The sequence below is a fragment of the Carboxylicivirga fragile genome (assembly GCF_050589805.1).
Taxonomy (GTDB): Bacteria; Bacteroidota; Bacteroidia; order Bacteroidales; family Marinilabiliaceae; genus Carboxylicivirga; species Carboxylicivirga fragile.
In genome coordinates this window covers 1-57,671 of record NZ_JBNGOY010000018.1, presented here as the reverse complement: position 1 = coordinate 57,671, position 57,671 = coordinate 1, and the positions used below count along the sequence as shown (strand labels likewise).

Here is a 57,671-nt window from a genome sequence, read left to right as displayed (position 1 = left end):
AGCACGAACCTTTCAATAAACTTGACTTGGTTCCTGTTACTTATTCGGCACAATTATTACAATCACAATTTATCGATCAATATCTGGATGAACGCCTGCATCAGTTTGTGGATAATCTAAATCTAATGTATGTTGCCTTTACCCGTGCTGAAGAGAGTTTGGTAATAATTGGTGAACAACCTCCTAAATCAGGAGGATTAAAAAATGTATCACATGTACTAATTAGACTAGCTAATCAATTTAATCTGCTCTCCAATTATCCCGAAGCTACAAAAGAGGCATTAACAGAGGCCTGGAATCAGGATGACTTGGTATTTGAGTTTGGTGAACGGCCAAAGAAAGAAGTTATTGCCGACGAATTGGAAGATGCTGTTGTGTATAATTTTAGAACAAACGACATATCAGATCGGGTAAAGATCCATCCGGAAAGCACTGGTATGATTTCGTCTGATGCATTTACCAACCTGAAACATGGTAAATTAATGCACCGTTTGTTCGAACACATTGTAACATATCAGGATATTGAAAAGGCCGTTTTAAAACTAATTCTTAATGGTCAGATAAAAACGAAGGATAAAGATTCGATATTAACTTTTGTTAATGAGAAAATACAACAAGACACTGTAAAAGATTGGTTTAGAACTGATCTTACCATTATAAATGAAGGAAGCATATTAACCCCAAGTGGTAAATACCGACCAGATCGTGTAATTATTAATAAACAAAACGAAGCCACTGTAATAGACTATAAGTTTGGTGAAATACGCGATGATAAATACAAGGATCAGGTTCAACGCTACATGAACCTTTTGGAGAAAATGAAGTATAAGAAAGTCAGTGGTTATCTATGGTATATAGGTGAAGAAGATGAAATAATTGAGATTGATAATACAAGTATACAAGGCACATTATTTTAATGGCAATAAACAGTTTACGTTTCACATCTAAACATTACGAATATGGCTTATCTTCGTTTTAAACACATCCTATTTTTTAGTTGTGTTTTCATGATATTTTCGTGCTCAGAAAAGGAAACTACGCCTATAAAATGCCAGGATGCCAACACTTTAGCCATCGACCAACGCGATTTCCACATGGGTTTTACAACTTGGCCCTATGGTCCTGAATTAGCAGATGTAGTTGACACCTATAATTTTATTGAATCCAATGCTGATATTTATGCACATCATTTAGACAACAAAATTCCCTGGAAGGCCTGGATTAATGACACTGCTATCCCCGATGAATTTGTAAATGATATCAATTACAGAATAGCCAATAAAATAGAGTCTAACAAACTATTATTATCCATTAGTTTGCTAAACACAGATCGTGATGATTTACTTGAAGATTACGATGGAAGTAGACCTACCTACACAGCCCTAAACGATAAACAAATAGAAGATGCCTATTTTAAGCATGTAGATTTTCTAATATCAAGATTTCAGCCTGACTATGTAGTTCTGGCTATTGAGGTTAATGAATTAATGATTAAACCCGAGAACAAATGGGATGAATATGTTTTACTAATGAATAAGGTGCGAACCAGGATAAAAAACAAATATCCGAATATTCCTCAAAGTGAATCCATTACCCTACATAATTGGTTCAATCCTAATGTTAGTAATCCAGAAGAATTCATTGCTAAGATTACTCAGTTTGTTAACAATCTCGATTTTGTATGCATAAGTTATTATCCTTATTTCAAAGAACAACATACAAGAGCTGATTTTCAAGAGGCCTTTGATTTTTTACATGAACAGACACAGAAACCAATTGCATTTGTTGAAACAGCAAACTTGGCTGAGGATTTATATATTGATGCTTTAAATGTGGATATAAAAAGTAATACCTGTGAGCAGAGTGCCTATTTAAATACCTTATTACAAAATGCCCAGAATCACAATTATGAATTTATTATCTGGTGGGCACATCGCGATTATGATGCATTATGGGAGACTTTTCCTGATGAAGTAAAAGATATTGGTAAAATATGGAAGGATACCGGCCTTCTTGATGAGAACGGCAATGAGCGTCCGGCTTATCACCTATGGAAAAAGGCATTGGAATTAGAATCGTCGAATTAGCTATAACTTATATTCCTCTATTTGAACTGATAATATATTAATTTGCTCAGTGAGTTGATTGTACGAATCCTTAACTATAGTGTACAACTTATTAAGCGATTCTGTGGATGCATTTAACTCATAGCTTTGCGAATGCGTAAATTCAACACCGTCTCTTATTCCCTCAAGATAGCTTCCAATTTGTTTAACATCCGAATTATTTACCTTAACATTATCTGTGATGTCAAGTATCATTTCTCTCATTTTGGCCAAATTAGCAGTAATACCTTCCGATTTCTGAGCCACCAAGGCGGATGAACTGACTGTTTGCTCAGCCAACTTACGAATTTCACCAGCAACAACAGCAAATCCTTTACCCACATCTCCAGCTCTACTAGCCTCTATCGAAGCATTTAATGAAATAATATTGGTCTGAGCCGCAATGTCATCAATGGCTTCTATGGCCTCGTTAATCGCCGAAGCATGATTTAGCATCAGTTCAACGGTTTCTCTATAGGCTTCTACCTTATCACTGGTTGTTTTAAAGTGGCGCTGCGTTTTCCCCATTGATCCCAGAGCCGTTTTAACAAACTGAATCGATTTAGATGAACCATCACCTAATTGACTACCAATTTCCTTAACATGATTGATCCCTTCCTTTAAGTCGTGTAGCGTACTGGCTTCATTTGCTTCGTCGTCTTCATCAACTTCACTTAGTATTTCTTTAGAGTAACTGGTAATTTTTAAAACTTCCTCCAAAAGAATCTTTATACTTGATATACTTGTATTTAAACCCTTAATAATAACACCCACTTCATCATTACTCACAATATCAATGGCTTCTGGCATTTTTTTATGGCTCAAATCTTCAGCAACATGAGCAATCTCCTTTAACTTTTTAATGAGAATCACTTTTACAAAGGCATAACTCACAACACCCACAGTCGTTCCTGCGGCCAAACAGCCAATTAAAAACCAATAAAACATGCCATCTTTCCACTCAACAAAAAAATTGGCGTAAACGGGAAAAACAAACCCCATCAATACGCCAAACGACATCATGTATACCCGTAATTTTCTTAAGATACTGTTGTTAATCATCGCCACTTAGGTTTGGGTTTATCATAACAACATATAAATGAGCACTATGTTCTCGGTTTACGCTTTTTCTTCTTCTCAACAGCAAAACCAAACTTACCAATCTTCTTACCTACCTCGAAATAATGTCCGTGGGAATAACAGATTGGTTTTGACTTTTGTAGACTGAATGCTCCTGTTTTTTCATCAATGTATTTTTCATCGGCTTTTACATTGACCACCTCGGCAATAAACATATCATGCGTACCAAGTTCCTTAACTTCGGTAACTTTACATTCGATATTTACCGGCGATTCCTCAATGATTGGGGCATTCACTTTTAAAGCCTTACCTGGTGTTAGATGCATTTCCTTAAACTTGTCGTATTGTCTACCGGATCGAACACCACACCAATCAGTAGCGTAAGCAGTATCCTTTGTTGTTAGGTTGATTACAAATTCGCCAGTCTCTTTTAGTGTTTTGTACGAATGTCTTCCCTTTCTGACAGAGATGTAACACATAGGTGGGTCGGAACAAATAGTGCCCGTCCAGGCAATTGTAATAATATTGAAATTTTCTGGCTTATCTCCTACCGATACCATTACCGCTGGTAGAGGGTAAATCATATTTCCGGGCTTCCAGTCTTGTTTTGCCATAATTCAAAAGATTGAATTACAAATGTAGCGATTTCGATTCTTATATTGATACTTCTTTTGTTTAAGAGAAAGGCATAAAAAAATCAGAGAAACTGATACTTCTCTGATTTTTTAATTTGCAATAAACACTATCTATAGTACTTCTAGATGCTCTTCATTTGTAATTTTCTCACAATACTGACACTTTAAAGCAATAGGCTCTTTTTCTACCAAGGCAAACTTAGTTACCATGTTCTCATTGTTGGTAATGCATTTTGGATTAAAACACTTAGCTATACCAATAATGTTTTCAGGGATTTCTACAGTCTTCTTCTCAACTACATTGTAATCCTTGATGATATTCAGTTTAGCGTGAGGCGCAACAAGCGATATCTTGTTAATGTCCTCATCGGCAAAATACTTTTTAGCTACTTTAATAATGGCCTTGCGACCTTGCAACTTACTTTTTAGGTTGGTACCAAAGGTTATTTGGTTTTCACTTTTATCTAAACCCAAAATGGAAATCACTTTAAATAAATGTGTTGCCGGAATATGATCTATTACAGTTCCGTTTTTTATAGCGCTTACACTTAACTCTTTTTTAGGCATAATCTTAATTTTTTCTTGTCCTTTTCCTTAGTTCTTATTACTTCAATCCTAATATTGATGACATAATGGCCATACGCGCGTATACACCATTTTCGGCTTGTTCAAAGTAGTATGCTTTTGGGTTTTCATCCACATCGGTGTGAATTTCGTTTACCCTTGGCAGTGGATGAAGGATGCGAAGATTATCTTTCGTATTATCTAACATGGCATTACGTAGTACGTATACATTCTTCACCTTCTCATATTCGATAGGATCTGAAAAGCGTTCACGTTGAACACGTGTCATGTAAAGAATGTCAGCTGCCTCAATAATATCAGTAAACTCTAAATGCTCGTAGTATTTAATTCCCTTTTTATCAAGGAATAACTTGTACTCATCTGGCATCTTTAACGAATCAGGTGAGATAAAGTTAAAAGTTGGATTAAACATCGACATAGCCATCAACAATGAGTGAACTGTACGTCCATATTTTAAGTCTCCTACCAAGAAAATATTCAGATTCTCTAAAGTACCTTGAGTTTTATAAATTGAATAAAGATCAAGTAAAGTTTGTGTTGGATGTTGATTAGCACCATCTCCAGCATTGATAACAGGCACAGATGACTGTTCAGAAGCATGACGTGCAGATCCTTCCAATGGATGGCGCATTACAACTAAATCGCTATAACTACTTACCATTTTAATGGTATCCTTTAGCGATTCTCCCTTTGTGGTAGATGAAGAAGACGAATCGGTAAAACCGATAATGCCACCACCTAAGCGGTTTATGGCTGTTTCAAAGCTCAAGCGAGTACGCGTTGATGGTTCAAAGAAAAGACTCGATACCACTTTCCCATCCAATAACTTTTGGTTAGGATTGGCTTCAAACTCTGCTGCTAACTCCACAATGCGAAGGATTTCCTCTTTCGAGAAATCTGTAATGGAAACTAAACTTTTGTTCTTCATTGTATAAAATTTACCTGTTAATTACACCTGATAGCATAACTCTATATGGTTTGTTCTACTTTGGTTTTGAATCTTAGACGATTTTATTGCTACAAATTGAGGCACAAAAAAAAGACCTGATGGAAAAATCAGGTCTTTTATATTTTTAAAAAAAATAAATTGCTCAATTGTTAATCGTGAAATGAATGAAAAGAAAAAAGCAATTTTACCATTATTATCCGGATGATAACTTTGGTTTCTAAGTCGAAAATATTTGTTTTCTTCTTGTCTCATTCCGGGGTTCAAAGATAGGTAAATTTAGTTTTAAATTAAAATTAAAAAACTAAAAAACTTAACACACCCTCACCCAACAAACTCTAATTCAACATTTTTAATCCTTCAAAATATCACTAAATGCTTTTTTAAACTTTTCCACCTTAGGTCCTACTACTGCTCTACAATACGGCTGATTCTTATTATTGCTATAATAATCCTGATGGTAGCCTTCAGCTGGGTAAAAAACATCAAAAGCACTTACCTCTGTTACTATTGGATCATCAAAAGCAGATTGTCTGTTTAGTTCTTGAATAATAAATTCTGATTTTGATTTTTGCTGCTCGTTGTGATAAAACACCACCGATCGATATTGTGTTCCTACATCAGCCCCTTGACGATTCAACGTAGTTGGATCATGAGTGGCAAAGAAAACTTCTAACAAATCTTCAAATTCAATTAGTGCTGGTTGGTAAGTAATGTGTATCACCTCGGCATGACCAGTTAACCCAGTGCAAATTTCTTTATAAGTCGGATTTTTTGATTCGCCACCACTGTAACCTGATTCAACCTTATCCACACCCTTTAGCTTTAAAAAAATTGCCTCGGTGCACCAAAAGCATCCACCTCCAAATGTGGCCACTGCTGTATCTTGTGCTTGCATATTAATCGAATTAATTCCCCATATTATTGTTAGTAGTATTATATATCGCATAAACGTCTTTTTGAAAAAAACAGCGCTAAGCAAGTTTTGTTTACATATAAACGGATGACATCGCTTCTAGCGATGTCATCCATATTGCTTTCTTAGTTATACTTTCATAATTTTATAAACAAAATGCCCTCACTTAAAACAAAAACTCCCTTACTGCCAGGAAAATATTATCATCTATTCAATAGAGGCATTAATAGCACGAAGATTTTCTTTCGAGAAGAGAACTATAACTATTTCCTTAGGCAACTTGACAAATACTTAAATGAGTGTGATGTATTGGCTTATTGTCTGTTGTTAAACCACTTTCATTTTTTAATACAAATACCTGAAAAAATCTCACAGGTAGATAATAATAAATATAAAACTCTAAGCGGAGAATCTGAAATAAACAAGTACTTCTCCAATCAATTCAGACGTTTTTTTGTTTCATACTCTCAGGCAATTAACAAACAAGAAAACAGAACAGGGTCACTTTTTGAGAGACCTTTTAAACGCATTATGATCGAAGATGATGAATATATCAAATATCTCATTTTTTACATTCATCACAACCCCACAAAACACATTGAATTAGATTATAAAACCTACACCCATAGTTCTTACAAACACTATACTAGCCATCATGAAGGAATAATAAATAAGGCACATGGGCTCTCTTTTTTTGAAGATCTTGGCACTTTTAACAATTACCACAACTGTATTCATAAAGAAAGGCAAAGCCTTCTTCTAGAATATTAAACGGATGACATCGCTTAAAGCGATGTCAACCGTTTAATATTTTTTGTAATTTTGATCAATCAAATAAATAAACATGAGCGGATATCCTCCTTTGGCCGAACGTATGCGGCCGCGCAATCTTGACGATTATATTGGACAAAAACACCTTGTTGGTAAAGGTGCGGTATTGCGCAACATGCTCGAACGTAAGGTAATATCATCCATCATTCTTTGGGGACCTCCTGGGGTAGGTAAAACTACTTTGGCTAAAATTATATCCAAGCAACTCGAACGACCTTTTTATGTGCTATCAGCCATCAATTCAGGTGTGAAAGATGTACGTGAAGCCATTGAAAAAGCAAAGAAGGCGCGTTTTTTTAGCTCACCCTCTCCTATTTTATTTATTGATGAGATACATCGTTTCAGTAAATCACAACAAGATAGTTTGCTTGGAGCTGTTGAAGAAGGAGCTGTCACGCTTATTGGAGCAACTACCGAAAATCCATCTTTTGAGGTAATATCACCATTACTTTCAAGATGTCAGGTATATGTACTTCAAGCACTCGAAAAAGAGGACTTACTTGAATTAGTTGACAATGTTCTTAAGAAGGACATTCTTCTTAAAGAAAAAGAAATTACAATAAAAGAAGATTCTGCCTTGCTTCGTTATTCCGGTGGCGATGCTAGAAAACTACTGAATATTTTAGAGTTAGTCTCTAATGCGGAAATCAGCAAAGATAAAATTGTTATCGACGATGAATTAGTCACCAATAATCTTCAGCAGAACCCTGCACAATATGATAAAAATGGGGAATTGCACTACGACATCATCTCTGCTTTTATTAAATCGATACGTGGTAGCGATCCTGATGCCGCAGTTTATTGGTTAGCACGTATGGTTGAAGGTGGCGAAGACCCTAAGTTTATAGCGCGCAGACTCATCATCTCAGCATCGGAAGACATAGGTTTGGCCAACCCAAATGCCTTATTATTAGCCACCAATTGCTTTGAGGCCATAAAAATGGTTGGCTGGCCCGAATCACGAATCATTCTCTCGCAATGTACCATCTATTTGGCGACAAGTCCTAAGAGTAATTCGGCTTACATGGCCATTAAAGATGCCCAATCCATCGTTAAACAAACAGGTAATCTACCCGTGCCTTTACATTTGCGAAATGCGCCAACCAAACTGATGAAAGAGTTGAATTACGGCAAAGAATACATGTATTCGCATAGTTATCCTAATAATTTTGTGATACAGGATTACATGCCAGATGAAATAAAAGATAAGGAATTGTATACGCCGCAAGTCAATCCTCAGGAATCAAAGATTGATGAGCGCATGAAGTTTCTATGGAAAAAGAAATAAGCTAAGGTTTTGTATTAATATAGATCGATGTATTGTACTTTTGCATTATAAATAATTAACCCCGAACAAAGAAATTCGGACTACGGATTTCTTCCGAATGCTATCGGAACTTCGGACTATTTAAAAATTATGGATTTAAATAAGATACCCAGAATTAAACATACCAACAGTAATAATTTCTTCCTATTGGCAGGCCCTTGTGCCATTGAAGGCGAAGATATGGCGCTTAGAATTGCCGAACGTGCTGTTGAAATTACTAACAAACTTGAGATACCTTATATTTTTAAAGGCTCGTATCGTAAGGCTAACCGCTCACGAATTGATTCATTCAGTGGTATTGGCGATGAAAAGGCATTAAAGATTCTACGTAAGGTTAGCGAAACATTTGATGTACCAACTGTAACAGATATTCATGCTGCTGATGAAGCTGCCATGGCTGCCGAATATGTTGATGTATTGCAGATTCCAGCCTTTCTGTGTCGACAAACTGATTTATTGGTAGCTGCCGCTAAAACAGGTAAAGTGGTTAACATCAAGAAAGGTCAATTCTTGAGTCCAGAATCAATGACATTTGCAGTTAACAAAGTACGCGACATGGGTAACGATCAAGTGGTATTAACCGACCGTGGTACAATGTTTGGCTACCAGGATATGATTGTTGATTACCGAGGCATCCCTGCCATGCAGAAATTTGATGTGCCGGTTGTATTAGATATAACCCACTCGTTACAGCAGCCAAATCAAACCAGTGGTGTTACAGGAGGCAAGCCCGAATTAATCGAAACGGTGGCCAGAGCCGGTATTGCTGTTGGAGCCGATGGATTATTTATCGAAACCCATTTTGATCCCGCCAATGCCAAGTCAGATGGTGCTAACATGTTACACCTTGATTTACTGGAAGGTTTAATGACTCGTTTGGTTGAAATTAGAAAAACAATTGTACAGTTTTAAAAATAGATTATTAGATAATAGATAAATAGACTTTAGATCAACTTTAGACAATATAGAAACGGCGCTAAACCACAGTGGATTTAGCGCCATTTTTATATTTTTCAAATGGACTGAAAAATTCTAATAGCTAGTGGCATGTTCTATTTGCCTTCAATATGTTTCAATAATTTACAAGGGTCTTGCCTATTATCCCAGAAACCTGAAATAATAATCTTCGAACCTTGTTTTAGATATAAAATACTATAATGCCCTAAAGAAACAGCCTTTATTTGTTCATAATTGGTTGCCTTCCCTAAATCTGGGTGTTTTTTGAGAAGATTTGTTCGTTCTTTTATTGCAATATTTAATTTTCTTGAAAAAGATTTACTTCTATTTCTCTTATTCCAATAGTCAAATGCATGATTTCTTTGTTTTATGGCCGTCTGAGTCCAGTAAACTTTTAGCTTAACCATTCTTCATCCAATTTTTCAATTTCGGATTCAGAAACAATATCTCCGTTCTTTATATCATTCTCACTCATTTGCAACATTTCAATTTGCTCAGATGATAATAAGACCTTTTCTTCCTCACTTGTTGACTCAAATATACTATCGATAGCTTTTAACAGACTCTCATTATTGGTTGCCAAAACCCTATCAATCAACCTATTTTTTATAACCTCAATCTTAGTCATAACACAAAAAACTTTGTTCTAAGTTACAATATTTTCGCTTAGCTGTGCAAATAGTATAATTACAAAACACAAACGGCGCTAAACCACAATGGTTTTAGCGCCGTTATATTTTCATTCGTATAATTATCTAAGGAAACTTAACTCCGGCATAATCATTTATATTAGCCAACGGTACCATAGCGCCATATTGTTTATTAATTGCTTCAATAAAAGCATTTGCTATTATCGCAGAACCTCTACCTGTTGCATGAATGCCATCCAATGAAAACACTCCACCAGTTACAAAAGTATCTGTGTACTTATTTCCGTCTATTATTAAACCTGTAGTGCTTAATTCATCCATAATGGCACTTAGATCAACTAAGGCTATATCTTCATTATCACAAATAGTTGCAATAGCACTATTATACTCCATAGTCTCATCACGAATATCTTCTAACTCAAATTCATCAAGCACATGAGTAGCAGGAATTGGTTGCATGTAACCCCACCCAATTTCTTTATCAGATATTTTACCAGAAGCACTTAATAAAACTTTTTCACCCTTTTTGATTTGTCGAATTTTTCCAGGGTGAGCATAATCCTCATCCGCAATAACTAAAGCATTTGAACCTGCTTGAAAAATAATTTTATCTAAACCCAACGCTTCGGATCCTTGATTATAAGCAATATAATTAGGATGAGCATTTAACATATCTGCTGTAGCTTGATCTAGTACTAAAGCATCATAAGTAACAGTATTAAAAAATGGAATAGCATCAATAGCTGGAATATTCCCAATTACACCATTCGCTTCAGCAAAGATCTTATCAACTACTTCCTCCATTTCTGATTGAAACAAAGTATGCGGGGTTATAGCATCACTTTCACCACCCGCTAAAGCATATCCAAGTACATCATTATTTCCAATCCATAAACAAGCAAAAGTAGGTTTCGCTAACATTGCATCATCAATAACAGTTGTTGATACCGGATTACTTGCAAATCTTGTGAAAAATGGATTTGCCATACCGTAACCTGGATATCTCATATGAATAACCTTTGCTCCTGGAATACCAACATTATGAAATGGATTACTGGCATCATACACACGTTCTGCTAGAATGGCCATATCGCCCATTGTTGGCACAGGCGCTAAGGAACCAGATGCAGTACTTAATTCATAGTATCCATTTAAGCTTCCTGATTCATCAATTACAGTGCTACCAACACTACCTCTTGATTTTACCATTGGTTGATTAAAACCTTTGCTTCCTACTGATTCTAATTGCTTCGCCAAAATGTAAGCAAAACTTTCCATTTGACCTCTTTGCCCTAAAGCTCCATCGGTATATCCAGCCGTATACGAATCACCAATAGCCACAAAACTTGAGAAATCTGCCGAGCCACTGGAAGGGGTAAACGAGTCAACCTTAGGCTCACATTGCCACATTACAAGTGCAATAAGCACAATGGCAACTTTTGAAATATATTTATTAATCATTGTATTCTAATTTAAAATGAATAAGTAAGACCTATACCAGGAATAACCGCATTGGTATAATAAGTTCCATAAAAGTTAGATGGAGCATAGCCATCCTCACGCTTTTGCCCATGAATGTATAAGAAAGAACCATCAAGATCTAACTTATCATTTATCGACCATGTAATACCAGCCGAGAAACCTGTTTTATTAGTTCCTGGTGTTTCAGGTGTTAGGTGATCTTCCGGAATAGGAGTTGTATCGTAATATACCCCTGCACGTAAATCAATTGTTTCTTTCAAAGCATACTCAGCTCCTAAACGATAGATCATGGTATTTTCGAAATTTCTTATATTCTTAGAGTCTGGTACTGTAGGAGCCTCAAAATCAAAATCTAAGCTCTCATAAGCTGACCATCCTACATGCTGCAAATCAACAGCTAAAAGAAGTTTATCCGTTACCTGGTATCCAACACCGAAAGTAATATTACTTGGCATAGGTAGTTCAGATTTAAACTTAGTATCCGGATAAAGACCGGCTAAAGAACCTGGTACTGAAAAATCAGCGTCACCTTCCTCTAGCTTAACCATTACCTCTGAACGATAACTCAATCCAAGTGTTAAAGCTTCGGATGCCTTATAAGTAACACCAGCATTAAAACCAAAAGCCCAGGTATTACCTTTTATATTTACACTCGCATCTCCAGCAGCAGATTGCACTGGTAAAGCTTTATTTAGATTAACATTTCCGTTAACGGCCATTAGCCCGACACCAAAACCTAACTTATCATTAACCTTATAAGCAAATGTAGGTTGAATAAATATGGCACGTAATGAAATATCTTGAATTAATAACCGTCCATCCCAATCATCGCCCCACACCAATGAGTTACCAAAGGGCGTAGTTACAGATAATCCAACAGTCATTTTATCATTTAATTGCATGGCGCCATAAAAGTAAAATGGCGTTCCCAATGGGTTATTCGAACTAGCTTCGTAGGTGGAGGGTGATTGTTTCTGAAAAGTATTTTTACCAAAAATAGCGCTTCCTCCTAGCGAAAACTCATACTTTTTTTCTAAAAAACTTAAACCTCCAGGATTAAAATGCATGCTGGAAGCTCCCATCAAAAGGCCGGCACCTGTATGCCCCATTCCTGTTTGACGATTTCCTTGTAGATTCACCTGGTAGCCTTCGGCACTCAGGCTAAGTCCGCATACTATAAATGCGGCCATTGCGAAGATTTTCTTCATATAGAATTTATAATTAATGATTATTCTATTTAAACGCTGGCAATATATTAATTTTTCTTAACACTTCGAATTCTAAAACGCCTGACTATTAATCGATTAGACTTTTTTGTTTAAATAGTCGAACACAGAAGACAGCTACCTTGAAACAAAAATTAGTTAGGTAAAGGCTTTGCATATTTTAAATGAATGCAGTAATATTACTTTTAATAATACAAGAACAGCTATGATTTCAGACAAGGATAAACAACTATTAAGCAAGAAAGATATTAGTATTGATAAGGTTAGTTCACAACTAGAACAATTTAAGTCTGGTTTTCCCTTTTCAAAATTGATAAAAGCAGCAACGATTAGTGACGGTATAATCGCTGTACATGATGATAAAAAAGCAGACTTTGTTAATATCTATAACGACGCAATAAAAAATGATTTAGCGCCATGTAAATTTGTTCCAGCCTCAGGTGCGGCCACACGCATGTTTAAATCTTTATTTGAATATATTCAAAATGTGGATTTGCAGGCAAGTAAATTCGATGAGGAACCATACAAAACATTTAATGATCGTTTATCTGATTTTGCATTTTATAATGATTTAAAAACATTGCTTGATTCTAATATAAACCTGGATAATATTGATGCCACAGCTCTTCACTCTATTATAAGCCAGTTATTGCAAGCTGATGGCTTAGATTATGGTAAATTACCTAAAGGTTTATTAAAATTCCATGCGAATGGAGAAAAGGCAGTGACGCCTTTTGAAGAACATTTGAGAGAAACGGCAGGTTATAGTCTCAACAATAAAAGGAATGGCAAAGTACATTATACGGTTAGTCCAGAGCATCACGAAAAGTTTGAAGCACTACTGAGTGATGTGAAACAAAAATACGAATCCAAATACAATACAAAATTTGATGTCAGTTTCTCGTATCAGAAACCATCCACCGATACCATAGCAGCCAATCCAGATAACACCCCTTTTAGAACAGAGAATGACGAACTACTATTTCGCCCAGGTGGACATGGTGCCTTGATCGAAAACTTAAATGATCTTAAGGATGATATCATTTTTATTAAGAACATCGACAATGTAGTTCCCGAACATTTGCAGGCTGACACCATCGAATACAAAAAAATATTAGCTGGATTACTCCTATCGAAAAGGGAAACCATACATGGAATTCTCAACAACTTGGAAGACAAGAGAACCATAAAGGAAGGTATTCAGGCAGGTATCCAATTCTTAAAAGACGAATTACAAATTGATACATCTCAATTAAGTGTTGATGATCTTGCAAAAACGAAGCAATTCATACACGAACGTTTAAATAGACCAATACGCGTTTGTGGTATGGTGAAGAATGAAGGCGAACCGGGAGGTGGCCCATTCTGGGTTGAGCAAAGCGATGGCAGTGTTACGCTACAAGTAGTTGAAGGCGCACAGATAGATCCAAGCGATAGTGCTCAGCAGGATATTTTAAATAATAGTACTCATTTTAACCCGGTTGACTTGGTCTGTTTTGTTAAGGATTACAAAGGTCAGAAGTTTAATTTATTGGATTACATCGACCATAACACAGGTTTTATCTCGGAGAAAACACAAAATGGAAAGGAACTTAAAGCACTAGAATTACCAGGACTTTGGAATGGTGCCATGGCCAACTGGCTAACCTTCTTTGTGGAAGTGCCTATTACCACCTTCAACCCTGTGAAAACAGTGATGGATTTACTAAGACCGCAGCATCAACCACAATAAAGCTGATAGCTGCTGGCTTCTAGCCGATAGCATTAAAAGAAAAGGAGCGGTTCTTTAATTACAAAATGTAAATAAAGAGCCGCTCCTTTTTGTGTTTTCGGAAAGCTAGTAGCTATAAGCCGATAGCCATCAGCTTATTTTTTATTTATATATCTCTTTCTTTGCCGACTTAAGCGTATTGATGATCAATGAAGTAATGGTCATTGGCCCTACTCCTCCAGGAACTGGTGTAATGAACGAACACTTAGGAGCTACTTCATCAAATAAAACATCACCCTTCAAGCGCCATCCTGATTTGGTATCATCAGCTTTTACACGTGTAGTACCAACATCAATTACAACCGCGCCTTCTTTAACCATATCGCCCTTAACAAAACCAGGAGCACCAATGGCTGCAATAATAATATCTGCATCTAAACAAATCTCTTTAAGCTTAGCTGTACGACTGTGACAAACCGTTACAGTTGAATCACCAGGATTTCCTTTTTGAGACAACAGAATACTCATTGGACGGCCAACAATATTACTACGACCAATAACTACCACATGCTTACCCGATGTATTAATTTCGTAGCGTTTCAGTAACTCCATAATACCCTGTGGTGTTGCCGAAATATATGCTGGCATACCAATGGTCATGCGACCAACATTGATTGGGTGGAAACCATCCACATCTTTACGAGGGTCAATGGTGTCAGTCACCTTATCTTCCGAAATGTGTTTTGGTAATGGTAACTGCACAATAAAACCATCAATATCGGCATCATTGTTTAATTCGTCTACTTTAGCAAGTAGTTCAGCTTCTGTTACATCGTCTTCGAAACGTATCAGACTCGATTTAAATCCAACTTCTTCGCATGCTTTCATCTTACCCGAAACATACGATTCACTCCCACCATCGTGTCCAACTAATATGGCGGCCAAATGAGGCTGTTTAGCGCCAGTTGCAACAAGCTGTTTAACCTCTTCAGCTATTTCTTTGCGAATTTCCTTTGAAGTTACTTTTCCATCAATTAACTGCATGGTGTTGATTTTTATCTGGGTTAAATAAAAAAAGAAGCACAAACGCGCTTCTTTTAAAATTATATTATTTATCGGCGTTTTCCCATGGGCATCTTACCCATCATCTTGCCCATTTTGTTTCCTGAAGTCATCATCTTCATGACTTTGCGCGTATCGTCGAATTGTTTTATCAAGCGATTAACTTCTTGAATGGATGTTCCACTACCTGCTGCAATACGTTTTTTTCTGCTACCGTTAATCACACTAGGCTGATCACGCTCAACAGGTGTCATCGAACGAATAATAGCTTCGATACCTTTAAAAGCATCGTCGTCAAAATCCATGTTCTTAAGCATTTTACCCATACCTGGTATCATGCCTGCCAAATCCTTAAGGTTACCCATCTTCTTGATTTGCTGAATCTGCTTCAAGAAATCATCGAAGTTAAACTGGTTTTTGGCTATCTTCTTCTGAAGCTTACGAGCCTCTTCTTCGTCAAATTGCTCTTGAGCACGTTCTACAAGTGATACGATATCACCCATACCCAAGATACGGTCGGCCATACGATTCGGGTGGAAAACATCAAGCGCTTCCATCTTCTCGCCCGTACCTACATATTTAATTGGTTTATTAACAACGCTACGGATGGATAAAGCTGCTCCACCACGTGTATCACCATCAAGCTTGGTTAGTACAACACCATTAAAATCAAGACGGTCGTTAAATTCCTTGGCAGTATTTACAGCATCCTGACCTGTCATAGAATCCACTACGAAAAGAATCTCATCGGGACTGGTTGCCTTTTTAACAGCCGAAATCTCATCCATCATCTGCTCATCAATGGCTAAACGACCAGCGGTATCGATGATAACAACATCATGCGCACCTTTTTTGGCCATTTTAATACCATCCTTGGCAATCTTAACAGGATCTTTACTTCCTTCTTCGGTATAAACCTGAACACCAATCTGTTCACCCAATACCTGCAGCTGATTGATCGCCGCCGGACGGTAAACATCACCCGCAATAAGCAAAGGATTCTTAGAACGTTTGGTTTTAAGTAAATTGGCTAGTTTTCCAGTGAAAGTGGTTTTACCCGAACCTTGTAAACCTGCAATTAATATGATGGTTGGATTGTTCTTTAAATCGATATCAACCGACTCACCTCCCATTAACAAAGCTAATTCATCATGAACTAGCTTTGTCATCATTTCGCCAGGCTTAACAGCAGTAAGGACATTTTGTCCCATTGCCTTTTCCTTAACGGTTTCCGTAAAATCTTTTGCAGTTTTATAGTTAACATCGGCATCTAACAATGCACGACGAATATCCTTTAAAGTTTCTGCAATATTTAGTTCGGAGATTTTACTCTCTCCTTTTAGTAGTTTAAACGACCGCTCGAGCCTTTCACTCAGATTCTCAAACATTCTTGTTACTTTTTAATTTTGTGCAAAATTAAAAATATTTACTTGCCTTTAAAACTTTATATTGAAGTGTTAGAGGCATTTTTTAGGTAAAGCCAATGCACCACTCACTAACTAATAGATTAGCAGAGAAGTAAGCGATAAAATTATATTGCAATCAACTTAAAATAAATATTAATGAATGATTACTGCTCACTAATAATACCGTTTACAAACCAAAACGATTGATAAAAAAATCAATCTGTGCTTTTGTATCGGCATTAACCATTGTAATTAGCAAAATGATTTATAAATCATTTTGGAATACAATTGGTATAACCTCATTTGGTTCAAATAATGACAAGGCTTTATCAATATGATGGTTTATTTCCTCATCTGATGCGGATGGAATTTCCGGGAAAAATTGGTGCGCTTGCACATCCATTCCACAAAACTCGAAAATTTCGCCACCTTGTATCTTCTTAAAAGCATCGATTAGTCCCTTACTTTCATATTGCTCAATGGTATTTCCCATTGATGTAAAAAGGTAAACTTTCTTGTTCTTCAACAATCCTTCTATCCCATTACTACCAGCTTTATAGGCAAAACCATATGCCAATACTTTATCGATGTACCCCTTTAAGATTGCAGGAAACCCAGCCCACCATAAAGGATATATCACTGAAATAATATCTGCATCTAAAACTAATTCTTGTTCCTTTCTAATCTCATCACTCACCTCTCCTTTCGATAATTGGGCCAATTCAACAGGCCATAAAACCGGATCAAATTTCATTTCATACAAATCACGAATCGTTGTTTCCCAATTACGTTCATCGCTCGTTAGTTTAAGCGCATTTTTCAACTTTGAGCTAAAGCTCTTAGGTGAAGGGTGAGCATATATAATGACATGTTTCATTTCGAATATTTGTGTTTTTAGTATTTACTCTGCCTATTAGACCAATAAGTTAAAGAAATGTTCGATTGATTTTTCATCTTTGCTAATTATTAACATTAAGGGCTGAACGCACTTCCGGGTTCCTTTTGATGACTTTTTATTTTCCACGTGTTACACCCGTAGTTATTACTAATTAATCCAATCGGGATTAAGAATTGTAAAAACTACAAAACAAGCTACAGACTTCTCGCTAACAACTACCGGACTTTTTTTTATAATGTACTTAAAAAATTCAGAAACTGATTCGCACAATTAATATTCCTATTATCTTTGCTTATTTGGGTATAGTTCAACACTGGTTCAAATTTTATAGTTCACAACATTTATGGAGCAATTTATTGCTGTTATTACGGAGAAAAGAAACATTGGTTTAACACTCATTCCCTATTATGTAGAGAATGGGGAAGAAAACTATTTAGCCTTATCGGAGCAAGCCACTGAGGAACATCTCAAACAAAATCGCTATCCATTTTCTAAAGCTCAGGCAGAAGTAGTTAAACTTTTAAGTAGCATTAATGAACAAAACCTTTATAAACGTTTCTCGAAACAAAAGAACCTGAAACTATTCTTTGAGAAGTTAGATCCGAAATACGCTGAAGAACACATACGACCATACATCGATAAAAAGATTTCAAAGGCGCTTGAAATACTAGCGCTCGATGAAACCCCCGTTTATTATAAAAACCCAAAATACAGTAGAATATACATCGCTGATCGCATCAAGGTTAGTCCAACATACGATGAAGCTATCTTTAGTTTTAAACTGGAATATTCAGGATTAAAATACACCTTAAAAGTTATGAAGGGTGACACTTCGATGGGTTTAACTAACCGCGAAGTAATTGAGCTCACCGCCACTCCTGCCACTTTTTTAATCAATAATCGTTTATTTCGATTCGAAGAAATTAATATTAAGAAGTTTCAACCATTCCTGAGAGTTAATCACTTGTTGATTAAACCCCAAAGTGTAGAAACCTATATGAATGCCTATGTAAAAACTTGTATTCGCAATCATCGTGTTGAAGTGGAAGGGTTTAGAGTATTCGATAAAAAGGTAGACATGAAGCCTATTCTATTACTCGAAAAAGATCTGTCAGGTAATGCTGTACTTACATTAAAGTTTAAGTATGATAGAGATGAATATCTGGCAGGAACAAAATCCCGTGTTTTTGTTGAGATGCGAAAATACAAGCGTGATTTTACCTTTTTCCGATTGGAACGCGACATTGATAAGGAGCAAGCCGTCATTGGCAAACTAAAAAAACTAGGATTAAAAAGTGTAGGCGAATCGCAATACCTGCCAAGCAACATTGATTTATTAAAAGAAGATCAAATAAATGAAGTTATTGAGTGGACTAATCTGAAAAACGCCGTTTTAATAAAAGCAGGGATTATCCTTACGCAATCAGGTTTTGACGAAACCTTTTACACTGGTAATGTAAAGTTAGAAGTTGCTTATGAAGAAGATAATGATTGGTTCGACATTAATGCCATCATATCTGTTGGTGAATTTAAAATTCCATTTCATAAAATACGGCAGAACATCATAAAAGGGAAACGTGAATTCATCTTACCCAATGGCGAATATTTTATTATTCCAATGGAATGGTTCACACGATTTAGCGACCTAATGCATTTTGTTGATATCAACGATGAGCAGATGACACTTGACAAGATGCATTTCAACCTACTCGACTCAAAAAAACTGCAGGAAATATCACCCAACTGGTATAAACGCATCAACGATTTAGTTGAACAAGACACCAGCGAATTGCTAACACCTCCGGATAGCTTAAATGCCGAATTACGCCATTATCAGCAGGAAGGTTATACATGGATGCAGCTCTTATATAAAAATAGTTTTGGAGGTATTCTGGCCGATGATATGGGGCTTGGTAAAACCATTCAAACCTTATCTCTTTTACTTGATCATTACGATGAAGAAGAACAGGAAGCAAATGAAAAATCATTAGATAAGCCTCAAGAAGAACAACAATTGGCTATGTTTGATACACCAATAGTCGGTTTCAACAAAAGTAATAAGGCGGCTAGTTTAATTGTGATGCCTACCTCACTGGTACACAATTGGGCCAACGAAATAAAGAAGTTTGCTCCCAAATTAAAGGTATATATCTACACTGGGACCAATCGCTTAAAAACCAAAGAAATTGGCAACATACTAAAGCATTATCACATTGTATTGAGCAGTTATGGTGTGGTACGCAACGATATTGATTATTTAAAACATTATCAGTTTCATTATGTGATACTGGATGAAAGTCAGAACATTAAAAACCCTGGATCAAAAATATACCAAGCAGTCACTACTCTCGATTCCAAATTCCGCCTGGTATTAACGGGTACACCAATAGAAAATGCATTGGTTGATTTATGGGCACAAATGAATTTTGTAAACGATGGGTTATTAGGCAGTCTCAATTTTTTCAAGAACCATTACGTTGGTCCCATCGAAAAGAAACGCAGTGAAGAGAAAGAGAAAAAACTACAGCAACTCATTAATCCGTTTATTCTTCGTCGCACCAAAGATATGGTAGCCAAAGAATTGCCACCAGTTACCGAGCAAGTATTGCTATGCGACATGACTGAAGATCAACAAAAATACTACGAAAAAGAAAAGTCAGGTATACGTAATGAGTTATTAAAAGCCATTGAACAAACAGGCGTGAACAACAATGCTATACTAGCATTGCAGGCACTCACCAAATTGCGCCAAATAGCCAATCACCCTGCCCTAATCGATGACGAGTACAAAGGCTCATCAGGCAAGTACCAGCAAATATTTGAGAAACTGGATAACGTGATTACGGAAAAGCATAAAGTACTAATATTCTCTTCCTTTGTAAAAGATCTTGAGTTGATTGAAAAAGATTTACAGAAAAGAAAAATGGCCTATTCAAAATTGATAGGCTCAACCACTAATCGACAAAAAGCCATTGATGAGTTTACTAAAAATGAGGATTGCAGAGTTTTCCTTATCTCCCTCAAGGCTGGTGGCGTTGGTTTAAATTTAATAGAAGCCGATTATGTGTTTATGCTTAACCCATGGTGGAATCCTGCTGCGGAATTACAGGCCATCAACCGTGCGCATCGCATAGGACAAACTAAAAATGTGTTTGTTTACAAATTTATCTCTTCCGAAAGTATCGAAGAAAAAATAATTAAATTACAAGAAAGAAAACTTGAATTGGCCGATACATTTATTACATCAAATAATCCACTTAAGGACATCAGCAAAAATGATCTGAAAGAATTATTTGCATAAATTTAATTGACAATACAAAACACTAATTAACTAGTAATTACATACAATTATTACATATAATAAGAAGCATTTATTAAATTTGCACAGTTTTTGTTGAATTGGCACAACTAAACATCTTTATAAAATAATTAAACGATACGATATGAGATTTTTAAGCACCCTCTTACTTTTTGCACTATTTATAGGAAACACTGTAGCCCAGGAAGAAAACGAAGCTAATGAACAAACACAGGTTAGAAAGATGGGCTCTTTCGACAAGGTGAAAGCCAGTAAAGGTATTAATGTAACTCTGGTTGAAGGCAATAAAGAATCGATAGAGATACATATACGTAATGGTGAACTAAGTGATGTTGTGAGCAGCATAAAAAGTCGTCAATTAGTATTAAAAATGAAAACGAAGATATATAAAGACATGGCTGTTCAGGTTTATGTTACTTATAATACCATTCGTGAAATAGAAGTTGGTTCAGGAGCCAGCCTTGATGCCGATAACACCATTTACGCAGATAAGCTTAAAGTAAGAGCAGGAACAGATTCTAGTGTAGAATTAGATGTTGATGTTAATGCCATAGAAGTATCTGGTTCGGCCTCTCGAGTTGAATTATCAGGCGTAACGAAAACGCAGGAAGTAAATATGGGAACAGGTGGTAAATACCTGTGTTATCCTTTAGAGTGCGAAGAAACGGTTGCTAAGGCAACTCTTGGTAGTAACGTAGAAGTTAACGCAAGTAAAAAATTGATTGCAACAGCAGGTTCGGGTGGTGTAGTAAACTATAAAGGAGAACCAGCTAAAATTGAGAAAAAAGAAAATACAGGAGGTAAAGTAAAAGCCTACCAGAGCGAAGGCTAAAGACATTTTAACTGGAAACCAGTAGCTTATTTTCAAGATTCAAACATTGTTGAAAATAGTTTTGGTAAATAAAATCCTTTTACTTTTCTTTGCACCGCATTTGAGCCAAACGGGTTCAGAAACGATGCAAATACGGTTCCGTAGCTTAATTGGATAGAGCACTGCGTTACGGCCGCAGAGGTTGCAGGTTCGAGTCCTGCCGGGATCACATAACAAGATATCAAATTGTATAAAAAGCCTGTAAATCGTTCGATTTACAGGCTTTTTTGTGTTTATACAAATCGTAATAAATCATTCTAAACGGTATAAATGCATATTTTTTGTGACCTATTTCGTGACTGACGAAGGTCCAAAATATTTATCAGAAACTTCGCTACAGCAATGAACTGATCGGTTTCTAAAGCTTTAGAAACCGGTCTTTTATTTTTTAAAACCAATTAGGATGAATATTTATTTTTAAATATTTTACTGGTCTTTCTTTTTAGGCTTATCTCTTTGCTTTTTTTGAAGTTTTTTTGTCAATTTATCTTCCAATCTTTTGGCAGCTTCGTTCACAAATGGCACTGATATACCAACAATAAAGCGCCATCTATTCCAACTGACATCCGAATATTTATCGGGATCTACAATTGATCCGCCGTCTCCATCGGGAAAATCGATGGGTTGCGAAATGGGATATTTAGCACTTGCAAGAGTAGCACCTAGGGTAATATCTGCCCTTGGAAAATCCAATACAACGCCACCTCCATAATGGTTGATGTTTGAAAAAAATGTAGAAGATTGAAGATCCATCGAATAATCATCCAAGTTTTTATTTGAATTAACCGCTGCTGAATAATCCGTGGAATAACTCAAGTAACCACTTATGTGCTCATTGAATACATAATTATATCCAACACCAAAATTTATTACCGAACTCAACTTATCTTGTAACATTGGTGTTATATCAGTACCAGTACTTTGACCAGTAAAGGTCTCTCCTTGCATAATGGTATAGTTGTTGATTTTATGAAAGTATTCTCCACTCCCCATTAATTTACCTCCCCAAAGTTCTACACCTACTCCTACTGCAACGGAGAAAGGTGTTTTGTAATTGCAATTTACGCCACTTTGATTATTGCGAACATATATAGCATCTTCTGAACCTACGCCTGCAAGATATTGCTCATAATTAAAAGTACCCTCTCCTTTTAATCCTATGGTTGGAGTAGTAATAGTTAAACCGATTTGAACAGGATCTAACTCAGCTGCTAAACCAATCTTAAATAATAAGCCATAGTTCTTAAAACTATATGACTTCCTATTTTGATAAAGTGCCACATCGGTATGATTATAAGCCTGAAGCTGCGTTACTCCAGAGGCATTCTGATCACGTATATTAAGAAATCCAGTTACACCAATACTAAATTTATCGTTACCACTGTATGACCAAGTCCCTCCCATCCACTCTTCGTTAAATTTCTTATTGGTATTAATAGAACCACTAAAGTATTCTTCACCAGGCAAAACCTCTATTAATTGACCATAGTTCTCTGCACCCCCAGAAATATTCGTATCCATCCGCCTTCGGGTTAAAAAGGCATAGGCAAAATGATGGTTATCCCAACCTTTTACCGAAAAAGTACCTGCAACCAAACTTGGTCCACCTCCAAATTTATTGTTCCGCTTGGTGGCATTGGGGTCATCTCCAGTAGCGTTATGAATGGTCACTTTATTTAATTCGTATACCTTTCCACTTATAACAAAAGCAGGGTTATCAACCAATCCCAATCTTGCCGGATTATAAAATACAGCCCCCAAATCTTCAACAACGCCTACAACAGAATTACTAAGAAGCATTGATTTAGTACCAAACTGTTCGGTCCAATAATGAGCATCTTGCGCGGTAACGACACTAGAAAACAATGCCACAAATAAATAAACATATAACCTTTTCATAGATCTGTATAATTGATAAAAGAATTATTTGAGAAAAAAATTCTTCATTCTCCTTATTTGATTCATTAAATGTAATATTAAAAATACTAAAAAATGAGAATATAAGTAAATCCACATCGTATATGGATACACCTATAATTAAGAATTTAACAATAAAAGAGGTGGATAGCACACTTGCAGATAATTTTTATGAACTTTCATTTCGCGCCGATACTTTTCTTCAACTATTAATTTTCATCTTCACTTTTTCAGGTCCATCGGTGTTCTTCATCCCTCGTCAGCAAAAGCTCATGCCAGGCTTTCGCAGCCTTATTTTCATTGTTTGTCTTTTAAAGGATTCAAATAAAGCTGCTCACCTTCGGTCATTTTATTCATGGGCAATGTATCTACCTATAATACCTCACGCCTTAACTTTAACACATCGAACATAAATACAAGCCACTCACTTCTGAATGGCTATTAAAAGATTTCTAGTCTGTTAATTCAAACTAAACCTAACAGGTATGGTATAACTAACTATTATGGTTTTACAAAGCTGTTTGCCAGGCTTCCATAGTGGCATAGCTTTAATTACTCGGATGGCTTCTGCATCTATTTCTGAAGATACCCCTCTAAGTATTTTGATAGTTATTACACTACCATCTACATCGATATAAAAGCTAATAAATACGGTTCCATAAACACCACTTAAAGTATTGTCCATCAAAAAATCAAGCTTACCATAAATCTGAAAATATTAGTTAAAGTATGAATTGTTTTTTATTTCTAATTGCACTTTTTGTCATTTATATTCTTTTGAGCTATCCCACATTACATAAAATGAAGATGGAATATCATAAACATGCAATAGGCAAATAAGGAGTAATAAACAACAAAAAAGGCTGCAACTAGCATTTATTAATTATGCAGTTACAGCCATAAAGGTCTTAATAGAATCTTATTATTATATCTCGTATTTAAGTTTCACTATTACCTCTTGCTTCGCTTTCTGTATCAATAGATAATGATTGAATGGCTTCATCAAGCTTTTCGGCTAAATTAGATGTCACTTGTATATGATTAGAGATATTTTGGATAGCAGTATTTATTTCAGTTGATTGTGCAGCCTGTTCTTGGCTGTATTCATGAATTTCTGAAATTGCCGATACTGTTTGATTAATGTAATCTTTTAATTCAATAATTTTATGATTGGCATTTTGAGATAAAGTCAAGCCTGCATCTGATAATTCAGTAATATTAACGGCTGCTTTCTGCGATTTTTCTGCTAGGTTTTTAACCTGTTTAGCAACTTCTGAAAAAGTTCGTCCGTACTCACCTGCCCTGGCAGCCTCAATAGCGGCATTAATCGATAATAAATTGGTCATTCTTGAAAAATCGGAAACAAAACTAATTTCTTCCGTTATGTTTTCTATCGCTTTTACTGTTTGAAGTACTGTTTCAACACTTGTTTCTGCACTTTCTTCCACGCTCTTAGCCTTGGACAACATTTGTGTCGACTTAGTTGCTGTATCATCAATATTACCGGCCATCTGCCCAATTGATGATGCCAACTCCTCTACTGTGGCAGCTTGATTATTGGTTGCGTCACGCAGCTCTACTGAGGTTAAACTCAGTTCTTCTTTTACCGCATCCATTACTTCGGTTAGTTTTTCCTGAGCCTGCTTTAATTTATCATTCTGACCTTCTATTTTTTTCGTGGCCTCGTTAACAGCCTCTTCCAATTTTTTATTGTTTTTGCGTAGGCTTTTTAAACTGAAATAAATGACCAAATAAACAAGTCCTGAGGCAATTAGCACATAAAGTACGTAGGCAAACCAAGTACGATACCACGGTGGCTTAATAGTAAAACTATAACTGGTCATTTTACTAATCATTCCTCTTGAATCGGCACATAGTAGTTTAAAACAATATTTCCCTTCACGCAGATTAGTGTACTCCTTTTTTGTTTCATCTGAATACGGACTCCATGCTTTATCGTATCCTTCTAACTGATATGAAAAGCTAAGAGCATTTTCTTTATCGTAGCTATTGGTTCCAAATTCAAATGAAATAGAGTTTTCCTTAAAGACCAACTCCGGCATCATTGATTCTGGCTGGGTATAGGTGTGATAAAGGTATAAACTATCACGTTTTGAGCTTTCATCGTAATAGGTTCCAAATTGAATAATTGAATCGCCATTAACAGCCACTTGCCTTATTATTGCATTAAACAACTTGTTCTTATTGGGTATAAATTGCCTGTCTAAATTAAAAACTGCATCCGAATTAATACCCCATAAATCACCATCAAAACAGTAAAAATCTTTAAGCTGATTAACGCCTATAAACTGATCTCTGTCGATTTGATAATTGGACTTGTTATCTTTACTAATAATGGAAATTCCTTCATCTGTACCAACAAACAGTTCATTATTATAAGCATGCATAAAGGTGACATACGTTGAACTTAAAGAATCAGTTAATGGATGGTGTTTTAACTCAAAGCCGCTGAGATTGGCTTTATCATAATGCATTGAAAAAATATCTCCATTTTTGGTAATCAACAATTCTGAATCGAAAAACTGAATCTCATTCAATATTTCTTTGTCGCCATCATTAATTTGATGTAGTTCATAATCGCTAAACGAATCATCTTTTATACGTAGAACAAATATTTCGAAAGGATTGGTTCTAAACCAAATATCTCCATTCTCATCCTGTACAATGGCTACAATATCGTCTTTTACCTCTCTTACTTTTAAGGAATCCACAATTTTTATAGGTGATGAAGAACTCGTCTTCTCATACTTTAGAAAAGTTAAACCCTGCTGACCAAGTACTATCCAATCTGGATTATTCCGTATTCCCTGAATGACATATGGCAACGATTCTGTTTTGAAAATATGATTCGGCTTATTATTATAAAAATCAAAAAGACCAAATTGTGTTGCATAAATAAGCCTATCACCAAGATCGCAATGCGACCAAACTTGCTCATCTAAAATCGTATTTATTGCATGATTATGCTTTCCATATTTGTTAGGCGATAACTTAACTACCTTGTCCCATGTTCCCGCTATGTATTCGTTATTAAATTTGGTTAAATTCATAGTGTAAACATCGTATTCCGAATTCTTATCTAAAACCGAAATCGGAGAGTTTAGTTTAATCATGCTAATACCCTTACTATGCGAACACCACAGGTTACCCAAATTATCGCAATTCATCTTATAAATCATCTCGCGATCGGTACCCAGGTTCTTATCAATTGTCTTTTTTACATTTAGGTTGGCATCAGTAATAATTACGTTGCTTCACGAATACCTACCCAAAGTCCTTTCCACACCTTAGGTTCAGGTTTATCAGAGATTTGCAAATCAATTGTCACATCCTCTTCTCCTACAGTTATTTCTTTTCTTAAGTAGGTATTTGAAGCATCCATTGCAACACCGATAATGTGACTCCCTTTCGATAAAACCAACTCCTTGGGTGTTTTGTGCCCTTCATATATTCCATCAATATAGATATAGCCTTCAGAAGGACTAGTTATTTTCACCAAAGGAACTTTATTGACGTCTTCGGATGATGATTTGCATGCACTAACAATTAGTATTAAGGTAAATAGATATATAGGTTTCAAATTCATTTTTTAATCTAATAATTACCTGGGTATAAACAGGCGTTTGAAATTGGTGGTAATACAATTATTACCACCTTAACTTATGTTATAAGATATTCTTTATTTAAGCGGGTGTAACATTGCTGCTACACCTCCACCAGCAAACAGTTTTATTTTTGATTTGTACTTGTTATCAACTTCTATTTCTTCAACTTTAAAATCGTTGGCATCTCTATCGGCGTTAATGCCATCGGTATAAATGGTCATCGTATATTTTTTTCCTTCAGGTAGGAACGATAAATCAAGCTCTAAGTCACGCTCATCCCAATCGCCCATTCCACCAATGTACCACTTATCGCCATTCTGACGCGCCATAAGCAAATAGTCGCTCACTTTGGCATCAAGCACAACCGTTCTATCCCAGACTGTTGGCACATCCGATAAAAATTTCATACACTCAGGCTCACGTTTATAACGTGTTGGACTATCACAAAGCATTTGTATTGGGCTTTCGTAAATAACAAACATGGCCAATTGGTGACAGCGCGTTCCCATACTCATTGGAGTATCAAAGATGGGTTCAAAATCTTTGTCCTGAGCATTAGCCATTGCACCCGGTGTGTAATCCAGTGGACCGGCTAACATACGACCAAAGGGTAAAATTAAATCATGCTCGGGTGTTTGGCGCAGACTCCATTTAAATTGCTCGCCCCCATTAACACCTTCGCGAGTCATAACATTTGGATACATGCGACGTAAACCTGCTGGTTTGTATGAACCATGAAAATCAACCATCAACTCATATTCGGCTGCTTTGGCTGCAATACGATGAAAGTAATTAACCATCCATTGGTCATCGCGGTTCATAAAATCAACTTTGATACCCTTAATGCCAAGATCCTTAAACAACTCAAACCCTTCATCAATTTGATTATCCAATGTTTTCCAAACAACCCAAAGTAGAACACCCACATTTTTACTATCGGCATATTCAATTAACTCTTTCAGGTTTAATTCAGGTTTAACCGCAGTGATATCGCCCAACTCGTACCATCCTTCGTCAAGCATGATATTTTCAATACCGTATTCCGATGCGAAATCAATATAATGCTTATACGTTTCCGTATTAAAGCCAGCTCTAAAATCAACACCATACACATTATTGGCATTCCACCAATCCCATGCCACCTTACCTGGTTGAATCCAGTCGGTATTTTCAATTTTATTTTCCGAAGCTAATAAGAATGTTAATTGATTCACTACTAACTCAGCATCGTTACGAGCAATGGCGAATATACGCCAGGGAAAAGTTCGTGTACCTTTGGTTTTGGCAATATATGATTCACGTTTTTTAATCGGTAAGTTACGGTCGCTTAACTCATCAAAGTGCTTAACCACTTGTGCCGATGTTCCACTAAGAGTTAAACCCTCAGCACCACGTAACCACCAACCCGGATAATCAATCAAATCCGTTTCGGCAATCACTATTTTAGGCCCATTGGCTGGGTTTAAAATTAATGGTAAACTGGCTAAATCATCTTTACCCAATTTTTGAACTGATGTATAATCGTAATATACCTGGTTGTGCGATTGAAACTTCTTCTCGCGGCCCCACCAGCACATATAGTTTTCAGGGAAGCTGTATTCGCCTTTTTCATTAACAACCGTAATGTCGTTGACCATTGAGGTTTCGAAGCGATAGGCAACACCTTCGTTATATGCTCTAAAGCTCATGGCATAATTTCCATCAAAAGTTATGCTTAGCTCATTACAATTATTCAGCACCTCTGCTTCTTTTACCTTAACTACTGGCTTTATCGTTTCTTCAATTCGACGTTTATCAACCTTGAGTACCTTTGGGTTTTGAGCTAGAGTTTTTGATTCTAACTCCAATGCTAATTCCGATGGGCTCACAATGAACTTCCCATCTTGCTGAATCGATATTTGTACTTTATTTGATACATGTACAGAAAGTACAGTTGTTTTATCAGGTGAACTTACACTGTAAACTTTTTCTTTAGCACTGGCATTCACAAATAAGAATGTCGCACATAGCAAAGTCGTTATCTTAATTAGATTGGTCATTATGCTTATTATTTTCTTTTTAATTCTAATTGTATTGATTGATAAGGGGACGGATAGGCTGTAATCCAAACTTCCGCTTTCAAATCGAGCTTTTCTTTTTCGTAACCCAATACAAATACCTCAATTTCTTTTCCAATATCCTCCTTACTTACAGGGATGTAATAGGTGTAATTTTTATCGCGTTTGGCATTGATGTACTCCCAAGTATTTGATTGGTAGGAAACGGCACGATTTGGAGCACCACGTAATTCACCATCAACCTTGATTGAAGCATATGCTCCTTCGTAGCCATGCTCACCATTGATGGCGACACACAAATAGCTGTTATCGGCCACTTCGTTTAAAGTAATATTTGATGACCATGCTTTTTGTGCCACCATCTTGTCGCTGTGGGCAAATAAGTTGGATGCTCGCCAATTGTCTCTATTCACTTTTTTACCAGCTTTAAATCCTTCGATTTCTGATATCTGTTGAGGAAAAGCTTTGAACCTAAAGTAACGAACTGGTGCATTCAAATCAATCACCATTTTCTTTCCTGATAAATAAGTGATGGTTTCCCAATTCACAAGATCAGTTGATACATCAACATAGTTACCTTCTTCGCGTAATAATGGTTGTAGTGAGAATTCGTCGGGAACGGTTATTACAAGCTGATCCAATTCAGTTGCTTCACCTAAATCCAAACGAAGTGTTCCTCCTTTAATCTTTTGGTCTTTACCATATTTTGTAGATGGATAAAAGGACGTACGATAATCACCATCAAACAAATTTTTATCCCACAAGCCTCGTTCAACAAATGTAGGCTGGTTAAAGAAAGCTTCTTGAGCAGCCTTCACTTCAGGTACAGATGAAAAACCAGAACGTTGAATAGATCGTACTTCCAAGGCATTGTTATCGGCGGCATAAACCGTGGCTTCATATAAGGCATTAGCATCTTTAGGAATATCAGTTTCGCTTAAGTCGGCTAATTTTCTATGTGCGCTTTGGTTTAATATCTCCCCTTCGAATTTTACTTTTACTTTTTTACCTTTTAATAAGCTGGTACTACTTTTACCTGCTAAAAGGGCATTAGTGTAGTTTTCGTGTGCGTTCAAAGTGACTGATGCTGTTTGCCCTGGACGACCAAGCAACTCAAGCTCTACTGCTTTACCTTCCACATTACGAATCACCTTATAATCTACTCCTTCTACTGAAGGTTCATCATATATCTCACTTGTTGCAAGTAACATACAGGCTCTAAAGGGTTCAACCACCACCTCAACTTCATCACCAAAAGAATAGGTTCCTAATATTTTTTCAGTTGGATGCCATTGTACAAGCGTTATTGTTTCGTGCTTCTTAAGGCCAATTTCTTCATTTAGTTTAACGGTGTATGCTTGCTCATTCCAGCTCAAATTACGCATTGTGACAATACGACGGCTGTCGTCTCCTCGGCTGACTGCTGATGGCCCATAAGATTCTGGTAAGGCCATGCCATTAACCATTATGTCGGAATATTTTTTATGCAGGTTAAAATATCGCGCGAGTTGCGGGAACTCATTATCGCGCAGAAACCATGGGCTACCATATAGCTCAGGAGCTAGTATTAATGATCGGTTAAATGCCTGCAGTACCAAGTCGTCTTCCCAGTAATCGAGGCATGATGAAAGACAAACGCCGTGATCTTCTGTTAATCGTTTCATTTCAGGTGGTAAGCCACGGTTTAATGCGCCGGCACGGTTGTGCGGAGCAGTTACGCCATTGGTCATAAACACGTCGATGTATGTTTCGTAACCTTCCCACAGGAATGTGGTAGCATAGGGCTTTGCTTTTTGCAAGCCCAAACGGTGATTAAGCAGTATTAAATCCGAACTGTACTTGCGACATTCCTTCATCATTTCAATAAATGCATCTTCTTTTTCGAGGGGAAGCGGACCACAAACTTTATCGAATTTAAATAAAGCAAACTCGTAGTCTTTACAAAGTTTTACCATTTGATCAATACGTGCTTTCTCTTCTTCAGGCGTATCACCAAAGCCATCGGGACCACCCCAAACTCCAAGACGAATGCCTGACTTTTTAGCTCTTTCATAAATAGGATCAAATCCGTTGGGGAATTGTTTTTTAAAGCGATCGGAATAAATACTACCATAAAAGCGTTTGCCATCAATAGCTCCTGCATCAAAGGCATAAATATCCAATTGCATGCCATAGGTTTTCTTCATCCATTCGAAAAAGGCGAGATTAACCATTGTTTGTGCTTCGGTAGCACCCTCATTGGTATTATTGATCCAACTAAAATACTGTGCTTTAGATGGTGTTTTTTCATCGGCACCGGGGAAGACAGTTTCCTGGGCTTGTAAAAAGCCATTACAAAGGAAACATGTTAAGAGAAAGATCGAAATATTCTTCATGGTTTTTCATTTATCGATTGACACAGTAATTTATTAATAAGATGCCAATGTTGAGAACAATTTATAGTATCATTTAATAAAAACATGTACTTGACCATTAAATCAAGTACATGCTATTAATGAGTTTATTACCAATTATCATTTTGAGAAAGACCCGACACATCAATCTCAGCCTGAGGTACAGGCCATAAATAATGTTTTGAAGCATCAAAAGCTCTATTTCCACCTGTCAGAGTTACTTCTTCACCCGATTCAGGATCGGTAAACGTTAAACCATATGATTCGCCTGGCATAACATGTTCAGCAATTTTCCATCGTCGAATATCGTATAGGCGAATGCCTTCAAAGGCCAATTCAACACGACGTTCGTTACGAACGAGGGCACGAAGTTCATCCTGGGATTTACCACTTGTAATTACAGGCATATTTACATCAGGTCGTTGACGAACTTCATTTATTGCATCGTATACCGATTGATCAATATCGTTCGCTTCAATCTTAGCCTCAGCATACATTAACAATACTTCTGCGTAACGCATAACGATAAAATGGATGGAACTATCCCAATAATTAGCATCATTAATATCTTGCTGCGATATATATTTCAGCCAATTATAACCTGTAGCCGACTTATTCCACTGTCCACCAGTTCCATCATATAAGTCATCGCCCGGTATTATATCTTTACCAGGATAAGTTGCACCAGGAATAGTATTGTAAACGCCACCTTGCCAATCGCGTCCTGGATAAAGGATAGAATGATGCATGCGTGGATCACGATTAGCATAAGGGTTAGCCGGATCGTAAATCGAAGCCGGATCGCTTATACTTAAGCCATCAGTCGTTTCATAACTATCAACCATTGATTGTAAAGGGTTGGAACAGCTCCATCCGCCAACTGAATTAGAACCGTAATTTGGCAACCAAAATTCACCTTCCCATACATCTTTCATTACCTGAATATCAAAAATCACTTCATTACAATCAACACCTTCATAATCAAATAAAGTCGCATAATTTGAGTACAGGCTATATACTTGTAAATCCATAACCGCTTTGGCAGCTTCAGCAGCTTGTGTCCATTGTTCGCGATATAAAAGAATACGAGCTTTTAAGGTTAAGGCTGTTCCTTTTGTAATTCGGCCTTTATTATCTCTATCATATTCCTTTGGAAGATTTTCAACAATATCGTCCAGATCGATTAATAACTGATCTAAAATTTGCTCTTTGTCAGTTCTGGAGCATTTAGGATTTGGAATAACATTACCCCCCGAATCGGTTGTTGGCTTACAATCATCAGGCACCAAACTTGATGTCACGAATGGAACATCTCCAAAAAGATAGACCAAATCGAAATAGAAGTATGCTCTTAAAAAAGTAGCCTCAGCAACTAAACGGTTTCGATAATCCAAATCCATGTCAGTTACATACGGAGCTCCTTCTAATATCCTATTTGCTCGTTGGATTCCTTTGTATCTTTCTTGCCAACGGTATTGAACATACCAATCATACACATTAGCCGTCCCATTTCCCAGTTCGTAACAAGCATTCCAAGAGTGATGATCAACAGCATTATCAGTTAAAACCTCGATGCGTAATAAATCGGTACCACTACCATAAGCACGATTCCAACTATTAAACCCAATCATGTCATACACGGCATTAAGCGCATATTCAATATCCTTTTGCTGCTTAAAAAATGTAGCCGACGAAATTTGATCACTTGGCAAACGCTCCAAGAATTCATCGCTACAGTTGGTCATTCCCAATACGAGAACGACAATTGTGATATATAATTTTAGTGTTTTCATTGTTTACAGTTTTTTACCATTAAAATGTTACTTGTAAGCCAACTAAATAAGTAGATACCGGTGGGTAATAGGATGGTCGTCCATCATAAGTTTCAGGATCCAGACCACTTTCCACATCAGTTACAGTGAAGATATTTGTACCTCCAACATATAAACGTAAACGCTCAATCTTCAGCTTATTCAAAACTTGTTCATTGAAAGAGTAACCAATTTGTAGATTCTTTAAACGCAGATAAGAAGCATCTCTTAACCAGAAATCGTTATAGAGGTAATTGTTTTTATTAGAGGCATCTTCTAAACGTGGGAAACTGGCATTCGGATTATCAGGTGTCCAACGATCCAAGGCACGTGTTGTGGTAAATATTTCAAAGTTAGGGCCTTCATTAGGTGCGCCATAAAAATAATTTTCAGCCTTAGCAACCCCTTGGAAAAGGGCTGAAAGGTCAAATCCCTTATAGCTCATACCCAAATCAAGACTATAGGTGTAACGCGGAATATCCGAACCAATTATAGTACGGTCTTCATCATCAATAACCTTGTCTCCATTAAGATCAACTAGTTTAATATCGCCTGGTTTTAACTGATCATGATTCGGTTGACGCGGCGCATCATTAATTTCTTGTTCTGATTGGAATAATCCAGCAGATTTATAGCCATACATCGACCATATTGATTCGCCTTCCTTAAGAATCTTCCATCCACTAATGGTGGCTTCCTGACCAGCTAAACTAACCACTTCATTTTTAATATCAGATAAGTTAAATCCAACATTGTATTGAAATTCTCCAATTTTATTGTGGTGTGTTAGAGATATTTCCCAGCCCGTATTTCGGATATTGCCAATATTAGATTCGGCCGGAGCCAAACCAACCATAGTCGAAATTGGTAAGGTCATTAGTACATCGCGGGTATCTTTCTGAAACCAGTCGGCAACAACACCAAGTTTACCTTGCCATAAACTTAAGTCAAAACCAATATCCAAAATGCTTGTCGTTTCCCAGGAAACATCTTCATTGGCATAATAATATTGTGAATAACCACTCACCTGTTTGTCGTTAAAGCTATAATCGTAGCCTGAGAAGATGGGCGATGTAAATTTGTAATAGCCTATATCCTGATTACCCAACTGCCCCCATGAAGCACGTAATTTCAAGTTATCCAAGTATTCTGTACCCGAAATAAAGCCCTCCTCTGATATACGCCAACCAGCAGAAAAAGAAGGAAAAAACCCCCATTTATTTCCTTTTGCAAAACGGGATGAACCATCATATCGGAAATTGGCTTCTAGTAGATAACGTTGCTTGAAATCATAATTCAGGCGTCCAAAATATGATACTAAAGCCCAGTCCTCACGGTAACCTTTGTTGTCTTTAGTTTCAACATCACCTGTGTTTAATTCAGCATAATCATTACTGTAGATGTTCTTTCTTGCACCTTCAAGCAAGTAGGCATTGTGTTCTATGGCCTCAAAGCCCGCCAAAGCAGAGAAGTTATGTTGGCCAAAGATCTTTTCATAAGTCAATAAACTGCGAAAATTGGTTTCCTTTTCCATCCAACGGTTATCAAACAATTCGCTAGGATACCACTGCGTAACAATTCTTGTTTCATCAAATGGATCATAGAATTGGTATTCGGATGAAAAAGTATGTCGTCTTATACTTAAACTTTTGTATGAAGCATCAGTACTCCATTTTAAGCCATCTATTATAGAATAATCAAATCCTGTTTTTAGATTTAACACTTCATTTTCACTTTCCTTCATACCACCCACTTCTAAGGCAGCCAATGGGCTCTCGTTATCTTTGTTAAGACCATATAAACCATTGGGGTATTTTGATACAAAAACAGGTGATGTGCCAATAATATTTGACATGGCATCTCCCGTTCGTGTTGGCTGTTCGTTATCGCGGCGATTAAAGTTTATATCTGCCCTTATATTCAAGCGATCATTAACCACAAAATCAGTATTTAAGCGCATGCCGTAACGCTTGGTATTGATATTTTTCAACATACCGTCCTGATCAAGATAATTCAACGATAGAGCAATGCGTGACTTATCACTACCTCCACTCACTCTAAGAGAATGATTGTGCATTGGAGCTGTTTCATACATCTCCTCAAACAAATTGGTATATGGATAGTTGATAGGATCGGATCCGGAAACTGTTTTATCAATGTACTCTTGCGAATACTTAGCTTGTAATCCGGCATTAACCTTTGCTTCGTTAACCAACATCAAATAATCACCAGCACTCACCAACTCTGGTAAGGTAGCAGGCGTTTGCCATCCCATGTGGCCATCGTACGAAACCTTAAATTCTCCATCTTTACCACGTTTTGTAGTAATGAGGATTACACCGTTTGCCGCGCGCGAACCATAAATAGAACTTGAAGCCGCATCTTTTAATACCGATACGCTTTCGATATCCGATGGGTTAACTTCCTTAATTGGCATTTCAATTCCATCTACCAATACCAATGGATTACTACCTGCAGATAACGAAGTATTACCACGAATTTTAATACTTACCTCTTCACTACCAGGCATACCACCACGGTCAATAACCGTTACCCCTGTAGCAGCTCCTTGTAAAGCTAAACGTGTATCAGTAACAGTACGCTTGGCTAACTCTTCACCTTTAACAGCAGAAATAGCTCCGGTTAAATTCACCTTCTTCTGAGTTCCGTAACCAACAACCACAACTTCATTCAAGTCAGTAAACTCCTCGATCAATGTAACATCAACAACAGTTTTGCCATCAACATTAATTACTTGCGTTTCAAAACCAATAAATGAGAATGTTAGTTGGGATGATAAAGTACTAACTTTTATATTATAAGTACCATCCATTCCGGTAATGACTCCATTGGATGGATTAGAGGCATCAAAAACATTGACCCCGGGAATACCTTCTCCATTTGTATCAGAAACCAAACCGTTTACAACTATATTCTCTTGTTGAAGTTCTATTGTATTATTATCCTTATCCTCAAGAACCACTACGTTATTTTCGAGTACGCGGTAGTTGATTGATTCGTCACTAAACAGATCATCAAGTACATCAATTAGAGTAACATCTGCTTTATCAAAACTATAACGTTTGGATAAATCCAGTTGATTAACCTTGAATACAAAGCCAAATTCTGTTTGATGTTCAATCTCCTCAAATACTTCGAGAAGGGTTGCATCATTTACCTTAAGGTCAAATCTAGCATCTTGAGCCAAAGATTTGGCTGAGACAGTCACCATTGACATGAACAACAATATTGTTGTGACTTTCATGTACAATACGATTTTACTTATCACAGATCGATCACGATCGTGATAAAAGTTAATTTTTTTCATAAATTTGTAATGTTAAGTTTTACATATTGAAGCAGTCTTTTTCTGCTTCGATGAACTTTAATAACCGGAATTGGCGGCATCCAATTCCGGCTTTTTTTTCTATGACATTATGTTATTTTACTTCGTGTATGTATATCTTATTTTATTATTATTTCACTTAATTTTCCTTCCTTTCGAACCAATTTATAATCAATATTGGAACTAATTTTTAACATCTTCATAATAGATTCAAGGGAGGTAGAACGATCAATATTAAAATGGAATGAATCCTCGCGCTGCGCCGTGGTTTCCCACTTAATATCAACTCCATACCATAAACTTAACTCGCTTGATATGGTGTAAAGGCTTGCTCCTTGAAAAATGAAACGATTGTTGGTCCATGCTAATTCCTGAGCTCCATCAAAAGCCATAATCTTCACTTCACTATTTGATCTGTTGAATAAAGCTTTTTGATTTGGTTTCATATCCACCACCTTATTTCCATCAACATTAACTTGAATAGCACCCTCTACCAAAGAAGTTTCGATGGCGTTAAAGCAATCGTATGCTTTAATGTTAAAGGATGTTCCTAAGTCAACTATTTTAAGTTCATTGAAATCAACAACAAACGGGCTCTCCTCATCATGATATACCTCAAAAAAAGCTTCTCCCTTGAGAGTTAGTAAGCGTTCATTTGATTGAACATCTTTCTGGTAAGTGATTTTGGAATTAGAATTTAAACGTACTACAGAACCATCCGGAAGTTTAACTTCACTTACACTACGTTCACCTGAAGAAAATGAATAAACCTGATTGGCTGCATGCGTATTCGAATGCACCTGTTCGTTAGTAATGTAACCCACTAAGCCACCAATACAGAGAGTTAGAATAATCATAGCGGCATATTTAAGCATATTTGAAATACGTAATCGCTTGGTTTTTGGAGAGACCTCGTTCCAAATAGCATTAAAATCTGATTGCCTCTCTTCAGCAGAAAGAACAGGTTTAACGCCAGCTTTTACCCACCAATTTTTTTCCTTATAAAAACGCTCACGCAGTTCCTCATCTTGGTCTAAAGCTTCAAAAAAATCGAGTTTTTCCTGATGGTTTAAATGTCCCCTTAAATATTTTATAATCGTATCCTTTGAATCCATAATTAATTTTAATCTTGAAGCTAATTAAGCAGCTTCTATTAACTATACAATTGAAGATGATCTAACCCTAACGAGAAATTGATATTTCTTAGGAAAAAAAATCAGTAAAAAATAAAGTGAGCGATAAATAGGGCGACAGCTCACTTTTTAACAGTTTAATTGCCTTGGTCATATGAGCTTCAACCGTTTTTTCTGTCACATTAAGTTTTAAAGCAATCTCTTTGTTTTTCAAATGATCAAACCTACTAAGCTTAAACACCACTCGACTATGTTCTGGTAGCTTTTGAATGGCTTCATCAATTTTTTCTTGAAGCTCTTTAAATTCAATGGAGTCAAAACTTAAACGATGCATGGCTTCGTATTGATGGTGTATTTCTCTACCAAGCAATTCATCAGTACCTAAAGCGACTACTTCCTGTTTCTTAAGAATATTCAGGCAATTATTTTTTGCTATGGTATATAAGAAGTTTCTAATATTTGCTGACTCATTTACGTTTGCACGATTTACCCATAGTTTTATAAAAGCATCTTGCACGACTTCCTTGGCATCTTCACGGTTAGATATATATTGCAAACACACATATAACAACATCTCGTAGTATTCATCATACAATAATTTAAATGCTGTTTTACTGCCCTTTTGCAATTGTGTAATAACTCCACTGTTCATATGCATATCAACAAATTATAGTTATGACTCAAATATTCTTATATCGGCTATGATATTCACTTGGTGTTTCTCCCTTTACTGACTTGAACTGCCTGTTAAAGAAAGATTGATTGTTGAACCCACATAAACTACCAACCTGTGAAATTGACAAATCAGAATCCATTAATAACTCACATGCGTAACTAATTCTAATATCAGTTAAGTATTGGTTAAAGGTCTTAGCAGTTTTTGATTTAAAGAATCGACAAAATGCAGTTTTACTCATATTGGCCAAATCAGCCATATCATCAAGAAGAATTGTACTTTGAAAATTACTAACAATATGATCAAGTACTTTGTCCAATTTTTCAGACTTCACTTCGTGTTTTAATCCTCTAAAGGAATGGGAACAAAGCGGCGTAAGATCATTTAATTTTGTTAATAGAATGAGGATATTGAGTAAGCCTGTAATACGGCGGGCTCCTGATGATTCTAATATAGACCACATTTCCCTAATCACCTCATTTTTAGTTAAGCCTGTAATTTTTAAGCCACGTAAGCTAAAATTAAGAATCTTCAATATTTCCTTAAATTCAGGTAATGCAAAAAAATGATCTCCAAATACATCATGTTTAAATTGAATAACGATTACCTCTGCATTAATATTCGGATCTTTTCTCAAGTATCGATCATCATTTTTCCATACATGCGGGAGGTTTGGCCCAACCAACACCAAATCCCCATGTGTGAAATTTTCCACACTATCACCTACAAAGCGTTTTCCAGAACCATTAATAATATACAGCAATTCATATTCCGGATGATAATGCCATGGATTATCGAGGTATGGTAATATCGTATGCTTTACCCTGAATGAGTGAAGTATATTCGCAGATAAATACTCTATTTGTGCTTTCATTAGCACAATATTATCTCATTAAATTAATAAAATGAAATAACTGCTAATATTGTATTGAAAGTGGTTAATATTTTATTAATAACTACTGCTACTTTATTTATTATTTAAACAAATTCGCATCAGTGGATCGTTCATTATTTATAAAGGCAACAACAAATGCCTGTGGATAACCTGATGAACGGCAACTTTTCTGAAACCTAGCAGCTTCAGAAAAAGTATTGAATTCACCAACGGTATAGCGATAAGCCCCTTTATAGAAATAGTTATAAGTGGAATATATTTTTTCATCAATAGTTAACTCTTCGTTGCGTTCATAATTTCTTGAATAAACTTGAACCCGATATTTTACTTCATTAGCTATTGATTTTTCATTTTTCTGACTAACCACTGCCGTATTAACTATCCGCTCAACTCTTCCTTCATCCGGAATAATCACCGTTTTCCATTTGGGATGTCCATTTTGTTTTAATTGTGGCAAAGCCTTTATGATACCAATTTTGATATCTTCAACTGTTTGCCTTTCCTCTTCTGATAATTTGGCTTCGTTCACTACTAATAGTGTTCTAACACCAAATGTAGCAATGTCCCTTTCGAGCCATGCATAATCCAAACTTGATATTACATCACTCTCATAGTATTTAGCCCATCCATTAAAATTACTTAACTCAAGTAAAATCAGCTCATCAACCATAATCTGAGGATCAATATCCAATAAAGCCATTGGTGCACTTCCTACAATTAATCCAGCCTCTATATTACCATCATATAATTTTTTCAATAATTGATCGAAACCGATATGGTTAGTCAACCAGTTTATTTTAGAGCGATCTTTAATATTTTTAGCTGTTGATGATGAGCCCTGATCTTCATTACCAATACCTACCCTTTTATTATTTAAATCTTGCAAACAAGTTAAACCGCTGCTCTTTTTAGCTATCAAATGAATCTGCTCTGTAGCCAATGGCATCACGACCTTAATCGAATGTGTATTCTGACTATTATTTATTTTATCTTTTGCTTGCATCAGACTCAGGTAATCGGATTGAATTAGCGCCATTTTAAAATTAGATTGAGGATTCATTAGCATTTTGAAGTTATATGCACTTCCTCCACTTGTCTTATTATTCAAAACAATATGATTATTTGACGCCAATACCTCAGCCATATCATTTACAAAATAACTATATGAACCATTTTCGGGACCTGATAATATAGTCATCTGCGCATAACTAACTTGTATAGTAAATGCAATAAATACTAGGGCAACAAATCGATTAGTAAAAATCATAATACATAGAATAATAGTTAGTAAATTAATTCAAGTTAGTAAAATCTTCTCACTTTATAAACCCTACTTAAAGAATATGAACAGTCTGTAAAAACATCAAAATTAATGCATCGATTAATAAAAGAAAATATACTTAAAGGGCATCATCATCTTTAAACTCTCTTAAAATATCTCTTGTTTCTTGCTCAGAGCCAAGCATAATGGCTATCCATTTTGTTTCTTCTTTCTGTTCAAGCATTATCTTAAGTGTGATGGTTAATGGAATGGATAAAAACATTCCGACCGGACCGAAGATAAATCCCCAAACGATTAAGGAGAGAAATACCACAAATGTTGATAAACCAAGGCCTTTACCCATCATGCGTGGTTCAATAACATTACCCATCACAATATTTACGACCAGATAAGCCAAACCAGTCCATAACATACCGCCAACTCCAATTTGGACAAGCGCCAATAAAACAGTAGGTACAGCAGCAATGATTGAACCGATGCTTGGAATATAATTAAGAAAGAAAGCAATCACACCCCATAATATGGGAAAGTCAACACCTAATATGAATAACCACAACCATATGAATACACCAGTTAATAAGCTGATCATTGTTTTAATAGATAAGTAATGGCGTATACTTTTTCCAATACTATCTAAATGCATTAGTGATGTGCCCTGAAGCTTTTGAATGACATCAGCCTTTGAAACAAAACTTTTTGCCTCAAGCAATATAAAAATCGTAATTAAAAGAATAATAAAGGAATCGGACATAATACGTCCAATCTCACCAACTGCAGTTGATGTATAACTTAAAACTTTACCAGGGTCGATTAAATCAATTAGTTGAGATGGGTTTATATTAGCTCCTAAGGCATTAAGATCATTAATTACAGAAAGTATTATTTGCTTCAAATTAGCTTCATACTTTGGAAGTACTTTCATAAAATTAGTAAGTGAACCTCCTATTATACTTCCAAAAAGCATTAATATAGATGCAAAACTCAGAAGTACGATTAATACAGAAACAGTGTATGGAACCCGCTTTTTCTCTAACCAAACTATTGGTTGATTACAAATAACACTTATGAACACTGCCATGATTACAGGTAACACAACTGTTTTAGCAGCCATAACTCCCGCTAATAAAACAACCAGAGCGGCTAACCATACAACAATTGAAGATTTGGTTTGATACATCATCGTCCTTATGATTGAATAATAAATAACTTACCATCTAATATATCACAATTAAATGGATTAAATAAATCACAAGTTCAAACAGCCTTTGGGATCGGTTAGAATCTTCAAATTTTGGTAATTTGCATTAGCCAGCTACCCCAAAAAAGTCAATAATTATTCACGAGGTTTTTTAATATATTGAATTTCTTCAAGTAAAATATCGATTTTACGTTCAAGGCCGTCCACTTTTGCTTCCAGTGCATCATTATTATCACTCACCATTGAATCAACAAATATTGAAGTAATGAGTGACAGGCCAAGTATTCCTCCCAACAGCACGATTACAATAAAATAGAGATAAGTAAAAAAGGATTCAATGGGTCCGTAATGTTCAATAATTTCCTCCGGAATCTCAAACCACCCCTCGATGGTAAACACCTTAAAAGTTGAATAAAGCGATTTCATAGGACTCGAAAACATATCTGATCCGCTAGGACCAAAAATATAATGCGATAAGATACCTGTTACCACTATGAAAATAATAAACCCAAGCAATACAAAAACCGATGATTTCATGGCGCGTTTTACATCGCTCACCAATGAGTTAATATTTGGTATGAACTGGAAAAAACGAAACGACTTAAATACCCGAAGTATGCGAAATATTCTAAAAACAAGCAGGTAACTAACGTCAAAGGTTTCAACACCTGACATAAAAGTTATAAAAGCTGGTAAAGAAAAAATAACAAGTATAAAATCAAATCGATTCCACCCACCTTTAAAATAAACCCTTAGCCCCCACTGTTTAATTTTAACTATGGCCTCAACAATGAATAAAAAAGTAATGAGATGATCGATTATAGTTAGGTAACTTGTTCCCGAATTATGAATTTGGTATCCTTCAAAAAATAGTAACGCAGCATTGATAACTATCAGGCCTAATATGAAACGGTCGTTAAGAAAGAGTTTTTTAATCATTTAAAGTTTATTTATTCCATTTCCATCCAAAACCTGTCTGAATATCGTAATCGTATTCTCCAGCATCATCAGCAGGCTGATTATCAAAATTGACTGATCCTCCAAAGCGGATATAAAAATCAAGGGGCAAATCATATTTAACGTCCAAAGAAAAATCAGCACGATAACGCTTCTTTTCGGTTATTCCAGGGTAAAATGTAAATGCCGTGGAAAGCGTTAAATCCCCGGAATTATGCAATACTAAATCCGTTCCTAAAAACCCCTCCCAACTTTTTCGAGATGGCGTTTCATTAGAATACTCCTCAAGGTTGCGGTTTAACCCAAGCTTAGCGCCCCAGAAACCCTTATTATTTCTAATGAAGAAACGACCAAAACCAAGCTCCGAATTGAATCGATGCTTCAGTTTCTGCTCGGTATTAGAGTGGATGGAGAAAGAAGCAATTGGGTACCAATTATTTTTTAAAAAGAATCGATACGATAAGGAACCATCACTCCTGCTGTTCTGTTCAGAATCATCCTGATCTGAAATAATCGTATTATAAGAAGTTGAAAATGACCACTTTTCAGTTTTATAATCAATGATACCACGCGAGTTTAATTGTTTGGCATTGCGCGATTTGGTTGACGTAAAGTTTAAATCAATAGAACCTGAAAAGCGATCTAAGAACCCTTCGGCAACAGGGTTAAGATTAACGATATGAAGAAACTTGCATTTGCTTAGTAAATTATTGTGGTGCCAAATACCAACATCCATGGCAGATTCGCTTTTTAGAGATCCCCAATATTTCTCACCATTACTTAACGAGACTATAAATTCAGTTTCAGTATAAACTTCACGTATTTTATCCCACTTTATATTAAAATCCGACTTACTATAGGCAGTCTTTATTACCAACACATTATCATCCATCGACTTTATCTTACCTACAACTACATCGCCATCATTAAAAACCAATGAATCGCGTTGTGCAAATACATCAACGGTGAAAAATAAAAAGAGAAGTGCTACTACACTTCCAATAAAAAACGATTTGTTATACATACAATTTTGCCTTTGTAAGAACTCTCAATTCTTACAAAGGCAAGATAATAAAAATACGATTTACACAATTGAATTTAAACTGAATTTCGGCTAGCGTTAATATTTCCGAATAAGGATCGCACTACCATTTTACCATATTTATCAACTAAGGCATCACCTTCTTCAGCTTTCTGAATTTGTATTAGTGCGTGTTGCTGAATAGTCAATAAAGGTAACACGATACGTTCTCGCAGTGCAATACTCATTCTGCTTCGCGCACTATCTTGAAGTAACTCATCATAACCTGACAGTTTCAATACTAAGCTTTTAGTTAATTCAAACTCTGCATAAATCAACTTCCAGAACTCTCCAAACTTTGGATCATCAGCCATGTATTGTGTTATGGAAAAGTTAGTTTTACTCATACTCTGCATACTATTTGATACAAGTGCCTTGAAGAATACTGAGGAATTATATAACTCAACACATGCCTCCCAATTGCCAGCATCTTTTTGCTCCTGAAGCGCTGTTCCTAATCCAAAAAATCCTGGCACATTCAATTTTAATTGGCTCCAGGCACCAACAAACGGAATGGCCCGTAAATCTTCAAACAACAATTTACTCTCCTTCCCTCTTTTTGAAGGACGGCTACCTATGTTTGCCTGCCCATAGTATTTAAGTGTGCTTCTCTCTTCAAGAAATGGCATAAACAAATCATGCTGCTTTAATGCATCATACTTCGCATAACTACTGTCTGATAAAGTCTCAATCAAGTTACGTTGTTCCGCATCTAAATCAGCTCCGGGCAATTTAAACAGATTATTCTCCATACCTGCCGATAGCAGGTGACCAAGGTTGTTAATAGCCGCTTGCTTGATACCGTAATGTGAGCTAATTGTTTGTCCTTGCACAGTCATCTGTATTTCTTTATTCTCAATGGTTTCACCCATGGCCGAATAAAATAAATGCGAATTACCCCCACCACGAGCAGGTGGTCCACCACGTCCATCGAAAAACATGACTTCGATACCTGAATTGCGCGATACAGCGGTTATATCTTCTTTAGCTCGATAAATAGACCAGTTGGCAGTTAAATAACCACCATCCTTAGTACCATCCGAGAAACCTAACATGACAGTCTGCTTTTTACTTCTATTCTCAAGATGAGCTTTGAAAACAGGATGTTGATAAACTTTTGTCATTGATTCTCCTGCACCTTTTAAATCATCTACGGTTTCGAACAATGGAACCACATCGAAAGATAATGTACCTGATTGCCAGGCACACAAACGCCCCATAGCCATCACCCTTGCCATATCAATTGCCCCCCGACAATTGCTAATAATGTATCGGTGCGCACCTAATTCTCCGTTTATTGTCTGAATTTGCTTAATGGCTGAAAACGACTCTAGTGTATCCCTCAATACATCATCTTCAACCCCATCAAAACTAACCTTAGCATTTAGATTTAATAGTACATCCAATTGCTTCGCTTCGCTGAACTCATTATAATTGTCGGGTAATAAGCCAGGGTTAGCATCAACCAGCGCATCAAAGGCCTTTGCAATAACACGACTATCTTGTCTGATATCAATACTTGCAAAGTAAAACCCAAAACTATCTACCTTACGCCGGAACGATTTGAATTGCTCCAGAAACAGGCTCTGATGCTTTGTTACAAGCAAGTATTCTATCTCATCTAACTTTTGTTGCAAGTAGCTTAATGATATGTTCTTCTCCCCACTCGAATTAGATAATTCATCAACAAAAAGCAGATCTAACTCATTCATTAACTCATAAACCCCATCAAAACTCAAACGACGTTTTAAGTCTTTAATATCTTCGTAATAACAAGTACTTATGGCTGAACGAAGACGTTTAGCCACCTTAAGCGTTGTATCAACTTTTACAAAAGGATTACCATCCCTGTCACCACCTGGCCAAAAACCAAGTGCAATTAGCTGCCCAACAGTATAATGATCGCCCACAGTTTTAGAAACATTGTCTAATAAATCACCCACTGCCGGATAAAAGATATTACTTAAATACCATATTAGAGCGTGCGCTTCATCGTATGCTGTGGGTTTCTTCTTCCTAAAGAAAGCTGTTTTACCCAATTGTTGCAGCAAATCGCGCGCATAAGCTATGTTACCCTTTTTAATGGCTGCTGTTAAATCGGTTGATATGGCCAAAACCTTGCCTGGATAAAACTGCGTTGGGTGGGCAGTTAAAACTACTCTGATACTGAAAGATTTTAACACTTCGGCCAACTCCTCTTCAAGACTTTTTCGGTTAACCTTATCGCGTATACGCTCCCAATGTTTAACAATGCGATGTATTTTTTTATAAGCAGCTTCTTCCAGAGCATCAATCAACACTATTTGACGCTCAACATATTGAACTACCTTAAACAAAAATAGTACTTGTTCCTCCTCTGTAAAAGAAGGTTTGTGTTCCTTAAAAAACTGCTTAATTATTGTTTCGGGAGATAGTTCATTGGCCAAGCCATTTCTGCAAGCATCTTGCAGTAAGGGCAACAATAAACCAGTTTGCTCAACTGCATCAAGTGGCAATGTTAAAAACAAACTATTATATAATTGATATTTTAATTCAACCTCTTCTTGAAAGGCTTTTTCAATCTGTTCACTCATAATTAAAAGCTTTATCTCTACAAACACTTCTAAATTATAAGTTGTTTAGCTAAAGTCATAATAATTTGATTAAATACTAACTATTTTTTAGATGTTTTATTAAAATGTAACAACTCTAACTATTATGACATGAATTTAAGCTAATTTTGAAAGAAAAATGGACGGCAAAAAAAGAGCAAATATTAAGCCTGGTATTGAGGTAGCCATCGTACTTAAACAAGATCAGCGAAGTGGTAATTTAACCGAAGGTGTAGTGAAAGATATATTGACCAAATCGCCGCAACATCCGCATGGAATTAAGGTTAGATTAGAAGATGGACAAGTTGGGCGAGTAAAAGAAATATTGGAATGATAATTAATACTGCGCGATGAGCTACCACTCAAAACAAAAACTGACGGGAAAAGATATAAAAGAACTAAAGCGCCAATGTAAAGATGGCATAGTTCTTTCCATATTAACAGCTCCTGCTGCTTTTGTTTTATTAGCTTTCATCTGGCCATTTTTCATTTCGGATCCATCAATTATTGAATATTCTCTAATGGCTGTAGTTGCTATATCTTGTGGGTTATTAGTCGCTTATGTGATGACTAACAAGTTTCTTAAGGATATTCGCAACGATGAAAAAGAGCTACATACTAAGGTCATAGATAAAATGGAGAATCACATTGATTTTGATGCAGGTGGTGGCAAGTCGAGCTGCTTACTAAAAGAAAAAGAGGCTTTTACTTCATTTTATTTTGTGATTAAAAACACGAGGTACAAGGTAAAAAAACAATTATATGAACAATGTCAGGAAGGAGACGAAGTGTTTTTTGTGATTGCGCCAATCAGTCGATACCAATTTGAAATAATATTAAAAAGCTAATAGCTATCAGCTGACAGCTATTAGCTAATTATTCTTTTTTGTATTTTAAGATAATCCTGTAACAACCCCATCGTTATCAATATCCATCCCTTCCGAAGCTGGTACAGCTGGTAAACCAGGCATACGCATCATCTTACCCAGAATTGGAATTATGAAACCTGCCCCAGCAGCAATTTCAAACTCACGCACCGTTACCTTAAATCCTTTGGGGCGATTGATCAGTTTCTCATTATCAGAGAAAGACTTCTGAGTTTTAGCCATACAAACCGGTAAATCATTCAAACCAAGTTTATCAATTTTCACCATATCAAGAAGAGCTTGTTTTGAAAAGTCAACACCATCGGCACCATATATTTCACGCGCAATGGTTTCAATCTTTTCAGCTACAGGTGCTTTATGATCGTACAATGGGGTAAAGTCATTATTCCCATCTTCAACAGATCTTACAACAGCTCGAGCTAAATCGGTAGTACCATCGCCGCCAAGTTCCCAACCTTGACTCATTACTGCCTCCACTCCCATTTCGGCACAACGTGTTTTAATCAAAGCTATCTCTGCTTCACTATCTGATATAAAGTTATTGATGGCAATTACCGGGTTTAAACCAAACTTCTTAGCATTCTCGATGTGTTTAGCCAAATTAGCAAAGCCAATATCTACACGCTCTTTACTTGGTGTATTGTACTCCTCTTTGCTTGCTCCTCCGTGGTGGCGAAGCGCACGAATAGTTGCTACAATTACCATAGCTTTTGGCTTTAATCCACCAACAACCGATTTAATATTTAAGAACTTCTCAGCTCCTAAGTCAGCACCAAAACCAGCTTCTGTTACCACATAATCAGAAAGTGACAAGCCCATTTTAGTTGCTATTATTGTGTTTGTTCCCTGTGCGATATTCGCAAATGGTCCACCATGAATAATGGCTGGATTTCCTTCCAATGTCTGTACTAAGTTAGGTTTAACAGCATCTTTTAATAACAATGCCATGGAGCCCTGAGCATTTAAGTCGCGAGCATAGATAGGTTTTTTGTCGAAAGTGAAACCTACAAAAATACTTCCTAGTTTCTCTTTCAAATCATCCAATCCTTTAGCCATACAAAGAATAGCCATAATCTCGGAAGCCGCCGTAATGTTAAATCCATCTTGACGAGGAATACTGTTACCTGTTCCGCCCAGTCCGATTACAATGTCGCGCAAAGCACGATCATTCATGTCAATCACACGTTTCCAAATGACGGTACGAGGATCGATGTTCAAACTACGTGTCTTACTCTGAATATTATTATCGATTAAGGCTGATAATAAATTATTTGCTTTTTCCACAGCCGAGAAATCACCCGTGAAATGCAGGTTGATATCTTCCATAGGAAGCACCTGAGAATATCCACCACCAGCAGCACCACCTTTTATTCCAAACACAGGTCCCAATGATGGTTCACGCAGAACAACGGTAGCTTGTTTACCAATCTTATTTAACCCCTCAGTTAATCCTATGGAAACAGTCGTTTTACCCTCTCCGGCAGGTGTTGGTGTTAAAGCGGTTACTAATATTAAATTATTTTGAGCTACTATATCCTCATCAATCAGATGCAAAGGTATCTTAGCCTTATACTTACCATACAATTCCAGGTCATCCTCACTAATATTTAGTTTCTTCGCAATATTTGAAATATGCTGCATGCTTGCAGCTTGTGCTATCTCTAAATCACTCTTCACCTCTCTTGTTGATTGTAACTCCATATAGTTATAATTTATCTTCTTGAATTTTCTATTATTTGGTCATTTTGAATTGCCAAAATAAGTGCTTTTCCAAGAATTATTAATGACAAAGCTCACGACTATCTCTTATTTAGAATGAGAACATCGAAAAAGTCATGTTTCTCGTGAAATACTTTGCGGATATTTGTATTAACAAAACAGCAATACAAACCATAAATACCGTTCATTAACCACTTATCTGATTTTAAAAGACAAGATAATGAACGAATTAGTAACTTTTGGCATTTTAACTTTTACCTCTTTCTTCACACTCATTAACCCCTTGGGTGTAATGCCTATTTTTATGACTATGAGTGCCGATCTAAGTCCAGAAGACAGAGCAAAAACAGCTAAAAAGGCATCTATTGTTGGTTTTATTACGATACTTCTATTTGCTCTTTCAGGTCAATTACTATTTAATTTCTTCGGTATATCTGTTAATAGTTTTCGTATTGTTGGCGGCGTTATCTTCTTCTTGATGGGCATGGATATGTTGCAAGCTCGGCTAACGAAGGTAAAAATAAAAGATTCGGAAGTAAAAAAATACGTTAATGATATATCCATTACCCCTATGGCTATACCGATGATAGCGGGACCCGGTGCCATCACCAATGCCATTGTATTAATGGAAGATGCGGAAACCATTCAAGGTGCAGTGGTATTAGTTGTAGCACTGGCCTTGGTTATACTTATCACCTATTTTATTCTCCTTAGTTCTGGAAAAATTATTAAAACCATTGGCGAAACTGGTAATAATGTATTGATGCGATTGATGGGATTAATCGTCATGGTAATCGCGGTGGAGTTTTTCCTTAGTGGCTTGAAACCAATTCTTCAGGATATATTCAACATGTAGACTTCAAACCAACTTAATTGCTCATAACTAATTCACATTAGTTATGTAAATTCATTTTAATTGCAAAGTAAAATAGAGAAGCTAGTATAACTTCCCTATGGCTTCCATGATATTACACACAAATGTATTCAGTATTAATTGATAATCAGCACTTATTAAATGTGCCCTTTATTTGAAGGACAAAGTCTTTGATATCAAAATCTTTAATTTTCTTATTACTAAAATAAACTTTCAACAGAGTATCCAATTCTTCGTCAATATAATCCTCAATCACATCACATTCTGTGCAATATAAATGATGGTGCTTGTTAATATTTCCATCGTATCGCATTACATCCTTATCTGTTGTTACCCTCTTTACAAGATTGTTTTCAATTAATGTGTCAAGGGTTTTATAAACTGTTCCGGAAGCAATATTTGGGCTACTTTTTCGGACATACTCAATAATTTTATCGACCGTAGGATGCCCCCCTAATTTATAAATTGCATCAAGTATAGTAAGTCGTTGAGGGGTTACTTTCAAGCCTTTTTCCGATAATTTATTTCTTATTTCCTCTAATGAAAAATTCATTTGCCCATTTCTTTACAAATTGGTTAACAGGAGTTACAAAACTCCTATTAACCAATAATATATTAACTATTGTTTTAAATCAAATCGATCAAGATTCATCACTTTTGTCCAGGCATTTATAAAATCTTTCGCAAATTTTTCCTTAGCATCATCACTTGCATATACTTCTGCTAATGCTCTTAATTCTGAATTAGAACCAAATATTAAATCTGCCCTGGTAGCAGTCCATCGAACCTTATTCGTCCCTCTTTCTTTACCTTCAAATTCAAGTTTATCTTCTGATTTGGGAGTCCAGTAGGTATCCATATCTAAAAGATTTACAAAGAAGTCGTTGGTAAGGGCTCCTACATTATTTGTAAGTATCCCATTATTTGAATCATCAAAATTAGCATTTAATACTCTCATTCCACCAACTAACACTGTCATTTCCGGCGCTGTTAAAGTTAATAACTGAGCTTTATCAACCAGCAACTCTTCGGTGGTGAGGGTATATTTCTTTTTTTGATAATTTCTAAAACCGTCTGCCATAGGTTCTAGTACGACAAATGACTCAACATCGGTTTGATCTTGGCTAGCGTCCATTCTTCCTGGATTAAATGGAACCGAAATATTAATACCTGCCTTTGATGCTGCCTTCTCAATCGCCACATTTCCTCCTAATACGATTAAGTCAGCCATCGAAACTTTTTTAGAACCAGCATTAAACTTCTTTTGTATTTGTTCATAAGCTGCTAGTACCGTTTTAAGCTGTTGCGGGTTGTTAGCTTCCCAATTAATTTGGGGTTCTAATCGGATACGAGCACCATTTGCACCACCTCTTCTGTCAGAGCCTCTATATGATGAAGCTGAAGCCCAAGCTGTTTCAATTAACTGGTTATGGGGAATACCAGCATTTAATATCTCTTTTTTAAGTTTATTGATATCAGATTTAGAAATCAAAGCAGAATTCCTTGTCGGTATAGGATCTTGCCATAAAAAGTTTTCTTTGGGAATTTCTTTACCAAGGTAGGTTGATTTTGGTCCCATATCTCTATGTGTCAACTTAAACCATGCATCGGCAAAGGCTTTGTCAAATGCTAAAGGTTCATCAATAAACTTTTGACATATTTCCTTATAAACAGGGTCATATATTAATGCTATGTCGGAAGTAAGCATTGTTGGTTTGTGTCTTTTGTTTTTATCAAAAGCATCTGGAATGATTTCAGCTTCAGCCTTAGTAGTCCACTGATGAGCCCCTGCGGGACTTTTTGTTAATTCCCACTCATTGTTAAACAATAATTGTAAAAATGAATGGCTCCATCTTGTAGGTGTTGGTGTCCAAATTACTTCTAAGCCCGAGGTGATGGCATCTTTACCTACTCCTGATTTATAGGTGCTTTTCCATCCTAAGCCTTGCTCTTCAATTGGAGCTTCTTCAGGAGATGGGCCAACATGATCAGCAGGTCCTGCTCCATGCGTTTTTCCAAAGGAGTGTCCACCGGCAATTAAAGCTACTGTTTCTTCATCATTCATTCCCATTCTGGCAAACGATATTCTAATATTTTTTGCAGATGCAAGTGGATCAGGATTTCCATCAGGTCCTTCAGGGTTTACATATATTAATCCCATTTGAACAGCCGCCAATGGATTTTCAGTAGCCAAATCCAATTCACCTTTTTCATTGAGCCTTCTCGACTCTAACCAATCGCCTTCTGGCCCCCAATATACATCTTCCTGAGGTTCCCAAACATCAGCTCTACCACCGGCAAAACCAATCGTTTTGAAACCCATTGCCTCTAAGGATACATTTCCGGTAAGAATCAATAAATCTGCCCAGGAAATCTGTTTACCATACTTTTGTTTAACTGGCCATAATAATCTGCGAGCCTTATCAAGACTTACATTGTCTGGCCAACTGTTTTGAGGTGCAAATCGTTGTATCCCCATACGTGTACCTCCTCTACCATCACCGGTTCTGTAAGTACCCGCACTATGCCAGGCCATTCGAACAAACAATGGTCCATAATTACCGTAGTCAGCAGGCCACCAGTCTTTCGAATCAACCAATACTGCTTCGATATCTTTTTTTAATTGGAAATAATCTAGTTTGTTAAACGCTTCAGCGTAAACAAAATCTTCATCCATAGGATTAGATAATTCCGAGTTTTGAGCAAGCACATCAACATTTAACTTATTAGGCCACCAATCATCAATGGACTTGTTTTTTGCTACTTGTTCTTTTTTGTGCCCTTTATCAAAACCCATGGGGCATTCACCTTTTGTTTCTTCTTGTTTTTCCATTTTACCGGAACAAGAAGCCAGAATAATTACACTGGCGATTAATAATGGTGTTGTTTTCATTTTGCTTTTCATTTTGAAGTTAATAATCTATTCAAACCTGTCAAGATCCATTACTTTAGTCCATACAGCTATAAAATCAATTGCAAATTTTTCGTTGGCATCTGCACTCGCATATACCTCAGCCAAGGCTCTTAACTCGGAGTTCGAACCAAAAACAAGGTCTGCTCGCGTTGCAGTCCATTTAACTTTTCCTGTTTTTCTATCTCTACCATCAAAATATTCTTGTGTGTCGTCTTTTGGCATCCAAGCCACACCCATGTCAAGTAAGTTTACAAAGAAGTCATTTGTTAAAACTTCAGGGCGCTCGGTAAATATGCCGTGGCTAGAACCATCAGCATTCGTATTTAAGGCGCGCATTCCACCAATAAGCACAGTCATTTCCGGAGCAGTTAGTGTTAGTAATTGCGCTTTGTCAACCAATAAGTCCTCTGTTGACATGGCAAATTTCTTTTTCAGATAGTTGCGAAAACCATCAGCAACCGGCTCCATAACAGCAAATGACTCTACATCGGTTTGTTCCTCAGAAGCATCCATACGTCCAGGAGTAAATGGCACATTAAGAGCAAGACCAGCGCCTTTTGCAGCTTTCTCAACACCTGCACAGCCAGCCAAAACGATTAAATCAGCAAGTGATACTTTTTTATCGCCAGACTGTGAATTGTTGAATTCTTCCTGAATGTTGTCAAGTTTTTTTAATACTTCACTTAACTGTTTCGGGTTGTTTGCTTCCCAATCTTTTTGAGGCGCTAATCGGATACGTGCTCCATTGGCACCACCTCGCTTATCTGAACCACGAAATGATGAAGCAGATGCCCAGGCAGTAGAAACCAATTGAGATACCGATAAACCTGAACTTAAAACTTCCGATTTTAAGTCTGCGATATCTTTATCATCAATTAAAGCATGGTTAACAGCAGGAATAACATCTTGCCAAATCAAATCTTCCGAAGGTATTTCTGCCCCCAGATAAAGCGCTTTCGGCCCCATATCACGATGCGTTAATTTAAACCAGGCGCGTGCAAAAGCATCAGCAAATTCAAGAGGATGTTCATAAAAGCGTCTTGATATTTTTTCGTATTCCGGGTCGAAACGTAACGAAAGGTCAGTTGTAAGCATAGTTGGACGATGCTTTTTCTTAGGGTCTTGAGCATAGGGCATTTCTCCACCTGTATCTTTTGCAACCCATTGGTGCGCCCCTGCAGGGCTTTTAGTTAATTCCCATTCATACTCAAACAGATTTTTAAAGAAGTAGTAACTCCATTTTGCCGGTGTTTGTGTCCATGTTACTTCAAGCCCACTGGAAATTGTATCATCACCATGTCCTATACCAAACGAACTTATCCACCCTAAGCCTTGCTCTTGCAAGTCAGCAGCTTCAGGTTCGGCTCCTACATGGTCGGCATCTCCAGCTCCATGACATTTACCGAATGTATGACCTCCTGCAATTAAGGCTACGGTTTCTTCATCATTCATTGCCATTCGGGCAAAAGTATCTCTGATATCCTTAGCAGCCAATTTCGGATCAGGATTACCACCCGGACCTTCAGGATTAACATAAATCAATCCCATTTGAATAGCAGCAAGTGGATTATCCATTTTCTTTAAATCCAAATCACGCTTATCGTTTTCCAACCATTCAGTTTCCGTACCCCAATAAACATCTTCTTCTGGTTCCCAAACATCAGCACGACCACCGGCAAAACCAAAGGTTTTAAAACCCATTGACTCCAGAGCTACATTCCCGGTAAGAATCATCAGGTCTGCCCAAGATATTTGTTTGCCATATTTTTGTTTGATGGGCCATAACAACCTACGCGCTTTATCCAGGTTGACATTGTCGGGCCAGCTGTTTAAAGGTGCAAATCGTTGTTGTCCGGTTCCAGCGCCGCCACGACCATCGCCTGTTCGATATGTTCCGGCGCTATGCCACGCCATACGAATGAAAAATGGTCCGTAATGTCCAAAATCGGCAGGCCACCAATCTTGAGAATCAGTCATTAAACTATGTAGGTCTTTTTTGATTCCATCATAATCAAGACTTTTAAACTCCTCAGCATAATTAAAATCTTCCCCCATTGGATTAGATAAAGATGAGTGCTGACGCAGAATATTTAACTTTAATTGCTTAGGCCACCAATCGCGGTTTTTTGTTCCTCCGCCACCATGATTGTGCTTACCAACTGCTCCTGTTACAGGACATTTACTTACATTTTCCGGGTGTTTTTCCATGACATTTTTTTTATATAAATTACTGAATTATTCAATGCAATAAAAGCTAAATAAGAATTATTCTTAATTAGGAATAAACAAATTTATGGAATGTGTTATTTTTCCTATTGTCGTTCGACATGTTAATTAAGTCGTTTGTCGATTTAGAGCACTTCCTGTTCTGCTGTGGATTGATTTTTGATTTTATTCGATAAAAGAAAAAAATCTACTTAAATATGTTTTTGAAGAGAAGAAACAACAACTCATTATTATCAATTGATTCTCTATACAAGCAAGCTATTGTTTATTTATCAGAAGATGTACGTATTGATTATTGTGAAAGATTAATTCAACGTTGTACTTTTGATGTCAGAAATAATATTGGCGATAAAAAGCAATTGAAAATAGCTCTTCAAGCAGCAAAACATGAGATTAAAAGTTTAAATGAAAAACATGTCTGTAAACAATAAGATAAAGGAATATAGTCTGTTTGGCTTAATTGTATTTCTGCTTTTTATTTTAAGAGCTTATAACGAAAATGAAGAGGTCTTTCGATGGGATGAATCCGTTTTTTTGCTCAATAATGTTTGGGCTGCTATTCTAATCAGCTATGTATTTCTTCCGGTCTTCTTTTATAAAAAGAAGTTCAGACAATTTTCAGTGTATTCTTTAATCGTGCTAATTGTCTCTTTCCTTCTGGAAGAGTTTTTTATTGAACAAATATTTTACCCTGAAACGAGAGCCATTGATTTTAATTTGATTTCGATTGTAAAACCAATGACCAATATCTTGCTATTTGTTGGCTATAAATTTGCTTGGGATGCCCTTCAAAAGGAGAAAAAAATTGCAACTCTAAATGTTTTACTAGCCGAAAGTCAATTACAACATCTTAAATCTCAAATTAATCCACATTTCTTATTTAATAATTTGAATAATCTTTATTCCTATTCATTAGAAAGCTCAGACAAGACTTCAGAAATAATATTAAAACTCTCTTCCCTTTTGCGTTATATGCTTTATGAATGTAATGATAACATGGTAGCTCTTCGGGGTGAGATTGAAACATTGGAAAACTATATAGAGTTATGCAATATCCAACTCGAAGAACGAGGGCTAATTACCTTCAATTATGATGAGTTTGCAGCCAATACTTCTATTGCCCCTCTTATTTATATTGTATTTGTAGAGAATGCATTTAAACATGCATCATCGAGCCAAACAAAAAATATTAAGATTTCTGTTTCAATATCTAATGAGGAAGAGTTCATTGCTTTTTATTGCACGAATAATTTTCAAAACATAAGCAACAATAGCGGTTTGGAGCATGGAATTGGATTGAAGAATGTTGAGGAAAGGCTTAAAATTTGTTATGGAAATAACTATAAGCTGCAGACCAATATTAAAGATGGTATATTTTCTGTTTCATTAAAATTACCAAAATGATTAACAGTATTGTTATTGAAGACCAAGCTCCTGCTCAGCGCGTATTACAAAGATACATTGCTGATATAGATTATATAAATCTGGCGAAGGTGTTTTTTAGCGCCAATGATGCCCTAAAATTTATTAGCACCGAAAAGGTTGACCTTATTTTTCTGGATATACACTTACCTGAATATTCCGGTATTGAATTAATTAAAAACTTGAATAATAGACCCTATATAATTGTTACAACTGCATTCTCAAATTACGCCATTCAAGGTTATGAGCTTGATATAGCTGACTATCTATTAAAACCATTCTCGTTTGAGCGTTTCCAGAAAGCGACTTACAAGGTATTTGAGCTATACAATATGAAAAATGCTGTTAGTGAATATCAAGAAAGTAATAACAATACCATTCTGGTTAAGTCTGGCTACGAACAAGTTGTATTAAACTTCAATGATATTTTTTATATAAAATCGGATGGAGATTACACGATGGTGCACCATAAAAATAAAAGGTATTTTGTGAATTACACCTTGAAATATTGGATTGAAAAATTACCAGAAAACCAGTTTGTTCAAGTTCATCGTTCTTATATAATTAATCACTATTAACCGACTAAAGTCGGGATTCATAAAATTCTCTTCTACAGCGCCCATTTATTGGGCGTTTGGTTTTTTATTTCAAATTAGACC

General features: G+C 36.4%; 46 protein-coding genes and 1 tRNA gene (1 of these 47 running past the window's edge). 15 read left to right on the top strand and 32 right to left on the bottom strand.

Features of this window, described 5'->3' with window-relative positions:
• Together ACRD7B_RS09865 and ACRD7B_RS09860 are read left to right on the top strand one after the other, a co-directional pair.
• Positions 1 to 917, top strand: partial view of a UvrD-helicase domain-containing protein gene (locus tag ACRD7B_RS09865; RefSeq protein WP_430824373.1) — the end only. Its footprint begins 2,365 nt before the window's first position; 917 of the gene's 3,282 nt are visible here — the last part of the coding sequence; its start codon lies off the left edge, out of view; it ends in the stop codon at positions 915 to 917.
• A gap of 90 nt (positions 918 to 1,007) precedes the next feature.
• The gene (locus ACRD7B_RS09860; RefSeq protein ID WP_430824371.1) at positions 1,008 to 2,087 is read left to right on the top strand and encodes a glycosyl hydrolase 53 family protein; all 1,080 of its coding nucleotides are present in this window, start codon (positions 1,008 to 1,010) and stop codon (positions 2,085 to 2,087) included.
• Here the strand turns inward: ACRD7B_RS09860 and ACRD7B_RS09855 are convergent, their stop codons facing one another.
• The 5 genes from ACRD7B_RS09855 to msrA all read right to left on the bottom strand — a co-directional run bounded on the left by ACRD7B_RS09855 (position 2,088) and on the right by msrA (position 6,300).
• Positions 2,088 to 3,167, bottom strand: a complete 1,080-nt coding sequence (locus ACRD7B_RS09855; RefSeq protein ID WP_430824370.1) for a methyl-accepting chemotaxis protein — start codon at positions 3,165 to 3,167, stop codon at positions 2,088 to 2,090. It abuts the gene before it with no gap.
• Between the two features lie 44 nt (positions 3,168 to 3,211).
• Positions 3,212 to 3,799, bottom strand: coding sequence for a flavin reductase family protein (locus ACRD7B_RS09850; RefSeq protein WP_430824369.1), 588 nt, complete (start codon positions 3,797 to 3,799; stop codon positions 3,212 to 3,214).
• Between the two features lie 132 nt (positions 3,800 to 3,931).
• A complete protein-coding gene (gene pyrI, locus ACRD7B_RS09845; protein ID WP_430824368.1) occupies positions 3,932 to 4,387 on the bottom strand; it encodes an aspartate carbamoyltransferase regulatory subunit in 456 nt (151 codons plus the stop codon).
• Positions 4,388 to 4,424: 37 nt separating this feature from the next.
• Positions 4,425 to 5,333, bottom strand: coding sequence for an aspartate carbamoyltransferase (gene pyrB / locus ACRD7B_RS09840; protein ID WP_430824367.1), 909 nt, complete (start codon positions 5,331 to 5,333; stop codon positions 4,425 to 4,427).
• 370 nt (positions 5,334 to 5,703) lie between these two features.
• The gene (msrA, locus tag ACRD7B_RS09835) at positions 5,704 to 6,300 is read right to left on the bottom strand and encodes a peptide-methionine (S)-S-oxide reductase MsrA (protein WP_430824366.1); all 597 of its coding nucleotides are present in this window, start codon (positions 6,298 to 6,300) and stop codon (positions 5,704 to 5,706) included.
• 811 nt (positions 6,301 to 7,111) lie between these two features.
• On the opposite strand from msrA, the gene ACRD7B_RS09830 reads away from it, so the two are divergent.
• Together ACRD7B_RS09830 and kdsA are read left to right on the top strand one after the other, a co-directional pair.
• A complete protein-coding gene (locus ACRD7B_RS09830; protein ID WP_430824365.1) occupies positions 7,112 to 8,386 on the top strand; it encodes a replication-associated recombination protein A in 1,275 nt (424 codons plus the stop codon).
• Between the two features lie 129 nt (positions 8,387 to 8,515).
• Positions 8,516 to 9,337 (top strand): 3-deoxy-8-phosphooctulonate synthase, encoded by an 822-nt coding sequence (kdsA, locus tag ACRD7B_RS09825; RefSeq protein ID WP_430824364.1) that lies wholly within the window; start codon positions 8,516 to 8,518, stop codon positions 9,335 to 9,337.
• 140 nt (positions 9,338 to 9,477) lie between these two features.
• On the opposite strand, the gene ACRD7B_RS09820 is transcribed toward kdsA, so the two are convergent.
• From ACRD7B_RS09820 to ACRD7B_RS09805, 4 genes are all read right to left on the bottom strand, one after another.
• Positions 9,478 to 9,789, bottom strand: a complete 312-nt coding sequence (locus ACRD7B_RS09820; protein ID WP_430824363.1) for a type II toxin-antitoxin system RelE/ParE family toxin — start codon at positions 9,787 to 9,789, stop codon at positions 9,478 to 9,480.
• Complete coding sequence (locus ACRD7B_RS09815; RefSeq protein WP_430824362.1) at positions 9,777 to 10,010, bottom strand: hypothetical protein; 234 nt, start codon at positions 10,008 to 10,010, stop codon at positions 9,777 to 9,779. Before ACRD7B_RS09815 ends, ACRD7B_RS09820 begins: the two co-directional genes overlap by 13 nt.
• 127 nt (positions 10,011 to 10,137) lie before the next feature.
• A complete protein-coding gene (locus ACRD7B_RS09810; protein ID WP_430824361.1) occupies positions 10,138 to 11,493 on the bottom strand; it encodes an SGNH/GDSL hydrolase family protein in 1,356 nt (451 codons plus the stop codon).
• Positions 11,494 to 11,504: 11 nt separating this feature from the next.
• Positions 11,505 to 12,722 carry an OmpP1/FadL family transporter gene (locus tag ACRD7B_RS09805; RefSeq protein WP_430824360.1) on the bottom strand — a complete coding sequence of 406 codons (1,218 nt, stop codon included), beginning with the start codon at positions 12,720 to 12,722 and terminating at the stop codon, positions 11,505 to 11,507.
• A 223-nt stretch (positions 12,723 to 12,945) separates the two neighbouring features.
• Here ACRD7B_RS09805 and ACRD7B_RS09800 point away from each other — a divergent pair, with 223 nt between their 5' ends.
• Positions 12,946 to 14,472, top strand: a complete 1,527-nt coding sequence (locus ACRD7B_RS09800; protein WP_430824359.1) for a DUF4301 family protein — start codon at positions 12,946 to 12,948, stop codon at positions 14,470 to 14,472.
• A gap of 141 nt (positions 14,473 to 14,613) precedes the next feature.
• Here the strand turns inward: ACRD7B_RS09800 and folD are convergent, their stop codons facing one another.
• From folD to ACRD7B_RS09785, 3 genes are all read right to left on the bottom strand, one after another.
• The gene (gene folD, locus ACRD7B_RS09795; RefSeq protein WP_430824358.1) at positions 14,614 to 15,495 is read right to left on the bottom strand and encodes a bifunctional methylenetetrahydrofolate dehydrogenase/methenyltetrahydrofolate cyclohydrolase FolD; all 882 of its coding nucleotides are present in this window, start codon (positions 15,493 to 15,495) and stop codon (positions 14,614 to 14,616) included.
• A 68-nt stretch (positions 15,496 to 15,563) separates the two neighbouring features.
• A complete protein-coding gene (gene ffh, locus ACRD7B_RS09790; protein ID WP_430824357.1) occupies positions 15,564 to 16,901 on the bottom strand; it encodes a signal recognition particle protein in 1,338 nt (445 codons plus the stop codon).
• A gap of 283 nt (positions 16,902 to 17,184) precedes the next feature.
• Complete coding sequence (locus ACRD7B_RS09785) at positions 17,185 to 17,796, bottom strand: NAD(P)H-dependent oxidoreductase (RefSeq protein ID WP_430824356.1); 612 nt, start codon at positions 17,794 to 17,796, stop codon at positions 17,185 to 17,187.
• Between the two features lie 364 nt (positions 17,797 to 18,160).
• On the opposite strand from ACRD7B_RS09785, the gene ACRD7B_RS09780 reads away from it, so the two are divergent.
• From ACRD7B_RS09780 to ACRD7B_RS09770, 3 genes are all read left to right on the top strand, one after another.
• Positions 18,161 to 21,118 carry a DEAD/DEAH box helicase gene (locus ACRD7B_RS09780; RefSeq protein WP_430824355.1) on the top strand — a complete coding sequence of 986 codons (2,958 nt, stop codon included), beginning with the start codon at positions 18,161 to 18,163 and terminating at the stop codon, positions 21,116 to 21,118.
• Positions 21,119 to 21,260: 142 nt separating this feature from the next.
• The gene (locus ACRD7B_RS09775; protein ID WP_430824354.1) at positions 21,261 to 21,968 is read left to right on the top strand and encodes a head GIN domain-containing protein; all 708 of its coding nucleotides are present in this window, start codon (positions 21,261 to 21,263) and stop codon (positions 21,966 to 21,968) included.
• A 134-nt stretch (positions 21,969 to 22,102) separates the two neighbouring features.
• Positions 22,103 to 22,176: transfer RNA gene (locus ACRD7B_RS09770), tRNA-Arg, on the top strand.
• Between the two features lie 257 nt (positions 22,177 to 22,433).
• On the opposite strand, the gene ACRD7B_RS09765 is transcribed toward ACRD7B_RS09770, so the two are convergent.
• Positions 22,434 to 23,906, bottom strand: a complete 1,473-nt coding sequence (locus tag ACRD7B_RS09765; protein WP_430824353.1) for a hypothetical protein — start codon at positions 23,904 to 23,906, stop codon at positions 22,434 to 22,436.
• A gap of 122 nt (positions 23,907 to 24,028) precedes the next feature.
• Here ACRD7B_RS09765 and ACRD7B_RS09760 point away from each other — a divergent pair, with 122 nt between their 5' ends.
• Positions 24,029 to 24,337, top strand: coding sequence for a hypothetical protein (locus ACRD7B_RS09760; protein WP_430824352.1), 309 nt, complete (start codon positions 24,029 to 24,031; stop codon positions 24,335 to 24,337).
• A gap of 47 nt (positions 24,338 to 24,384) precedes the next feature.
• Here ACRD7B_RS09760 and ACRD7B_RS09755 read toward each other — a convergent pair whose 3' ends face one another.
• The 15 genes from ACRD7B_RS09755 to ACRD7B_RS09685 all read right to left on the bottom strand — a co-directional run bounded on the left by ACRD7B_RS09755 (position 24,385) and on the right by ACRD7B_RS09685 (position 46,952).
• Entirely contained in the window at positions 24,385 to 24,609 is a 225-nt protein-coding gene (locus tag ACRD7B_RS09755) for an energy transducer TonB (protein WP_430824351.1), read from the bottom strand.
• Between the two features lie 253 nt (positions 24,610 to 24,862).
• Positions 24,863 to 27,058 carry a methyl-accepting chemotaxis protein gene (locus ACRD7B_RS09750; protein ID WP_430824350.1) on the bottom strand — a complete coding sequence of 732 codons (2,196 nt, stop codon included), beginning with the start codon at positions 27,056 to 27,058 and terminating at the stop codon, positions 24,863 to 24,865.
• 131 nt (positions 27,059 to 27,189) lie between these two features.
• The gene (locus tag ACRD7B_RS09745; RefSeq protein ID WP_430824349.1) at positions 27,190 to 27,531 is read right to left on the bottom strand and encodes a PEGA domain-containing protein; all 342 of its coding nucleotides are present in this window, start codon (positions 27,529 to 27,531) and stop codon (positions 27,190 to 27,192) included.
• A 93-nt stretch (positions 27,532 to 27,624) separates the two neighbouring features.
• Positions 27,625 to 29,589 (bottom strand): glycoside hydrolase family 97 protein, encoded by a 1,965-nt coding sequence (locus ACRD7B_RS09740; RefSeq protein WP_430824348.1) that lies wholly within the window; start codon positions 29,587 to 29,589, stop codon positions 27,625 to 27,627.
• 8 nt (positions 29,590 to 29,597) lie between these two features.
• Positions 29,598 to 31,982: a hypothetical protein gene (locus ACRD7B_RS09735; RefSeq protein WP_430824347.1), complete on the bottom strand. Its 2,385-nt coding sequence runs from the start codon at positions 31,980 to 31,982 to the stop codon at positions 29,598 to 29,600.
• Positions 31,983 to 32,110: 128 nt separating this feature from the next.
• Positions 32,111 to 33,793 carry a RagB/SusD family nutrient uptake outer membrane protein gene (locus ACRD7B_RS09730; RefSeq protein ID WP_430824346.1) on the bottom strand — a complete coding sequence of 561 codons (1,683 nt, stop codon included), beginning with the start codon at positions 33,791 to 33,793 and terminating at the stop codon, positions 32,111 to 32,113.
• Positions 33,794 to 33,812: 19 nt separating this feature from the next.
• Entirely contained in the window at positions 33,813 to 37,139 is a 3,327-nt protein-coding gene (locus ACRD7B_RS09725) for a SusC/RagA family TonB-linked outer membrane protein (RefSeq protein ID WP_430824345.1), read from the bottom strand.
• A gap of 137 nt (positions 37,140 to 37,276) precedes the next feature.
• A complete protein-coding gene (locus tag ACRD7B_RS09720) occupies positions 37,277 to 38,272 on the bottom strand; it encodes a FecR family protein (RefSeq protein ID WP_430824344.1) in 996 nt (331 codons plus the stop codon).
• A gap of 88 nt (positions 38,273 to 38,360) precedes the next feature.
• Positions 38,361 to 38,948, bottom strand: coding sequence for an RNA polymerase sigma-70 factor (locus ACRD7B_RS09715; protein WP_430824343.1), 588 nt, complete (start codon positions 38,946 to 38,948; stop codon positions 38,361 to 38,363).
• Positions 38,949 to 38,970: 22 nt separating this feature from the next.
• Positions 38,971 to 39,840, bottom strand: a complete 870-nt coding sequence (locus ACRD7B_RS09710) for an AraC family transcriptional regulator (protein ID WP_430824342.1) — start codon at positions 39,838 to 39,840, stop codon at positions 38,971 to 38,973.
• Between the two features lie 100 nt (positions 39,841 to 39,940).
• The gene (locus tag ACRD7B_RS09705) at positions 39,941 to 41,128 is read right to left on the bottom strand and encodes a TAXI family TRAP transporter solute-binding subunit (RefSeq protein ID WP_430824341.1); all 1,188 of its coding nucleotides are present in this window, start codon (positions 41,126 to 41,128) and stop codon (positions 39,941 to 39,943) included.
• A gap of 133 nt (positions 41,129 to 41,261) precedes the next feature.
• On the bottom strand, positions 41,262 to 42,323 hold the full coding sequence (locus tag ACRD7B_RS09700; protein WP_430824340.1) for an AI-2E family transporter: 1,062 nt from the start codon (positions 42,321 to 42,323) through the stop codon (positions 41,262 to 41,264).
• A gap of 153 nt (positions 42,324 to 42,476) precedes the next feature.
• A complete protein-coding gene (locus ACRD7B_RS09695; protein WP_430824339.1) occupies positions 42,477 to 43,280 on the bottom strand; it encodes an ion transporter in 804 nt (267 codons plus the stop codon).
• A 7-nt stretch (positions 43,281 to 43,287) separates the two neighbouring features.
• Positions 43,288 to 44,322, bottom strand: coding sequence for a DUF481 domain-containing protein (locus ACRD7B_RS09690; RefSeq protein WP_430824338.1), 1,035 nt, complete (start codon positions 44,320 to 44,322; stop codon positions 43,288 to 43,290).
• A 74-nt stretch (positions 44,323 to 44,396) separates the two neighbouring features.
• Positions 44,397 to 46,952: a phosphoenolpyruvate carboxylase gene (locus tag ACRD7B_RS09685; RefSeq protein ID WP_430824337.1), complete on the bottom strand. Its 2,556-nt coding sequence runs from the start codon at positions 46,950 to 46,952 to the stop codon at positions 44,397 to 44,399.
• A gap of 157 nt (positions 46,953 to 47,109) precedes the next feature.
• On the opposite strand from ACRD7B_RS09685, the gene ACRD7B_RS09680 reads away from it, so the two are divergent.
• Positions 47,110 to 47,304 (top strand): YwbE family protein, encoded by a 195-nt coding sequence (locus ACRD7B_RS09680; RefSeq protein WP_430824336.1) that lies wholly within the window; start codon positions 47,110 to 47,112, stop codon positions 47,302 to 47,304.
• Between the two features lie 16 nt (positions 47,305 to 47,320).
• Positions 47,321 to 47,818, top strand: a complete 498-nt coding sequence (locus tag ACRD7B_RS09675; protein WP_430824335.1) for a hypothetical protein — start codon at positions 47,321 to 47,323, stop codon at positions 47,816 to 47,818.
• A gap of 45 nt (positions 47,819 to 47,863) precedes the next feature.
• Here the strand turns inward: ACRD7B_RS09675 and ACRD7B_RS09670 are convergent, their stop codons facing one another.
• Positions 47,864 to 49,558 carry a formate--tetrahydrofolate ligase gene (locus ACRD7B_RS09670; RefSeq protein ID WP_430824334.1) on the bottom strand — a complete coding sequence of 565 codons (1,695 nt, stop codon included), beginning with the start codon at positions 49,556 to 49,558 and terminating at the stop codon, positions 47,864 to 47,866.
• Between the two features lie 238 nt (positions 49,559 to 49,796).
• Here ACRD7B_RS09670 and ACRD7B_RS09665 point away from each other — a divergent pair, with 238 nt between their 5' ends.
• A complete protein-coding gene (locus tag ACRD7B_RS09665; protein WP_430824333.1) occupies positions 49,797 to 50,432 on the top strand; it encodes a MarC family protein in 636 nt (211 codons plus the stop codon).
• 145 nt (positions 50,433 to 50,577) lie between these two features.
• Here the strand turns inward: ACRD7B_RS09665 and ACRD7B_RS09660 are convergent, their stop codons facing one another.
• The 3 genes from ACRD7B_RS09660 to katG (ACRD7B_RS09650) all read right to left on the bottom strand — a co-directional run bounded on the left by ACRD7B_RS09660 (position 50,578) and on the right by katG (ACRD7B_RS09650) (position 55,572).
• On the bottom strand, positions 50,578 to 51,003 hold the full coding sequence (locus ACRD7B_RS09660; protein ID WP_430824332.1) for a Fur family transcriptional regulator: 426 nt from the start codon (positions 51,001 to 51,003) through the stop codon (positions 50,578 to 50,580).
• Positions 51,004 to 51,069: 66 nt separating this feature from the next.
• On the bottom strand, positions 51,070 to 53,343 hold the full coding sequence (gene katG / locus ACRD7B_RS09655; protein WP_430824331.1) for a catalase/peroxidase HPI: 2,274 nt from the start codon (positions 53,341 to 53,343) through the stop codon (positions 51,070 to 51,072).
• A 27-nt stretch (positions 53,344 to 53,370) separates the two neighbouring features.
• Complete coding sequence (gene katG / locus ACRD7B_RS09650; RefSeq protein ID WP_430824330.1) at positions 53,371 to 55,572, bottom strand: catalase/peroxidase HPI; 2,202 nt, start codon at positions 55,570 to 55,572, stop codon at positions 53,371 to 53,373.
• Positions 55,573 to 55,793: 221 nt separating this feature from the next.
• Here katG (ACRD7B_RS09650) and ACRD7B_RS09645 point away from each other — a divergent pair, with 221 nt between their 5' ends.
• The 3 genes from ACRD7B_RS09645 to ACRD7B_RS09635 are packed head-to-tail and all read left to right on the top strand — an operon-like array spanning position 55,794 to position 57,590.
• A complete protein-coding gene (locus tag ACRD7B_RS09645; RefSeq protein ID WP_430824329.1) occupies positions 55,794 to 56,021 on the top strand; it encodes a hypothetical protein in 228 nt (75 codons plus the stop codon).
• Positions 56,005 to 56,994, top strand: coding sequence for a sensor histidine kinase (locus ACRD7B_RS09640; protein ID WP_430824328.1), 990 nt, complete (start codon positions 56,005 to 56,007; stop codon positions 56,992 to 56,994). The genes ACRD7B_RS09645 and ACRD7B_RS09640 overlap by 17 nt, the downstream gene beginning before the upstream one ends.
• The gene (locus ACRD7B_RS09635) at positions 56,991 to 57,590 is read left to right on the top strand and encodes a LytR/AlgR family response regulator transcription factor (protein WP_430824327.1); all 600 of its coding nucleotides are present in this window, start codon (positions 56,991 to 56,993) and stop codon (positions 57,588 to 57,590) included. The genes ACRD7B_RS09640 and ACRD7B_RS09635 overlap by 4 nt, the downstream gene beginning before the upstream one ends.
• Positions 57,591 to 57,671: the final 81 nt, after the last annotated feature.

Excerpts from the sequence above, each read along its gene's own strand:
- ACRD7B_RS09705 (WP_430824341.1), bottom strand. The coding sequence starts at position 41,128 with ATGATTTTTACTAATCGATTTGTTGCCCTAGTATTTATTGCATTTACT.
- ACRD7B_RS09745 (WP_430824349.1), bottom strand. The coding sequence starts at position 27,531 with ATGAATTTGAAACCTATATATCTATTTACCTTAATACTAATTGTTAGT.
- ACRD7B_RS09720 (WP_430824344.1), bottom strand. The coding sequence starts at position 38,272 with ATGGATTCAAAGGATACGATTATAAAATATTTAAGGGGACATTTAAAC.
- ACRD7B_RS09730 (WP_430824346.1), bottom strand. The coding sequence starts at position 33,793 with ATGAAAACACTAAAATTATATATCACAATTGTCGTTCTCGTATTGGGA.
- ACRD7B_RS09750 (WP_430824350.1), bottom strand. The coding sequence starts at position 27,058 with ATGATTAAACTAAACTCTCCGATTTCGGTTTTAGATAAGAATTCGGAA.
- ACRD7B_RS09800 (WP_430824359.1), top strand. The coding sequence starts at position 12,946 with ATGATTTCAGACAAGGATAAACAACTATTAAGCAAGAAAGATATTAGT.
- ACRD7B_RS09760 (WP_430824352.1), top strand. The coding sequence starts at position 24,029 with ATGGATACACCTATAATTAAGAATTTAACAATAAAAGAGGTGGATAGC.
- ACRD7B_RS09860 (WP_430824371.1), top strand. The coding sequence starts at position 1,008 with ATGATATTTTCGTGCTCAGAAAAGGAAACTACGCCTATAAAATGCCAG.
- ACRD7B_RS09830 (WP_430824365.1), top strand. The coding sequence starts at position 7,112 with ATGAGCGGATATCCTCCTTTGGCCGAACGTATGCGGCCGCGCAATCTT.
- ACRD7B_RS09815 (WP_430824362.1), bottom strand. The coding sequence starts at position 10,010 with ATGACTAAGATTGAGGTTATAAAAAATAGGTTGATTGATAGGGTTTTG.
- ACRD7B_RS09735 (WP_430824347.1), bottom strand. The coding sequence starts at position 31,982 with ATGAAGAATATTTCGATCTTTCTCTTAACATGTTTCCTTTGTAATGGC.
- pyrI (WP_430824368.1), bottom strand. The coding sequence starts at position 4,387 with ATGCCTAAAAAAGAGTTAAGTGTAAGCGCTATAAAAAACGGAACTGTA.
- ACRD7B_RS09785 (WP_430824356.1), bottom strand. The coding sequence starts at position 17,796 with ATGAAACATGTCATTATATATGCTCACCCTTCACCTAAGAGCTTTAGC.
- ACRD7B_RS09775 (WP_430824354.1), top strand. The coding sequence starts at position 21,261 with ATGAGATTTTTAAGCACCCTCTTACTTTTTGCACTATTTATAGGAAAC.
- katG (WP_430824331.1), bottom strand. The coding sequence starts at position 53,343 with ATGAAAACAACACCATTATTAATCGCCAGTGTAATTATTCTGGCTTCT.
- ACRD7B_RS09690 (WP_430824338.1), bottom strand. The coding sequence starts at position 44,322 with ATGTATAACAAATCGTTTTTTATTGGAAGTGTAGTAGCACTTCTCTTT.
- ACRD7B_RS09725 (WP_430824345.1), bottom strand. The coding sequence starts at position 37,139 with ATGAAAAAAATTAACTTTTATCACGATCGTGATCGATCTGTGATAAGT.
- kdsA (WP_430824364.1), top strand. The coding sequence starts at position 8,516 with ATGGATTTAAATAAGATACCCAGAATTAAACATACCAACAGTAATAAT.
- ACRD7B_RS09820 (WP_430824363.1), bottom strand. The coding sequence starts at position 9,789 with ATGGTTAAGCTAAAAGTTTACTGGACTCAGACGGCCATAAAACAAAGA.
- folD (WP_430824358.1), bottom strand. The coding sequence starts at position 15,495 with ATGCAGTTAATTGATGGAAAAGTAACTTCAAAGGAAATTCGCAAAGAA.
- ACRD7B_RS09685 (WP_430824337.1), bottom strand. The coding sequence starts at position 46,952 with ATGAGTGAACAGATTGAAAAAGCCTTTCAAGAAGAGGTTGAATTAAAA.
- ACRD7B_RS09635 (WP_430824327.1), top strand. The coding sequence starts at position 56,991 with ATGATTAACAGTATTGTTATTGAAGACCAAGCTCCTGCTCAGCGCGTA.
- ACRD7B_RS09640 (WP_430824328.1), top strand. The coding sequence starts at position 56,005 with ATGTCTGTAAACAATAAGATAAAGGAATATAGTCTGTTTGGCTTAATT.
- ACRD7B_RS09740 (WP_430824348.1), bottom strand. The coding sequence starts at position 29,589 with ATGACCAATCTAATTAAGATAACGACTTTGCTATGTGCGACATTCTTA.
- ffh (WP_430824357.1), bottom strand. The coding sequence starts at position 16,901 with ATGTTTGAGAATCTGAGTGAAAGGCTCGAGCGGTCGTTTAAACTACTA.
- ACRD7B_RS09810 (WP_430824361.1), bottom strand. The coding sequence starts at position 11,493 with ATGATTAATAAATATATTTCAAAAGTTGCCATTGTGCTTATTGCACTT.
- ACRD7B_RS09710 (WP_430824342.1), bottom strand. The coding sequence starts at position 39,840 with ATGAAAGCACAAATAGAGTATTTATCTGCGAATATACTTCACTCATTC.
- ACRD7B_RS09695 (WP_430824339.1), bottom strand. The coding sequence starts at position 43,280 with ATGATTAAAAAACTCTTTCTTAACGACCGTTTCATATTAGGCCTGATA.
- ACRD7B_RS09805 (WP_430824360.1), bottom strand. The coding sequence starts at position 12,722 with ATGAAGAAAATCTTCGCAATGGCCGCATTTATAGTATGCGGACTTAGC.
- pyrB (WP_430824367.1), bottom strand. The coding sequence starts at position 5,333 with ATGAAGAACAAAAGTTTAGTTTCCATTACAGATTTCTCGAAAGAGGAA.
- ACRD7B_RS09670 (WP_430824334.1), bottom strand. The coding sequence starts at position 49,558 with ATGGAGTTACAATCAACAAGAGAGGTGAAGAGTGATTTAGAGATAGCA.
- msrA (WP_430824366.1), bottom strand. The coding sequence starts at position 6,300 with ATGCGATATATAATACTACTAACAATAATATGGGGAATTAATTCGATT.
- ACRD7B_RS09765 (WP_430824353.1), bottom strand. The coding sequence starts at position 23,906 with ATGAAAAGGTTATATGTTTATTTATTTGTGGCATTGTTTTCTAGTGTC.
- ACRD7B_RS09855 (WP_430824370.1), bottom strand. The coding sequence starts at position 3,167 with ATGATTAACAACAGTATCTTAAGAAAATTACGGGTATACATGATGTCG.
- katG (WP_430824330.1), bottom strand. The coding sequence starts at position 55,572 with ATGGAAAAACACCCGGAAAATGTAAGTAAATGTCCTGTAACAGGAGCA.
- ACRD7B_RS09850 (WP_430824369.1), bottom strand. The coding sequence starts at position 3,799 with ATGGCAAAACAAGACTGGAAGCCCGGAAATATGATTTACCCTCTACCA.
- ACRD7B_RS09715 (WP_430824343.1), bottom strand. The coding sequence starts at position 38,948 with ATGCATATGAACAGTGGAGTTATTACACAATTGCAAAAGGGCAGTAAA.
- ACRD7B_RS09665 (WP_430824333.1), top strand. The coding sequence starts at position 49,797 with ATGAACGAATTAGTAACTTTTGGCATTTTAACTTTTACCTCTTTCTTC.
- ACRD7B_RS09755 (WP_430824351.1), bottom strand. The coding sequence starts at position 24,609 with ATGGACAATACTTTAAGTGGTGTTTATGGAACCGTATTTATTAGCTTT.
- ACRD7B_RS09680 (WP_430824336.1), top strand. The coding sequence starts at position 47,110 with ATGGACGGCAAAAAAAGAGCAAATATTAAGCCTGGTATTGAGGTAGCC.
- ACRD7B_RS09675 (WP_430824335.1), top strand. The coding sequence starts at position 47,321 with ATGAGCTACCACTCAAAACAAAAACTGACGGGAAAAGATATAAAAGAA.
- ACRD7B_RS09660 (WP_430824332.1), bottom strand. The coding sequence starts at position 51,003 with ATGAATTTTTCATTAGAGGAAATAAGAAATAAATTATCGGAAAAAGGC.
- ACRD7B_RS09780 (WP_430824355.1), top strand. The coding sequence starts at position 18,161 with ATGGAGCAATTTATTGCTGTTATTACGGAGAAAAGAAACATTGGTTTA.
- ACRD7B_RS09700 (WP_430824340.1), bottom strand. The coding sequence starts at position 42,323 with ATGATGTATCAAACCAAATCTTCAATTGTTGTATGGTTAGCCGCTCTG.